The organism is Streptomyces sp. RLA012, assembly GCF_056270325.1.
In genome coordinates this window covers 2,977,651-3,034,733 of the sequence record NZ_JBWDPA010000002.1, presented here as the reverse complement: position 1 = coordinate 3,034,733, position 57,083 = coordinate 2,977,651, and the positions used below count along the sequence as shown (strand labels likewise).

Genomic DNA, 57,083 nt, shown 5'->3' with positions numbered 1-57,083 from the left:
TGTCGGACGAGCTCCTGGAGTTGTGGGAGGGCACGGGCGCCTCCGTCGTCTTCGTCACCCACGACCTGGAGGAGTCCATCGCGCTCGCCGACAAGGTCGTCGTGATGACGGCGGGCCCGGCCACCGTGAAGCAGGTCTTCGACATCGATCTGCCGCGGCCGCGCAAGGTCGAATCGGTGCGCCTGGAGCCGCGGTTCATCGAGATCTACCGCGAGATCTGGGAGTCCCTCGGCGAAGAGGTCCGCATCACGCGCGAGAGGGGTGCGGCCAATGTCGCCTGACATCATGCCCGAGGCCGTCGTCGCTCTGACCGCCACAGAACCCGTCAAGCAGGGGCGTGCGCACACCCGTGCCCGGGCCGCCCGCAGACGCAAGGTGATCGTCGCCACCGCCCGCGCGGTACTCCTGGTCGCCGTGCTCGGCCTGTGGGAGGTGTTCGCACGGGCCAAGATCATCGATCCGTTCAACTTCTCGATGCCGTCCAAGATCTGGGACCAGATCTACACCTGGGCGACCCATGGGACCGCACTGGGCTCGCTCGGGGAGCAGATCTGGTACACGCTCCACGAGGCACTGCTCGGCTGGGTCATCGGGGTCGTGGCGGGTGTGGTCTTCGGCATCGCGCTGGGGCGCATCGCCTTCCTCGCGGATGTTCTCGGTCCGTACATCAAGGTGCTCAACTCCATACCCAGGATCGTCCTCGCACCGATCTTCGTGATCTGGTTCGGACTGGGACCGGCTTCCAAGGTCGCCTCGGCCGTGGTTCTCGTCTTCTTCCCGGTCTTCTTCAACGCCTTCCAGGGGGCCCGCGAGGTCGACCGCAACCTCGTCGCCAACGCCCGGATCCTCGGCGCGAGCGACCGCCGGGTGACGCTTCAGGTCGTCGTCCCGTCCGCCACCTCGTGGATCTTCACCAGCCTCCACGTCAGCTTCGGCTTCGCCCTCATCGGCGCGATCGTCGGGGAGTACATCGGCGCCACGAAGGGCATCGGATTGCTCGTCGCGCAGTCGCAGGGCACCTTCAACGCGGCCGGTGTGTACGCCGCGATGGTCATCCTCGCCGTCGTCGCCCTGCTCGCGGAAGGGCTGCTCACCTTCGCGGAGCGGCGCATCTTCCGGTGGAAGCCGTCGGACTCCGAGAGCTGACCGCCCACTCAGGACCGCCCACTCAGGACCGCTCACCCAGGACCGCTCACCCAGGACCGCCCGCCCAGGGGCGCCGAGCCGTGATCGGCCACTCGGGATCGCCGAGCCGCGATCGCGTACCCAGTGTCCGCGGGCCGCGATCGCCCACCCAGGGTGCCCGTTTTCCTCTCAGCACCCTCCAGGGGCCCATTCCCCGCTCAACCCTCCCTGGGGCGCCCCTTTTCCCCGCCCCGCCCTCGCGGGCGTTCCCCGCTCCGCCCTCCCCGCATCGACCTCTCACAAGGACGTGACCCATCATGCGCAAGACCGCCAGATACTCCGCGCTGGCAGCCGCCGGTCTGCTCGCCCTCTCCTCGCTCACCGCCTGCGCCAACGACGCGGCCTCCACCACCGCCGACTCCGGCAGCAACGGAGGCGGTGGCAAGGGGGAGCACGTCAAGATCATGGTCGGTGGCCTGGACAAGGTCATCTACCTGCCGGCGATGCTCACCCAGCGGCTGGGCTACTTCAACGACGAGGGTTTGGATGTCGAACTCCTGAGTGAGCCGGCCGGTGTGCAGGCGGAGACCGCGCTCGTCTCGGGCCAGGTCCAAGGGGCCGTCGGCTTCTACGACCACACCCTGGACCTGCAGACCAAGGGCAAGTCCGTGGAGTCCGTCGTGCAGTTCTCGCAGGCGCCCGGCGAGGTGGAGATCGTCTCCAACAAGCGTGCGGACGACATCACCTCGCCCAAGGACTTCAAGGGCAAGAAGCTCGGCATCACGGGTCTCGGCTCCTCCACCGACTTCCTCACCAAGTACCTCGCGGTGAAGAACGGTGTGAAGGTCAGCGAGTTCTCCCCGATCGCCGTCGGCGCCGGGCCGACGTTCATCTCCGCGCTCCAGAAGGGGGCCATCGACGGCGGCATGACGACGGACCCGACCGTCGCCACGATCCTGCAGAAGGGCCTCGGCAAGGTGCTCATCGACATGCGTACGCCGAGGGGGTCGGCGGAGGCGTTCGGCGGACCGTACCCCTCGTCCAGCCTCTACATGCAGACGGACTGGGTGAACGGCCACAAGGAGACGGTCCAGAAGCTGGCCAACGCCTTCGTCAAGACCCTCAAGTGGATGTCCGCGCACAGCGCGGCCGAGATCGCGGCCGAGATGCCCGCCGACTACTCCCAGGGCAGCAAGACGCTCTACGCCACCGCCATCGAGAGCACGCTGCCGATGTTCACCAAGGACGGCGTCATGCCCGCGGACGGCCCCGAGACCGTCGAGAAGGTGCTCAAGGCGTTCAACCCCAACATCAAGAACGCCAAGGTGGACCTGAGCAAGACGTACACCACGGAGTTCGTGAAGAAGGTCGTCGGCTGAGACGACGGAACCGGTTGGAAGCCCCCCGCCCCGTCGGCCGTGGCCTCAGGCGTGGGTCGCCCAGATGTAGCGATGCTCCGGGCGGCCCGCGTCGCCGTATTTGAGGGTCAGCCTGGCCCGTCCCGTGCGCTCCAGGAGCTTCAGATAACGCTGGGCGGTCTGCCGGCTCAGTCCCGTCTCCTCGGCGATCTCCTGGGCCGACAGCGGGCCGCCGGCGTTCACCAGGGCGCGGCGTACGAGTTCCGCGGTCGTGGGGGAGTGCCCCTTGGGCAGGTCCGGCTCCGCACTCGCCGACAGGGCGCCGAAAATCCGGTCCACCTGCGCCTGCTCGGCCTCGCCGCCGCCGTCGAGGGTGCGGCGCAGATCCGCGTAGGCCTCCAGCTTGGAGCGCAGGCCCGCGAAGGCGAACGGCTTGACCAGGTACTGCAGCGCTCCCTGCCGCATGGCGGCCTGGACGGTCGAGATGTCACGGGCCGCGGTCACCATGATGACGTCCGTCTGGTGGCCGCGTCGGCGCATCTCCTGGACGACCGTGAGGCCCGTCTCGTCCGGCAGGTAGTGGTCCAACAGGACGAGATCCAGGCGGGGCAGCGTCTCCATCCGGAGCAGCGCCTCGGCGGCGCTGTGCGCCTCGCCCGCCACATGGAATCCGGGCACTTTCTCGACGTACGCGGCGTTGACGCGCGCGACCCGGGTGTCGTCGTCCACGACCAGGACCTCGATCATCGCGGCTCCTCCTTGGTGGTCGTGGTGGCCGTGGCGGTGGACGTGGTGGCGGTGGAAGTCGTGGTGGCGGTGGTGTCTTCAGGGAACGAGGGCGGACCCGGCACAAGTTCCGGTTGGGCGAACTCGGGCCCCGCGCTCGGCGTGAAACCGGTCGCCGGTGCCAGGCCGGTCTCCGTGAGCGCCTCCGGCAGTACGACCGTGAACTCCGCGCCCCCGCCGTTCGCCTCGGCCACCTCCGCGCTGCCTCCCTGCCGCTCGGCGAGCCGACGCACCAGGGACAGACCGATTCCGCGCTTGCCGTGGGCCGGGGGCTTCTTGGTGGACCACCCGTCGGTGAAGATCACCTCCCGCCGTTCGGCCGGAATGCCGGGCCCGGTGTCCCGTACCCGCAGTACGGCCGTACGTCCCTCGGCGCGCAATTCGACCTCCACGCGCGCGTGCGGTGTGCCCGCGACGGCGTCGAGTGCGTTGTCGACCAGATTGCCCACGACGGTGACCAGTCCCCGCGGGTCGACCAGCCGGTCGGGCAGCAGGGTCCGGTCCGAGATCCACAGGGCCACTCCGCGCTCGGCCGCGACCGTGCCCTTGCCGACCAGCAGCGCGGCGAGCAGCGGATCGTGCACCTTCTCGGTGACCTGTTCCGCCGTGACCCTGTGGTCGCCGACCACCTCGCCGACGAACTCCACGGCGTCTTCGTACATCTCCAGTTCGAGCAGCCCCAGGACCGTGTGCATCCGGTTGGCGTGCTCGTGGTCCTGGGCACGCAGGGCGTCGATCAGCCCGCGCGTGGAGTCGAGTTCCCGGCCGAGCTGCTCCAGTTCGGTGCGGTCGCGCAGGGTGGCCACGGCGCCGTCGTCGGTGGGCATACGGTTGGCGACCAGGACACGCTGACCGCGCACGGTGAGCAGATCCGTGCCCGTGACCCGTCCGGCCAGCACATCGGTCGTACGGCCCGGGCCGAGCACGTCGTCGAGCGACCGCCCGATGGCCTCCGCGTCGAGCCCGAGCAGGCGCTGTGCCTCGTCGTTGAGGAGGCGTACGCGCCCGGCGCGGTCGAGGGCGATGACGCCCTCCCGGATGCCGTGCAGCATCGCCTCGCGCTCCGCGAGCAGCGCCGAGATATCGGAGAAGGCCAGGTCACGGGTCTGCCGCTGGACCCGCCGGGAGAGCAGATAGGCGGCGAACGCGCCGACGGCCAGGGCCCCGCCCGCGTACGCGAACAGTCCCGGTATGGCGTGGATCAGCCGGGCGCGCACACTGTCGTACTCGATGCCCACGGAGACCGCGCCGATGATCTGTCCGTGCTTGTCGCGCAGCGGTACCTTGCCGCGGGCCGAGCGCCCCAGTGTGCCGCTGTCTATCTGCATGACGTCCTTGCCGGCCAGGGCCCGGCTGGGGTCGGTCGAGACGTAGTCGCCGATCTGCTTGGTGTCGGCGTGCGACCAGCGCACGCCGTTCATGTTCATCACCACGACGTACTCGGCCCCGCTGGCCTTGCGGATCCGTTCCGCGGCTACCTGTACGGGGCCGTTCACGGACGGCAGGGTCGTCTGCAGGTCCTCGGCGATCTGCGGCTGGGCGGCCGTGGTCTGCGCGATCGCGAGCGCCCGGCGCATGGCCTGGTCGTCGAGCTGTGCGCCGAGCGGGGCCAGGAACAGTCCGGTCGCGAGCACGGCAACCCCGGCGGCTATCGCCACCTGCATCAGCAGCACCTGCGAGAACACCCGCCGCGGCAGACCGAGGCGCAGTCGTCGTGCGGGGGGAGTGGGGCTCATACCCATGACGGTACGGGGGAGCGCGCGCCGCCCCGTAGGGAGTGTGGCGTGGATCTCTTGAGCGCCGTGTGGGGAAGGTGTGGCCGGCGGGGTAGAGGGACCGCCGCTCAGGTCTGCTCTGCGGTGCGCCGCCTGTGATCAGCAGGCGACGGGGAGCGCCGCCCGGGGCAGCTCCCGCACGGCCACCACGTCCATCCGGGCCGGGGCACCCAGCGCCGAGCCGCAGCTGTCCGGGCGGGGCGGCAGCGAGGCGCCCTGCGCGACGATGACGCGCCACAGGCGCCCGTCGGTGTGCGTGACGGTCACCTCCCATCGCGGAGCCACGCCGTCCGTGCGGACGACGCCGAGGGCGTCGGCGGCGTGCTCTCCGCAGGCCGTGCGGACGGCGAGCTCGGCGGCCTGCCCGGGACGGTCCCAGGCGGATCTGCCACGGCAGCCCTCAGTGACGACACGCCCCTCCCGTACGCCCTGGAGGACCTCCTTGACGGCGTGGGCCTCGGACCGCCCGTACGCGTATCCGTACGGCAGGACGAGCAGCGTGGGCGAGAAGCGGTGACCACCCAGGTGGGTGACCTCCCACGCGCCCTCCACCCCGGAGGCGGCGAGTTCGGCCGCGAGGGGCCGGCCCAGGAGGGCGCAGCAGCGGTCGCGTTTGCCGTTGGTGCAGACGAGCGCGAGCGGGTCTCCCGTGTGGCGGCGCCCCCGGAGCACCGCGTCGAAGGTGCGAGGGTCACCCAGTCCGAGCGCGGTGAAGTCCAGGTCGAGCAACTGCTCCGGGTCGCACGTCGTGGCGCTGTGCAGCCAGACGTTTCCCGGAGTGGTGTGCGCCGCGTACACATGGCGCTCGGCGGCCGTACCGCAGTCGGCGTGCCGTCCGGGGCGGCGGATGAGCGCGATCCGCATCCCGGTGGCCTGGGCGGCCGTTTCGAGCGCACGGCCGAGCACGGGGTCCAGGTGGCTCGACGTGAGCGCCTTGGCGCCCCAGGGGCCGGGCTGTTCGAGCAGCAGCCATGTCCTCGCGGTCGCCGCGGTCCCCGCGAGGGGCTCGTCGAGGTCCCGGGACGCGGTCGTGCACGTACTCACAGAGGTGAGCCTAACCTGACTTCGCACAGGGCGACTTCCGACCGCCTCGATGGGGGCGCACTTCGGGCGCATTCGGCGCGCGCCGGGGCGCCCGGGTGCTCACTCGGGGAGTGGCTGGGGAGGCCGCGCCCCTACGTACTGACCGCTCGGGCGCATGCGCAGCGGGCGCTCCCCGTACTCCTCCAGGGTGTGCGCGATCCATCCCGCCGTCCGGGCGACAGCGAAGACCGTCTCCGCGGCGTCGGAGTGCATGCCGGAGGCGACCGTGAACACGGCCAGCGCCAGGTCGACATTGGCGTGCAGAGGGGTGTGGCGGGCGGTGGTGGTCACGATGTCCCGGGCCGCCGCCAGGGCGGGCGCGGCGCCGGGCATCTCCTCCAGAAGGGCGAACAGGGCACGCGCGCGCGGGTCCTCGCCCGTGTAGAGGCGGTGGCCGAGCCCGGGGACACTGCGCCCGGCGCGCAGCTCGTCGGCGACCACGGGGGCCGCGGTGCCGCGCTCCAGGACGTCGAGGAGCAGCCGGTGGGCGAGCCCGCCGGCCGCGCCGTGCAGGGGTCCTTCGAGCACGCCGAGGCCCGCCGAGACGGCGGCGTACGCGTGCGCCCGGGCCGACGCGGCGACCCGTACCGCGAGCGTCGAGGCGGCCAGGTCGTGGTCGGCGAGCAGACCGAGTGCCGTGTCCAGCACGCGCAGTGACGCCTCGTCGGGTGTGCGGCCGCTCAGACGCGACCACAGATGGTGGGCCAGCGGTGCTTCGTCGCGGTGCTCAAGACGCATGGGTGGGAGAGCGGCTACGAGGGTGGGGATCAGAGTGCGCGCGGTGCCGAGGACGGCGTTCTCCGAGAGGTCGTAGCGCAGTGGATCGGCGACCGAGGCGGCGACCGCCGCGACGCGCAGCCGGTCCGTGGGACCACTGTGCTCGGGCAGCGCGGCGACGGCGGCGCGGGCGGCGGTGACGGACGCCTCCGGGGCGGTGAACGTGACGCCGGGGCGCAGTTCTCCGGTCCACAGCCATTCGGCGATCTCTTCGTAGGAGTGACGCGCGGCCAGTTCGGTCGCGTCGACGCCGCGGTAGTAGTACCGGTCCTTGTCGATCAGCGTGATCCGGGTACGGACGGACAGCTCGCCGCCGGTGCTCGAACTCCCGCTGGAATCGCGCCGGTTGCGCCGCCGGAGCTCCTCCACGTCCTTGGCGTCGAAGGTGCTGCCGCGACCGTCGGGGGCGCGCCGGCTGCTGAGCTGACCGCGGCTCACATACGCGTACACAGTCTCGGGCTTCACGCCGAGCAGCTCGGCGGCCTCCTTGGTGCTGAGCCTTCGACCTTCGTGTGCCGACGCTGCCGGTTCCTGATCCCTCATGGACGCCACTGTATCCGTGTATCGGCATCTTGATTCAATCAATATTGACAGGCATTGAGTCAAGCATGGACAGTCGGATCAAGTCCAGGGAGGAAATCATGCCGAACAACCGGGCCGTGGCCGTACCGTCCATCGCTCCTGTCGATGTGCCGCGAGGGCTCGCGGGTGTCATCGTCACCGACACCGCGCTGGGTGACGTCAGGGGGCTGGAGGGCTTTTATCACTACCGCCAGTACTCCGCCGTCGAACTCGCGCGGACCCGCGGGTTCGAGGACGTGTGGCATCTGCTGATCCACGGCGAACTGCCGGACGCGGCGCGCAGCGCCGCCTTCGCCCGGCGGACCGCGGCGCTGCGCAGGCTGCCGGACGAGGTGCGCGCCGCCCTGCCCGCGATCGCCGCCGCGACCGGGTCCTCCGGGCCGCTCGCGGGACTGCGCACGGCATTGTCGCTGCTCGGCGCCTCATCGAGGTTCCGGCCGGTGTACGACATCGACGCCGACCGGCGCCGCGCGGACACGCTCGCGGCGTGCGCGGCCGTGCCGACGTTGCTCACCGCGCTGTACCGGCTCGGGCAGGGGCTGGAGCCGGTGGAGCCCCGCGACGATCTCGCGTACGCCGCGAACTATCTCTACATGCTGACGGGTGCGGAGCCGGACCCGGTGCGGGCCCGTGCGGTCGAGCAGTACTTGATATCAACCATTGATCACGGATTCAATGCATCAACCTTCACCGCCCGCGTGATCGCGTCGACAGGTGCGGACGTGGCCGCGTGTCTGGTGGGCGCGGTGGGAGCGTTGTCGGGTCCGCTGCACGGTGGTGCGCCGAGCCGGGCGCTGGACACCCTCGATGCGATCGGCACCCCCGACCGCATCGACTCCTGGATCCGCGAGCGGGTTCTCGCGGGCGATCGCATCATGGGCTTCGGGCACCCCGTCTACCGCACCGAGGACCCTCGCTCCCGCATGCTGCGGGGTATCGCGCAGGAATTCGGCGGCCCTCTGGTCGACTTCGCCGTCGAGGTCGAGCGGCGGGTGGAGGCGATCCTGGCCGAGCTCAAGCCCGGGCGCGAACTCCACACCAATGTCGAGTTCTACGCCGGTGTGGTCATGGAACTGTGCGGGCTGCCGCGTGAGATGTTCACCCCCACCTTCGCCGCGGCCCGGGTCGTCGGCTGGAGTGCCAACATCGTGGAGCAGGCGGAGGACTCGAAAATCATCCGCCCGGCGGCACGGTATGTGGGGCCGGAGCCGCAGGTGCCGGTCGAGGTCTGACGGTGTTGACGCCGGCGCCGCTCGGATGCCGGACGGCGGGCTGCGCGTGCCGAGCCCGAAGGGCACGAAAGGCCTGCAGGGTTAGAAGAGCCTGCAGGGTTAGAAGAGCCTGCAGGGTCAGAAGCGGCGGAGAAAGGGCCTGGCCGCCGTGGCAGGAGTGGCCAGGCCCGGAGAGTGGCGGACGTGAGGCGAGGGGCAGGTCAGGCTTCGGGAATGTCGATCTTGGCGCGAATTAGGGTCTCTCGTGTGATGACCACAATTCGCTCGTCACTCGCACGGCCTGCATCCGCGGGGAGCCTGCTGTCCAGGGCGGCAGTCCTGTCGGTGCCGATGACGGCGAAAGAGCCGTCACTCAGCTCGAAGATGTCAGGACAGGTTTGACCGTCCATGCTTCCTCGCTGTTGTGGAGATGCACCGATGCGCCGGATGATGTCTGGTGTGATCACGGACGGTAGCCTGCCATCTTGGCTGAGCGGCCACGGCAATCCAGCCAAGATCGCGTCCGCGTCACGTCGGGAATCAGCCATTCTGCTTCGATGCGCGCGCAGGCGGCAGGCACCCGAGGGGCTGGGTGGCCCCTTGGGCGCCGATCGTCTGCGGTCCGCCGGGCGTGCCGCCGGTGTCGGCGGCGGCGTCATGAGGCGGTCCGGGCCGTCTGTTCCGGCGTTCGATGATACGGGATCGTCCGGCATCGCCGAGCGGCGGGAGACGGGCGGCGTCGGCTTCGGGTGGCTGCGCGGACGCGACCGACGCCGGGCGCCGGTCAGAGGTCGGGAATGTCGGCCTTGGCGCGCACCAGGGTCTCGCGGGTGATGACGACGATCCGTTCGTCGTCGCCGCGCGTGGCGTCGGCCGGCAGTTCGCCGTCCAGCGCCTCGGTCCTGTCGGTGCCGATCACGGCGAAGTCGCCGGTGCTGAGCTCAAAGATGTCGGGGCAGGACTCACCTGTCAGGCTCCCTCGTGCTCGTGGGGCATCGCCGACTCGACGTTTGATCTTCAATGGGCTTTCTCGGTTCTGGAGTTGGAGTGGGGCGGGTTCCACCAGGTTGGCTGGCGGGCCAGATGCTACGAGCGTGATCGATACGGCCGCAGGGTATTGCGTGGGTGTCGCCCATTTGCCGGTACGGCGGGTGCCGCCCGGGTGCCGGTACAACGGCAGCTCATTCGGGAGGGCTGCCCACGACCCACCATTCGTCCGTGTCCGCCTCGTCGAGATCGTGGATCAGGCCATCCACCATGCGCCCGACCTGAGCCTCCACCGAGTTGTACTCAAGGCTCGCGCGGTTCAGCCGGGTCACCTCCCAGTACTCCCGGAAGATCGGGTTCTGGACGGTGCTGCGAAGGTGCCCGAAGAGCTCGGCCTGGTTGACATTGCCGATGCGGTAGGCGAGCAGTGCGTTGGTGTACAACGCGTTGGCGAAGAGGAACTGCCGGTGCTTGGCCGGTGGGATCGTGCCCTGGTGCGTGTCGAGTACGGCGGCCAGGGCCGGGTCTTCCATGGCTTTGCTCAGCAGCTCCCAGAGGAGCCGTTGCTGGTGCGCCAGATTGATGTGCCGCTGCCGCTCGTCGCGGCTTTGCTCGTACTGTTCGAGCCTCAGGCGCAGTTTCCTGATCTGGTGATGCTGTGCGACGAGGGCGCTGACGGCGCCGGCCGCGCACGCCAGCCCGAGCGTCGCGGCGGATCCCCGTCCCCGTGTCCCACGTTTCTGTGTGGCCATGTCAACCCCCGAATCAGGCGACCGTTCCGCCGGTCGTCGGGTGCGGGTCGACAGGGAGCGGACCGGCGAGCGGTGGGCGGCGCGCTTGCCGTCTCCCAGTGTTGCCGAGCGGTTGTGATCGTCAGGGAGGCGGAGAGGAGGCGCACGGAGGGAAGCACGGGTCGCGCGTTCCGGCGCCATGCCCAACGTGTGCCCCGCGAGCGCTGCTAACAATCGTTCACTTAGCGGCGATTGCTCCCACTCGTATCCTGGGGCGGCATTCATTCCTCGTACGGGAGCCGGTCCACGAGCCGGTGTACGCACAGCTTTCAGAGAGGGCGCACGTTGAGTCGGTCGAGCCTGCCGCAGATCCCGGTCATCGTCCTCGCGGGCTTCCTCGGCTCGGGCAAGACCACCCTCCTCAACCACCTCCTGCACCGGAGCGGCGGCAGCCGCATCGGGGCCGTCGTCAACGACTTCGGAGCGATCGAGATCGACGCGATGGCCGTGGCCGGAGCCCTCGGGGACTCCACCGTCTCGCTCGGGAACGGCTGCCTGTGCTGCGCCGTGGACGCCAGCGAACTCGACGTCTATCTTGAGCGGCTCGCTCGGCCCTCGGCCCGTATCGACGTCATCGTCATCGAGGCGAGCGGCCTCGCCGAGCCGCAGGAGCTCGTGCGGATGGTGCTCGCCAGCGAGCATCCGCGGATCGTGTACGGCGGGCTCGTCGAGGTCGTCGACGCCGCCGAGTTCGACGGCACACGGGAGAAGCATCCCGAGATCGACCGGCACCTCGCCCTCGCCGACCTGGTCGTCGTCAACAAGGTCGACCGGGCCGACGACGGCGAGCGTGTGCTCCGCACCGTCCGGGACCTCGTCGACCGGGCCGCCGTCGTCCCCGCCACCCACGGCCGTGTCGACCCCGAGTTCCTCTTCGACTGCAGGCCGAGCGAGGAGCGCGTCGGGCAGCTGTCCTTCGACGACCTCCACCGGCACGCGGAGGGCGAGCGCGCTGCGCACGGCGACCACGACGGCCACCTGCACTCGGCCTACGAATCCCTCTCCTTCACCGCCGAAGTCCCGCTCGGCCCGAGGCGGTTGATGGAGTTCCTCGACAGCAGGCCCGAGGGGCTGTACCGCATCAAGGGGTACGTCGACTTCGGCGCCCACGATCGCGCCAACCGCTACTCCGTGCACGCCGTAGGGAGGTTCCTGAGGTTCTGTCCGGAGCCCTGGGGCGCTGCCGAGGAGCGTCTCACGCAGCTCGTGCTCATCGGCTCCGGCGTCGACACGGCAGCCCTGGCGAAGGAACTGGAGGCGTGCAAGGAGGACGTCCCGCACGCCGACGAGCACAGCATGTGGGGCGTCCTCCGTTACGTACGGGAGCCGGAGCCCGAAGGACTCGAAGAGGTCGACTGACCCGCGGGCCGAACGGTCGGCGGGCCGACCGACCCGCGGGCCGACCGACCCACAGATCACTCGGCCCGCACGCCGACCGGGCTGCGCCCGGTTACACCGGGCTGCGCCCGGTTACACCGGGCCCGCCACCACCGACACCGTCTTCGTGAGGGACACGCCCGAGCCGTCGCGGCGCGGGTCGATCTCCGGGAGCTCGGCCGGTGTGCCGTTCTTCTGCGCGGCCCGTGCCGGAGTCGCGCCCGCCCAGGCCAGCGAGAGGCAGTCCTCGCCCTTCAGGAACCGCTGGCAGCGCACGCCACCCGTGGCGCGGCCCTTGCGCGGGTACTGGTCGAACGGTGTCAGCTTGCCCGTGGTCTGAACGGAGTCGTCCAGCGTGCCGCGCGAGCCCGCCACCGTGAACACCACCGCGTCCACCGCCGGGTCGACCGCCGTGAAGGAGATCACCTTCGCGCCGTCGGTGAGCTTGATGCCCGTCATGCCGCCCGCCGCGCGGCCCTGCGGACGGACCTGCGAGGCCTGGTAGCGCAGCAGCTGGGCGTCGTCCGTGATGAAGACCAGGTCCTCCTCGCCGGTGCGCAGCTCGACCCCGCCGACGATCCTGTCGCCGTCCTTGAGGGTGATGACCTCCAACTCCTCCTTGTTCGAGGGGTAGTCGGGGACCACACGCTTCACGACACCCTGTTCGGTGCCGATCGCCAGGCCGGGCGAGGCCTCGTCGAGCGTCGTCAGACAGATCACCGCCTCGTCCGGCTCCAGGGAGGACAGGAACTCCGCGATCGGTGCGCCCCCGGAGAGGTTGGGCGCCGACGCCGTCTCCGGCAGCTGCGGCAGGTCGATCACGTTCAGTCGCAGCAGGCGGCCCGAGGACGTGACCGCGCCGATCTCGCCGCGGGCCGTCGCGGGCACCGCGGAGACGATCAGGTCGTGCTTGGTGCGCTTGGCGTCCTCGACCTCGCCGAAGGGGTCGCCGTTGGCCGTACGGGCGAGCAGGCCCGTCGAGGACAGCAGCACGCGGCACGGGTCGTCGGCCACCTGGAGCGGCACCGTGGCGGCGGGGGCGCCCGCGGACTCCAGGAGCACCGTGCGCCGGTCGGTGCCGAACTTCTTGGCGACCGCGGCGAGTTCGCCGGAGACCAGCTTGCGCAGCTCCGCGTCGGAATCGAGGATGCCGGTCAGCTCGTCGATCTCGCCGTTGAGCCGGTCGCGCTCCGACTCCAGCTCGATGCGGTCGAACCTGGTCAGGCGGCGCAGCGGCGTGTCCAGGATGTACTGCGTCTGGATCTCGGAGAGGGAGAAGTGCTCGATCAGGCGCTCTTTGGCCTGCGCCGAGTTGTCGCTGGAACGGATGAGGCGGATGACCTCGTCGATGTCCAGGAGTGCGACGAGGAGGCCCTCGACCAGGTGCAGCCGGTCGCGCTTCTTGCTGCGGCGGAACTCGCTGCGACGGCGTACGACGTCGAAGCGGTGGTCGAGATAGACCTCAAGGAGCTCCTTGAGGCCCAGGGTGAGCGGCTGGCCGTCCACCAGTGCCACGTTGTTGATGCCGAAGGACTCCTCCATCGGCGTCAGCTTGTAGAGCTGCTCCAGGACCGCTTCCGGCACGAAGCCGTTCTTGATCTCGATGACCAGGCGCAGTCCGTGCGCACGGTCGGTGAGGTCCTTCACATCGGCGACGCCCTGCAGCTTCTTGGCGCCGACCAGGTCCTTGATCTTGGCGATCACCTTCTCCGGGCCGACGGTGAAGGGCAGTTCGGTGACGACGAGACCCTTGCGGCGCGCCGTGACGTCCTCCACCGACACCGTGGCGCGGATCTTGAAGGTGCCGCGGCCCGACTCGTAGGCGTCCCTGATCCCGGTCAGGCCGACGATCCGGCCGCCGGTGGGCAGGTCGGGGCCGGGCACGTACTTCATCAGTGTGTCCAGGTCGGCGCCCGGATAGCGGATCAGATGGCGGGCGGCCGCGATGACCTCGCCGAGGTTGTGCGGCGGCATGTTCGTCGCCATGCCCACGGCGATCCCGGACGAGCCGTTGACCAGGAGATTCGGGTACGCCGCCGGGAGGACGTCGGGCTCCTGCTCCTGGCCGTCGTAGTTCGGCGCGAAATCGACCGTGTCCTCGTCGATGGACTCGGTCATCAGTGACGTGGCGTCGGCCATCCGGCACTCGGTGTAACGCATGGCGGCCGGCGGGTCGTCATTGCCGAGCGAGCCGAAGTTGCCGTGGCCGTCGACCAGCGGCAGGCGCATGGAGAAGGGCTGGGCCAGACGCACCAGCGCGTCGTAGATCGACGCGTCGCCGTGCGGGTGGAGCTTACCCATGACCTCGCCGACGACGCGGGCGCACTTCACATAGCCGCGGTCGGGGCGCAGCCCCATCTCGTTCATCTGGTACACGATGCGGCGGTGCACGGGCTTGAGGCCGTCGCGGGCGTCCGGCAGGGCTCGCGAGTAGATGACCGAGTACGCGTATTCGAGGAAGGAGCCCTGCATCTCGTCCACGACGTCGATGTCGAGGATCTTCTCCTCGTACGAGTCGTCGGGCGGCGGGGTCTTCGTGCTGCGGCGGGCCATCGCTGCTGCGGCTCCTTCACAGTCTCTGCCGGGGCATGAACGGGTTCTGACGCGCACCATTGTGGACCGCCCCACTGACATCGCTGACCGCGACCCGTCCGTACGGGGTCCGCGACGCCCGGTTCCGATCGCTGTCGGCGAACGGAAGTCGGGCCTGTCACCCGCGGAATTCTCGCTCTCGGCGTAGGAGGTGCGGGAACTTCGCCAGCTGTCCGCGCGCTTGCATACAGTGGCAGGACCGGCAGGAATTCTGCAGTTTCCGCGATCGAAGGGACGTACATGCCCATGGGTCACACGGCCACAGCTGAGGCAGGCTCCGGCGGCCTGACAGCGACCGAGCATCGCCTGGCCAACGGCCTGCGCGTGGTGCTCTCCCAGGACCATCTGACCCCGGTCGCGGCGGTGTGCCTCTGGTACGACGTCGGCTCGCGCCACGAGGTCAAGGGTCGTACCGGCCTTGCTCACCTTTTCGAGCACCTGATGTTCCAGGGCTCGGGCCAGGTGAAGGGCAACGGCCACTTCGAACTGGTGCAGGGGGCGGGCGGCTCGCTCAACGGCACGACCAGTTTCGAGCGCACCAACTATTTCGAGACGATGCCCACCCACCAGCTGGAGCTCGCCCTCTGGCTGGAGGCCGACCGCATGGGCTCGCTGCTCGCCGCGCTCGACGACGAGTCCATGGAGAACCAGCGGGACGTCGTCAAGAACGAGCGCCGGCAGCGCTACGACAACGTGCCGTACGGCACCGCTTTCGAGAAGCTGACCGGGCTCGCCTACCCCGAGGGCCACCCGTACCACCACACCCCGATCGGGTCGATGGCGGACCTGGACGCGGCGACCCTGGAGGACGCCCGCGCCTTCTTCCGCACCTACTACGCGCCGAACAACGCGGTGCTGTCGGTCGTCGGCGACATCGACCCGCAGGAGACGCTCGCCTGGATCGAGAAGTACTTCGGCTCCATCCCCGGACACGACGGCAAGCCCGCCCCGCGCGACGGCTCGCTGCCGGAGACCATCGGCGAGCAGCTGCGCGAGGTCGTCGAGGAAGAGGTCCCGGCGCGCGCCCTGATGGCCGCCTACCGGCTCCCCGAGGACGGCTCGCGCGCGGCCGACGCGGCCGACGTGGCGCTCACCATCCTCGGCGGCGGCGAGTCCTCCCGGCTCTACAACCGGCTCGTACGCCGCGACCGCACCGCCGTCGCGGCCGGGTTCGGCCTGCTGCGGCTCGCCGGAGCGCCCTCCCTGGGCTGGCTGGACGTGAAGACGTCCGGTGACGTCGAGGTCCCGGTCATCGAGGCCGCCGTCGACGAGGAGCTCGCCCGGTTCGCCGAGCAGGGCCCCACGGACGAGGAAATGGAGCGCGCCCAGGCCCAGTTGGAGCGCGAGTGGCTGGACCGGCTCGGCACGGTCGCGGGCCGCGCCGACGAACTGTGCAGGTACGCCGTTCTGTTCGGCGACCCGCAGCTCGCCCTGACCGCCGTGAAGCGCGTCCTCGACATCACCGCCGAGGAGGTCCAGGAGGTCGCCAAGTCCCGCCTGCGCCCCGACAACCGTGCGGTGCTGGTGTACGAACCGATCGCTGCCGAGACCACCGAAGAGGACGAGGAGGCGGCGAAGTGACCGAGCTCGCCACCATGGACTTCCACCCGCGGCCCCAGGCGGGCCGGCCCAAGCCCTGGGCCTTCCCCGCACCCGAGCGCGGCACACTGGACAACGGCCTGACCGTGCTGCGCTGCCACCGTCCCGGCCAGCAGGTCGTCGCCGTAGAGGTGCTGCTCGCCGCGCCGCTGGAGGCCGAGCCCGCGGGCCTCGACGGCGTCGCCACGATCATGGCGCGTGCCTTCTCGGAGGGCACCGACAAGCTGTCCGCCGAGGAGTTCGCCGCCGAGCTGGAGCGCTGCGGCGCCACCCTCGACGCGCACGCCGACCACCCCGGCGTACGGCTGTCGCTCGAAGTGCCCGTCTCGCGCCTGCCCAAGGCGCTCGGTCTGCTCGCCGACGCCCTGAGGGCACCGGCCTTCGCGGACAGCGAGGTCGAGCGGCTGGTGCGCAACCGGCTCGACGAGATCCCGCACGAGACGGCCAACCCGGCCCGTCGCGCCGCCAAGGAGCTCTCCAAGCAGCTGTTCCCGGCGTCCTCGCGCATGTCGCGCCCGCGTCAGGGCACCGAGGAGACCGTCCAGAAGATCGACTCGGGGGCCGTGCGCGCCTTCTACGACCGGCATGTACGCCCGGCCACGGCCACCGCCGTGATCGTCGGCGACCTGACCGGTGTCGACCTCGACGCGCTGCTCGCGGAGACCCTCGGCGACTGGACCGGCTCGTTCGCCGAGCCGCGCCCCGTGCCGTCGGTGACCGCGGACGACACCGGTCGGGTGATCATCGTGGACCGTCCGGGCGCGGTGCAGACGCAGCTGCTCATCGGCCGCGTCGGCGCCGACCGGCACGACCGCGTCTGGCCCGCCCAGGTGCTCGGCACCTACTGCCTCGGTGGCACCCTCACCTCGCGTCTGGACCGTGTCCTGCGCGAGGAGAAGGGCTACACCTACGGTGTGCGGGCGTTCGGCCAGGTCCTGCGCGCCGCGCCGGACGGAACCGGCATCGCGATGCTCGCCATCAGCGGCTCCGTGGACACCCCGAACAGCGGCCCGGCGCTCGACGACCTCTGGAAGGTGCTGCGCACCCTCGCCGCCGAGGGGCTGACGGACGCCGAGCGCGATGTCGCCGTGCAGAACCTGGTCGGTGTGGCACCGCTCAAGTTCGAGACCGCGGCGGCCGTCGCGGGAACGCTCGCGGACCAGGTGGAGCAGTACCTGCCGGACGACTACCAGGCGACGCTGTACCAGCAGCTCGCCGCGACCGGCACCGTGGAGGCCACCGCGGCCGCCGTGAGCGCCTTCCCGGTGGACCGTCTGGTGACCGTCCTGGTGGGCGACGCGGCGCAGATCGAGGAGCCCGTCAAGGCTCTCGGAATCGGTGAAGTGACCGTCGTGACGGCGGAGTAGAACGCGGAACAGAACATGCAGCCGAACGCGGAGTAGAACAGCACGACTCCCAGGGGCCCGGGTGACCGCAGAGTCGCCCGGGCTCTCGTCTGCCCGGACTTGAGCCCCAAGATGTCCGTATTGATAGGGAGGTTGCCTGTCTGCCCTGTGGCATGCACTACAAAAGTCGTGATCCGTTTGTCGATTGAAAGTTGCCCCGTTTAGCGTCGGTGCGGCTGTTCGCCAGGCAGTGCGCCGCGCCCGCGGCACCGGACAGTCATCGCCGAGTCCCCGTACGGCGCGAGCCAGGGGAGCCGGGGACCCACACGCAGTCCCTGGGGTGAATCGGACGCCCTCCCGAGAGGGGATCCGTAGGAGACCTTCCTGCTCCGAACCCGTCAGCTAACCCGGTAGGCGAGAGGGAAGGAAAGGATCAACCTCTCCATGGCGTTCACCTGTGGCCCCGGGAAACACCGGCGTCCGAGCCGCGCGAAGCGCACCACCACGAACGCCGTCGGCGTCGCCGCGCTCACCACCACCGGTGTCATCGGAACCCTGGCCGCTCCGGCGTTCGCCGCGGACACCTCCGTCGAGCAGACCGGGCTGAACCAGGCCGTCACGATCGGTGACTCGGTCGCCGCCAAGATCGACGCGCAGGCCGCCGCCCAGCAGCAGGCCGCCGACGAGGCCGTCGCGAAGAAGCAGGCCGAGGAGGCCGCGCGGAAGCAGGCCGCCCTGGAGGCGAAGAAGGAGCGCGAGGCCAAGGACCGCGCCGCCCGTGCCGCCGAGCGCAAGCGCCTGAACACCTTCGTCCTGCCGATCACCGGCTCGTACATCTCCACCGGCTACAAGACCGGCGGCAGCCTCTGGTCGTCCGGCAGCCACACCGGTGTCGACTTCCACGCCGCGTCCGGAACCTCGGTGCACGCCGTCGGCTCCGGCACGGTCGTCACGGCCGGCTGGGGCGGTGCCTACGGCAACCAGATCGTCATCAAGATGAACGACGGCACCTACACGATGTACGGGCACCTGTCGTCCATCGGCGTCTCCGTGGGGCAGACGGTCACCCCCGGGCAGCGGATAGGCCTCTCCGGGGCCACCGGAAACACCACCGGGCCGCACCTCCACTTCGAGGCGCGCACGACGGCGGAGTACGGCTCCGACATGGACCCCGTCGGCTACCTCCGCTCGCACGGAGTGAACATCTGACGACCGGCGTCAGTACTTCCGAAGCCCCGGCTCACCCCGAGCCGGGGCTTCGTCGTTTCGAACGGCTGTCTGTCCAAAAAATATCCATGGATTCCGGCCCGCCATCGGAAATTCCGGTTCTCTGCAATAGAGTCGGTGAACAAGCGTCAATCGACCGCGTTTCGCGGGGATTAAGGCGGAGGTCCGGTCATGCGCATTCCCGCGCACTCGGTATGCACGGCGATCCGCGACGACATCGTCGCGGGTGTCTACGAGCGCGGCAGCCGGCTCACCGAGGAACTGCTCGCGCGACGCTACGGCGTCTCGCGCGTCCCCGTGCGCGAGGCCCTGCGCACCCTGGAGGCCGAAGGCTTCGTCGTCACCCGCCGCCACGCGGGCGCCTGTGTCGCGGAGCCCACCGAGCAGGAGGCCGCGGACCTGCTGGAGATGCGCATGCTCCTGGAGCCGCTGGGCGCCGCCAGGGCCGCGCAGCGCCGTACCGAGGCCCACCTCAAGGTGCTGCGAGGCCTGGTCAGGCTGGGTCAGGAGCGGGCCAGGAGGGGGAACAGCGAGGATCTGCGCTCGCTGGGCGGCTGGTTCCACGAGACGCTCGCACAGGCGTCCGGAAGCCCCGCGCTGACCTCCACGCTGGGCCAGCTGCGGCACAAGATCGCCTGGATGTACGCGGTCGAGGCGCCGGCCAATCCGGCCGAGTCCTGGGCGGAGCACGGCGGGATCGTGGACGCGGTGGCGCGCGGCGACAGTGAGCGGGCGCGGGCCGTCACGGCGCTGCACACCGAGCGCGCGACGGTCGCGCACCGGCTGCGCTTTCCCGGCGGGGGAGACCGCCCGGAGCGTGTGAGGACTTCGCAACATCCCGTAAACATGACGGGCCTGCGGCATTAACACCGGCACCGTATACAAAGAGGAGTAATTCGCGGGGGATTACTTTTGCTGCCCGCAATTCGAAAAAGCGAAGAGCCCGCCCGATGTTTTCAGGCGAGCCCTTCGATATGTGTGCCGGGCGATGTCTTTTGGTGTGAAGACCGCCGCCACGATCAATTGACGACCTCCGCCGGGCGGGATCTTCAGACGGTCTCGGGGAGCTCCTCGAGACCCTCGGCCACCAGCTTCGCCAGCCGGTCGAGCGCGGCGTCCGCGCCCTCGGCGTCGGAGGCGAGGACGATCTCCTCGCCGCCCTGGGCGCCCAGGCCGAGGACCGCCAGCATGGAGGCCGCGTTGACGGGGTTGCCCTCCGCCTTGGCGATCGTCACGGGGATACCGGAGGCCGTGGCCGCCCGGACGAAGATGGAGGCGGGACGGGCGTGGAGGCCCTCGGCCCAGCCGACGTTGACGCGGCGCTCAGCCATGTGATGCTGCCCTTCGGTGTTCAGGGTTGTCTAGACCAGTGTTCCACAACGTGAAGCGTGCCCGGAGCAGGCATCGATCCTGCCCCGAACCCGGCGTCGGAGCCCGGCCTGGATCCGACTTCGGTGGCCCCAGCCTGCCCCGCGCCGTTGTCGGACGCGAGCCGTACTCTGGGGCCCATGCAGACCTCGTCGGACCGGCACGAGTACCCCTCCCACTGGGAGGCCGACGTGGTGCTGCGCGACGGCGGCACCGCTCGCATCAGGCCCATCACGATCGACGACGCCGATCGTCTGGTGAGCTTCTACGAGCAGGTCTCGGACGAGTCGAAGTACTACCGCTTCTTCGCGCCCTACCCCCGCCTGTCCGCCAAGGACGTCCACCGCTTCACGCACCACGACTTTGTGGACAGGGTGGGACTCGCGGCCACGGTCGGCGGCGAGTTCATCGCCACCGTACGCTATGACCGTATTAATGCCGATGGGCGGCCCGCCTCCGCGCCCGCCGACGAGGCCGAGGTCGCCTTTCTCGTGCAGGACGCCCACCAGGGCCGTGGCGTCGCCTCGGCCCTCCTGGAGCACATCGCGGCGGTCGCCCGGGAGCGGGACATCCGCCGGTTCGCCGCCGAGGTGCTGCCCGCCAACACCAAGATGATCAAGGTGTTCACGGACGCCGGGTACCAGCAGAAGCGGCACTTCGAGGACGGCGTCGTACGCCTGGAGTTCGACCTCGAACCCACCGACCGGTCGCTCGCCGTGCAGCGTGCCCGGGAGCAGCGCGCCGAGGCCCGGTCCGTGCAGCGGCTGCTCGCACCCGGCTCGGTCGCCGTCATCGGGGCGGGGCGCGCCTCCGGCGGGGTCGGCCGCAGCATTCTCACCAACCTTCGCGACGCCGGGTTCACCGGCCGGCTGTACGCCGTGAACGAGGCGCTCCAGGAGAAGGAGCTCGACGGCGTCGCGGCCCACCGCTCCGTCCGCGACATCGCCGAGCCCGTCGATCTCGCGGTCGTCGCCGTACCCGCGCCGTACGTCCCCGAGGTCGTCGCGGAATGCGGCGAGCACGGGGTGCAGGGACTCGTGGTCGTCTCCGCCGGGTACGCCGAGAGCGGCCCCGCGGGGCGCGAGCGCCAGCGCGCACTCGTCCGCCAGGCGCGTACGTACGGGATGCGCATCATCGGGCCGAACGCCTTCGGAGTCATCAACACCTCCCCCGAAGTGCGTCTCAACGCCTCTCTCGCGCCCGAGATGCCGCGCCCCGGGCGGATAGGCCTGTTCGCCCAGTCCGGCGCGATCGGCATCGCCCTGCTGTCCCGGCTGCACCGGCGCGGCGGCGGCGTCACGGGCGTGACCGGCGTGTCCACCTTCGTCTCCTGCGGGAACCGGGCGGACGTGTCCGGCAACGACGTACTCCAGTACTGGTACGACGACCCGGACACCGACGTCGCCCTGATGTACCTCGAATCCATCGGCAACCCGCGCAAGTTCACCCGGCTCGCCCGGCGCACGGCGGCGGCGAAGCCGCTGGTCGTGGTGCAGGGCGCGCGGCACGCCGCGGCTCCCCAGGGGCATGCCGTACGGGCCACACGGCTGCCGCACGCCACCGTGTCCGCCCTGCTGCGGCAGGCCGGGGTGATCCGGGTCGACACGATCACCGAGCTGGTCGACGCGGGGCTTCTGCTGGCCCGCCAACCACTCCCCGCGGGGCCCCGGGTCGCGATCCTCGGGAACTCGGAGTCACTGGGGCTGCTGACGTTCGACGCGTGCCTCGCCGAGGGGCTTCGACCGCTTCCTCCGCTGGATCTGAGCACGGCGGCTTCGGCGGAGGACTTCCACAGAGCGCTGACGAAGGCGTTGGCCGACGGCGAGTGCGACGCCGTCGTGGTGACGGCCATACCGGCGGTGGGGGAGACGCCGGCCCAGGACGCGGCCCTGGCGGAGGCCCTGCGCTCGGCCGCGGCCTCCGCTCCGGTGAAGCCGGTGCTGGTGGTGCATGTGGAGCTGGGTGGGCTCGCCGAGGCGTTGTCCGCGGCGGCGAGCACCGCACCCCAGGCGGCCTCCGCGGCCCCCGGCACCGGACAGACGCCCCGTCCCGCCGAGCGCCCGGCCCCCGCGACCGGCGCCCCTTCGGAGGCGAACACCCGTCTGATCCCTGCCTACCCCGCCGCCGAGCGGGCCGTCCGGGCCCTCGCCGAGGCCGTGAAGTACGCCCAGTGGCGGCGGGAGGTGGCCGATCCCGGCAAGGTGCCCGAGTACGAGGACATCGACGAGAAGGGTGCCGCCGAGCGGATCGACGCGCTGCTCTCCCGGGGTACGGGACTGACGCTCGGCACGGAGGACGCCTGCGCGCTGCTCGGCCGGTACGGCATCGACGTACACCGGGCGCTGCCCGCGCCGACGCCCGACGAGGCCGCCGCGGCCGCACACACCCTCGGCTACCCGGTGGCCCTGAAGACCACCGCCCCGCACCTGAGGCACCGCGCCGACCTGGGCGGCGTACGCCTGGATCTGGCGGACGAGGAGCAACTGCGCAGGGCCTACGCGGAGTTGACCGACCTCTTCGGGACGCCGGAGGTGCTGCGCCCGGTGGTGCAGGGCATGGCGCCGCGCGGCGTCGACACGGTCGTACGGGCCGTGATCGACCCGGCGGCCGGAGCGGTGCTCTCGTTCGGGCTGGCCGGGGCCGCGTCGGAGCTGCTCGGGGACACGGCGCACCGGCTGGTCCCGGTCACCGACCGGGACGCGAGCTCGCTGGTCCGGTCGATCCGGACGGCGCCGCTCCTGTTCGGCTGGCGGGGCTCGGCGCCGGTCGACACGGTGGCCCTCGAAGAGCTGATGCTGCGCGTCTCGCGGCTGGTCGACGACCACCCGGAGGTCGTCGCCGTCTCCCTGGAGCCCGTGGTGGTCGCTCCGCGCGGCCTGAGCGTGCTCGGCGCCACCGTGCGGCTGGCCCGCGCCCCGGTCCGCGACGATCTGGGGCCCCGGACGCTTCCCGTGGTCTGAACCCGCGTCCGGCGGCCGCCGGCGGTGCGGATTCGTTCTGTTCCGTCCACGACAGAGACCCACGAGCGGTGCCGCGCAGTCAGTGGGTCCCCGTAGGATGGACATCATGGCCAAGACCAGTACGACGACCCAGGGGCTGCGAGCGGCGATCGAGCGCAGCGGCTACTACCCGGCCCTCGTGGCCGAGGCGGTGGAGGCCGCGATCGGCGGCGATGCCATCCGGTCGTACCTGGTCCACCAGGAGACCACGTTCGACGCCAACGAGGTGCGTCGGCATGTCACCGTGCTCGTCCTCACCGGCAACCGTTTCATCGTGAGCCACACCGACGAGCAGAACGCGGACACGACCTCACCGACGCCGTACGCCACGACGTCGACCGAGTCCGTGAAGCTCGGCCGGATCTCCTCGGTCGTCGTCAGCCGAGTCGTCGCCAACCCGGAGTCGTACGCGCCGGGCACGCTGCCCCGCGAAGTCGTCCTGACCATCGGCTGGGGCGCGGTCTCCCGCATCGACCTGGAGCCGGCGGCCTGCGGCGACCCCAACTGTGAGGCGGACCACGGCTACACGGGCAATTCGACGGCGGACGACCTGAGCCTGCGCGTCAGCGAGGCCGGGGACGGACCGGAGACGGTGCGTCAGGCCCTCGCCTTCGCGCAGTCCCTCTCCGAGGCGACCGCGGACATCACCCGCTGATGGCGCTGTCCACCTGGGACCAGCCGGAACCGCTGGCCGTACGCTCCGCCCCCGTCCCCGAGTACGGCGCGGGTTCGCTGTCCGATCTGCTGCCCACGCTCGCCGCGGGCATGGCCGTCCCCGACATGACCGTCGCCATACCGGAACTGACCGGGGCCGACCGGAACTGCGTCTTCCTGATCGACGGCCTCGGCTGGGAGCAACTGAAGGCGCACCCGGACGAGGCTCCCTTCATGAGCTCCCTGCTCGCGAGTTCCCGGGGCGGCACGGGACGGCCGATCACCGCCGGTTACCCCGCGACCACCGCGACCTCCCTCGCCTCCGTGGGTACGGGCACGCCGCCCGGCGCGCACGGACTGCCGGGCTACACCGTGCGGAACCCGAAGACCGGCGAGCTGATGAACCAGCTCCGCTGGAATCCCTGGACGGAACCGCGCACCTGGCAGCCGTACCCCACGGTCTTCCAGCTCGCGGACGCGGCGGGCGTGCACACGGCCCAGGTCTCCTCGCCGACCTTCCAGAACACCCCGCTGACGAAGATCGCGCTGAGCGGCGGGACGTTCCACGGACGGCTGTCCGGCGAGGAGCGGATGGACCTCGCGGCCGAACAACTGGCCGCCGGGGACCGCTCGCTGGTCTACACGTACTACGCCGAGGTGGACGGCAAGGGCCACCGCTTCGGCGTCGACTCCGACCCCTGGCGCGGCCAGCTGATGTACGTGGACCGCCTGGTCCAGCGCCTCGCGGAGCAACTGCCGCCGCGCGCGGCCCTGTACGTCACCGCCGACCACGGCATGATCGACATCCCCTTCGACGAGCAGCACCGCATTGACTTCGACGAGGACTGGGAACTGCGCGCCGGGGTGGCCCTGCTGGGTGGCGAGGGCCGTGCCCGGCACGTCTACGCCGTCCCGGGCGCCGAGACGGACGTCCTGACCTGCTGGCGCGAGGTACTCGGCGAACAGTTCTGGGTGGCGTCGCGCGACGAGGCGATCGCGGCGGGCTGGTTCGGTCCGCGGATCGACGAGCGGGTGTACGCCCGGATCGGCGATGTCGTCGCGGCGGCCTGCGACGACGTCCTGATCATCGCGTCCGAGCGGGAACCGAAGGAGTCGGCGATGGTCGGCAACCACGGTTCGATGACGCCGATGGAACAGTATGTTCCGCTCCTGGAAGTACGTTCCTGACCCCTCTCCTCCCGCCCTCCCGACACCGTGCGCGTCCTGCACGCCTCCGTCCGCCTCATCCCCCTCATTCCGAAAGGTGCTCAACCTGCCATGCCCGAGCTGGTGTTCTTCTCCGGAACGATGGATTGTGGGAAGAGCACTCTGGCGTTGCAGATGGGGCACAACCGCTCGGCGCGGGGCCTGCAGGGTGTGATCTTCACGCGTGACGACCGTGCGGGGGAGGGGAAGCTCTCTTCGCGGCTGGGTCTGGTGACGGAGGCGGTCGAGGCGGCCGAGGGCATGGATCTGCACGCCTATCTGGTGGACCAGATGTCGAGGGGCGGCAGGGCCGACTACGTGATCGTGGACGAGGCGCAGTTCCTCGCGCCGGAGCAGATCGACCAGCTGGCGAGGGTCGTGGACGACCTGGGTCTGGACGTCTTCGCCTTCGGTATCACCACCGACTTCCGTACGAAGCTCTTCCCGGGCTCACAGCGACTGATCGAACTCGCGGACCGGATAGAGACGTTGCAGGTCCAGGCGATGTGCTGGTGCGGGGCGCGTGCCACGCACAACGCTCGCACCGTCGGTGGCGAGATGGTGGTGGAGGGCGAGCAGGTCGTGGTCGGCGATGTGAACCGTCCGGCCGCGGAGATCGGCTACGAGGTGCTGTGCCGGCGTCACCATCGCCGCCGGATGACCGGCGTCTCCGCACACGCCTCCGCGCTCTCCCCGGACGTCCTGCCGGTCACCTGACGGCCCGGGAATCCGCTCGGGGCGGCCGTACGCGCTGCGCGAGGTCGTGGACAACCGTGCCCTGTCCCCCGGGCAACGGCGACGGGCTGATCTCCGCCGGGGCGGACGCCCACCCGAACACCGTGGCCGTCCCCTCGCACCCGCAGTTCTACGGGGACTTCGCCCTGGACAAGCGGGTGACCCCGCCGGTGAGTTCACCGCCCAGGCCGGTTCGTCCTCCTCGGTGGATCACTGATCGGTGTGGATCACGGAGAACACCGCCCCCTCCGGATCCGCCACCGTGGCCACCCGCCCGTAGGGCGAGTCGTGGGCGGCCTTGAGGAGGTGTCCGCCGAGGTCGACGACGTGGGCGACGGCCTCGTCCACGTCACCGACCTCGAAGTACGTCATCCAGTGCGGACCGCGGTCGCGGGGCAGGCCGTGGCCGACGCCGTGGATGCCGGCCACCGGGCGGCCGTCGACGTGCAGGGTCACGTAGTCGAAGTCGGCCGAGACGACCGGCTCCGGCTCATGACCGAAGACCCCCTGGTAGAACTTGACCACGCTCTCGGTGTCACGGGTCACCAACTCGATCCAGGCGGGGGCGCCGTGCACCCCGCGGAGCGCCGTTCCCAGCGGTTCCGCCGCCTGCCAGACCCCGAAGACGGCGCCCGTCGGGTCCGACGCGATCACCATCCGCCCGGCCTCGCCCGCGTCCAGGGGACCCACGCCCACGGTGCCGCCGCAGTGCCGTACCGCCTCGGCGCTCTGGTTGACGTCGTCCGAGGCGAAATACGGTGTCCAGGCGATCGGCAGATGCCGGTCCGGTGGCATCTGCCCGATACCGGCCACCTCATGGCCGTCGAGCAGGGCCTGCACATACGGGCCGAGCGGCCGCGGGCCCGGCTGGAACGCCCAGCCGAACAGTTCTCCGTAGAACTCCTGGGTCGTGGTCATCCCGTGGACCAACAGGCTCACCCAGCTGGGCGCGCCGGGCGCGTGCCGAGCGTGCGTGGTGCCGTTCGGGCCGGCCGACTCCCGTGCCTCGGTCATCGTCACTCTCTCCTCGGCCCTCGTGGGGGCCGTTCACCTTCCGCCTACCAACACGCGTACCGCAATCACGCGCGTGCATGCCCCGTGCCGATGCTCGCACCACCCGTCACCCTGCGCGTGCCGGCCGCACCGCCGCGTAGCGGTCCACTGCCGGAGAATGCCCGATGCGCCGTTTCCCATCCGTTTCCGCACCGTTGCCGCCGGGTGTCGATCAGCTGTACAGCATGTGCCCGATCCCGTACGCCAGGTGATCGGATATGTCCGGCGGAGAAGAGTAGCCGGACCTGGACGCCGGGGCCACCCCGTGCGCAAGGATGGTGGCCATGAACGCCATCATCTCCGTATCCGAACTCGCGAGTGACCTGGTGGGACCGAACCCGCCGGTCGTGCTCGACGTCCGCTGGCAGCTCTCCATGGCGACGGCCACGGGGGCCGTCCCCTTCGACGGCCGGGCCGCCTATGAGGCAGGGCACATCCCCGGCGCGGTCTTCGTCGACCTCGATGCCGAACTGGCGGGAGAGCCGGGTGACGGCGGTCGCCATCCGCTGCCCGACCTCGACGTCTTCGGCGCGGCCATGCGGGCGGCCGGGGTGTCCGCCGACCGCGATGTCGTCGTGTACGACGGCGGTGTCGGGTGGGGCGCCGCGCGCGCCTGGTGGCTGCTGGGCTGGACGGGTCACCCGTCGGTGCGTGTGCTTGACGGCGGGCTGGCCGCCTGGGACGGGCCGGTGTCCTCGGAGGTCCCGACGCCCGCCGCCGGAGACTTCGTGCCGGTCCCGGGTGCCCGGCCGCTGCTCGACGCGGACGGAGCCGCCGCACTCGCCCGTACGGGAGTGCTGCTCGACGCCCGGGCGGGTGAACGTTATCGGGGCGAGGTCGAGCCGATCGACCCCGTCGGCGGGCACATTCCGGGCGCGATCTCGGCGCCGACGACGGAGAACGTGACGGAGAGCGGGACGTTCCTGCCCGCCGCCGAACTCGCCGACCGTTTCAAGTCCCTCGGCGTGAGCGGCACGTCCGAGGTCGGCGTCTACTGCGGCTCCGGCGTCTCCGCCGCCCACGAAGTGCTGGCGCTCGCCGTCGCGGGCATTCCGGCCGCGCTGTACGTGGGTTCCTGGTCGGAGTGGTCCCGGGACGGGAGCCGTCCGGTCGCGGTGGGTCCCGACCCCAAGTAACGGGGCGCTCCCCGGTGGGGACATCCCGGGCAGGGACATCCCCGGCGACGACGAGGGGCCCCACACCAGCCTGATGCGGGGCCCCTCGTCGTACAACTGACTAGTCCTGCTTCTTGCGACGCGTCCCGAAGACGATCTCGTCCCAGCTCGGAACGGCCGCTCTGCGCCCCGGACGTACGCCGTCGGCCTCCGCCTGCCGGTCGGTCGCGCCGACCAGGCGGTCGCGGTGACTGCCGACCGAGCGGGGCATGAGCACGTCCGCGTAGGCGGAACCGGCACCGGCCGAGGCCGCGGGAGCCGGGGGCTCCTCCGCCTCGGGCTCGGCGGGCGGTTCCTCCGCCGCCGGGCGCTCCGTGGTGGGGGGCCGCTCGGGCACCACCATGTCGCCCCGGAAGCTGGGTACGGCCTCCAGGAGGCTGGTGAGCGAGTCGCGGTCGCCCGCGCTCTCCTCGACCGGCTCGGGGGCCGGCGGCAGGCTCGGCCGTTCCATCTGCCGGTCCAGGGCGCGGTCCAGCGGACGGTCCCGGGGCAGCCGTGCGATGCGCGGCACGAACGGGAAGCTCGGCTCGGGCGCCGCGAGGTCGTCGGACTCGCCGATCAGCGAACGCGCCTCGTCGTCGACGGCCTGGACGAGCCGCCGGGGCGGGTCGTACGTCCAGCTCGCGGAGTGCGGTTCGCCCGCGACCACGTAGACCAGCAGTACTTCCCAGGTGCCGTCGTCACGACGCCACGAATCCCACTGGACGGTGTCCTTGTCGGCACCGCGGATCAGCAGCCGCTCCTGGACTGCCTCGCCGAGCTGGGGTCCGGCGTTCTCGCCGGGGCGGCGGACGGGAGTCTTCCTGGCGCGCTCGGCCATGAACGCGCGCTCGGCGAGGACGGGGCCCTCGAAGCGGCGTACCCGGTCGACGGGGATTCCGGCGAGCTGGGCGACTTCCTCCGCGGAGGCGCCTGCCCGTATCCGCGCCTGGATGTCTCGGGGGCGGAGATGGCTCTCTACTTCGATCTCGATCTGGCCGAGGCGGGGACGGTCGCCGCGTACAGCGGCGCGCAGACGCTCGTCAATCGGAAGCGTGTACTCCGTGCTGTCCGCAGCCTTCAGCACCAGCCGTGTGCCGTCGTTAGAGACGGCCACGACACGCAGTTCGGGCATGGGGACCTCCCGGGTGGTGCCTGCCGACGTCACGTGCGTCGCTGCTTCCGCTAGTCGAGTGTGGCCTGCCCGGGTGCAGCCTGCCACAACCTTGCCGAGTTGCCCGGCGTGTCGGGCACAGGCCCGGGGTCGCCGTTATGGCACGGTTACCTATTCGCAACGCTAAGTGACGAACTCCATCACCCTGTGCAACGAGCCCCCTCCCGGCGGTCCTGTCAGGCCCCGGACACCCTGGCGGGAGTCCGGACCCAGGGCTCGCAACAGTACTCCATTCGGGCCACGTACGTGGATCGGCACGCCGCCCAACTTCTAGCGGGGGGTGGTAGTTGGCCGTCCGATGCGTCGTTTTCGTGACTACGAAACGTGGCGTACTTCACGTAATCAGCAGAAACGGAACTAATCGTTTCGCCTGTACGTCCCATTCTTGTGCAGTCGGTCGAACAAGTACGGGAAAGGCAGGCAAGGTCCGGGGATGCGTGAGAAGTCGGATGCCGGTGGGGAATCGTGGGTGAAGGAGGGGGAACCGGGGAAGAAGCGGGTGGACCTGAGCCTTCCCCAAGTGGCGGGCAGCGCGGTGGCCGCGGTGGTGGCGGCCAGACTCGCCTCCTATTTCGGGGTGTACGGGACGATCCTGGGCGCCGGAGTGGTGAGCGCGATCGCCACCTGTGGAGGCACCGTCTTCCAGCACTTCTTCAAGCGCACCGGCGAGCAGATACGCGATGTGACGGTCCAGGCCAAGCCCAGGCCGCAGCTCCAGCAGGCGCCCGCCGTGGGCGAGTTCAACGAGGGCACCGTCCACCGCGCCCGGGTCAAGAGCTGGAAGCGGCCGGTGGTCGCCGCGACACTCGTCTTCGGCGTCACCATGGCGGGCATCACCACGTACGAGCTGGTGTCGGGGCGGAGCTTCAGCGGCGACGGCAGGAGCACCACGGTCGGTGACGCCTTCAAGGGCAGCGGCTCCGGCTCCGAGCCGCAGCCCCGCACGACGCCTTCGACCGGGTCCTCGTCCGGGGAGCCGTCCGCCGACGACGGCGGTACTGCTACCGACGGCGGCACTGGCAGCGGTACCGACAACGGCACGGGCGCGGGCGCCGCTCAGGACGGCGGCGGTGCCACGACCCCCGCGCCGACGCCGAGTTCCGGTGCCGCCTCGGGGGCGCCGGCCGACACTCCGACGCCCACGTCCGACGCTCCTACGAGCCCAGCACCCGACGCAGGTAGTCGTTCCCAAAGCGCCGATCCGGGTCCAGCCGGTCCCTCAGGGCCGTGAACTCGCCGAAGCGCGGATACACCTTGGAGAAGTACTCCGCGTCCCGGGTGTGCACCTTGCCCCAGTGCGGGCGGCCCTCGTGCGCGGTGAAGATCCGCTCGGCCGCGGTGAAGTACGCCTGATAGGGCGTACCTCTGAACATGTGGACGGCGATGTAAGCGGTCTCCCGGGCGGAGGCGGTGGACAGCGTGATGTCGTCCGCGGGGGCCGTGCGGACCTCGACGGGGAAGCTGACCCGCAGGGGCGACCGGTCGACCATCGTCTTCAGCTCGCGCAGCGTCTCGACGAGCGCCTCGCGCGGAACGGCGTATTCCATCTCCACGAAGCGCACCCGGCGCGGAGAAGTGAAGACCTTGTAGGGAATGTCGGTGTAGGTCCGCGCGGACAGCGCGCGGCTGGAGATCTTCGCGATCGTCGGGATGGTGGCGGGCACGGCGCGGCCGACCAGATTGGCCACCTGGAAGACGCCGTTGGAGAGGAACTCGTCCTCGATCCAGCCGCTCAGCTGTCCGACCGGCTTCTCGGGGCCGGCGCTGCGGTTGTTGCGCTTGGTGTTGCAGTTGCCGGTGTGCGGGAACCAGTAGAACTCGAAGTGCTCGTTCTCGGCGAAGAGTTCGTCGAAGTCGGCGGTGACCTTGTCGAAGGTCATCGGCTCCTCGCGGGCCGTGAGCAGGAAAACGGGCTCTACGGAGAAGGTGATCGCGGTGACGATCCCCAGGGCGCCGATACCGACCCGGGCCGCCGCGAAGACGGCGCGTTCCTCCTCGGTCCCGTCCGCGGCGCAGGTCAGCAGCGAGCCGTCCGCGGTGACCAGCTCAAGTGCCTTGATCTGCGCGGCGATCGAGGCCGAGTCACGCCCCGTGCCGTGCGTCCCGGTGCTGGTCGCGCCCGAAACCGTCTGCTCCATGATGTCGCCCATGTTCGTGAGCGACAGTCCCTCGCGCGCGAGAGCCAGATTGAGACGCTTGAGCGGGGTGCCCGCCTCGACGGTGACGGTCCCGGCCTCGCGGTCGATCTTGCGGATACCGGTCAACAGTTGAGGGCGGATCAGCACACCGTCGGTCGCGGCGGCGGCCGTGAAGGAGTGCCCGGTGCCGACGGCCTTCACCTTCAGACCGTCGTCGGCGGCCTTGCGGACGGCCGCGGAGAGCTCTTCGACCGAAGCGGGGGTGACCTCCCGTACGGGACGGGCGGTGACGTTCCCCGCCCAGTTACGCCACGTGCCGCTCTTCCCGCTCACTGTGGTGCTCATGGGTCCCCTCCCGCTGCGGAACCGGCCTGCTCAGCCGGCGATACCCGAGGAATCCGACCGCGACCGCGACGGCACCGGACACCGCCGGAACCCCGTACCCGGCCTTCGCGCCGGCGGCGTCGATCACCCAGCCGGCCACGGAGGAACCGAGCGCGACCCCGACCGCGAGTCCGGTGCTCACCCAGGTCATGCCCTCGGTCAGTTTCGCGCGTGGTACGTGCTGTTCGATGAGGGACATCGTCGTGATCATCGTGGGAGCGATGGACAGACCCGCAACGAACAGCGCCACGGCCAGAAACGGCAAGTTTCCGACCAGTAGGAGGGGGATCATACTCACGGCCATGGCGCATATGCCCAGCAGCCACCGACGTTCGGGCGCCCCCTTGAAGTGCAGCAGCCCGAACACGGCTCCCGCCGCGCAGGAACCCGCCGCATAGAGGGCCAGAACGACGCTCGCGGCCCCCTTGTGGCCCTGCTCCTCGGCGAAGGCCACGGTGACCACGTCGACGGCCCCGAAGATCGCTCCGGTCGCCACGAAGGTGGCCACCAGGACCTGCAGCCCGGCCGCGTGCAGCGCCGAACCGCCGGTGTGCTGCTCCCGCGGATGCGGCTCGGGCTCGGTCCCGCGCTGGGAGGTCAGCCAGAAGACTCCGGCCGCGAGGAAGCAGGCGGCGAGCAGCGGACCGGCCTCCGGGAACCACACCGTGGACAGACCGATCGAGATGATCGGCCCGAAGATGAAGCAGACCTCGTCGACCACGGACTCGAAGGAGTACGCGGTGTGCAGCTGTGGGGTGCCCCGGTAGAGGGCCGCCCAGCGGGCCCGGATCATCGCGCCGATGCTCGGCACACAGCCGATGCCGCCCGCGCAGACGAACAGCACCCAGTCCGGCCACTCGTAGTGCGCGGCGAACAGCAGCCCGGCGGCCGCGGCGAGCGCGAACAGGGTGACCGGGCGCAGGACACGCCGCTGCCCGTGCCGGTCCACCATCCGGGAGACCTGCGGGCCCATCGCCGCGGCCGCCAGGGCCATGGTCGCCGACAGCGCGCCCGCGAGCCCGTACCGCCCGGTGAGCTGGGAAATCATCGTCACCACGCCGATGCCCATCATCGACAGCGGCATCCGGCCGAGGAAGCCCGCGGCGGAGAAGCCCTTGGAGCCGGGGGCGGCGAACAGGGCGCGGTACGGGCTGGGCACGGGAGGTCTCCGGTGGGCTCGGCCCGGCCGCGCGGTCACCGCGTGCGGCCGGACTCCGGTAAGGCGTGAAGATGGTTCATACAGCTTACGGGTTAGGTGACCCTAACGTATTCCGCCGTACGCTCCCGGATTCCGCTTGTCATGTGGCCGTTGTCCGGACTGTCGGTGACGGGTGGCAGGATCGGAGGCATGCCAGATGTGCTCGACGCCACCCCCTACGACGCCCTGCTCCTGCTCTCGTTCGGCGGCCCCGAAGGTCCGGACGACGTGGTTCCGTTCCTGGAGAACGTGACGCGGGGGAGGGGTATCCCCAAGGAACGTCTGAAGGAAGTGGGTCAGCACTACTTCCTGTTCGGCGGGGTCAGCCCGATCAACGACCAGAACCGCGCCCTGCTCGACGCCCTCCGCAAGGACTTCGCCGACCACGGCCTGGACCTGCCCGTGTACTGGGGCAACCGCAACTGGGCGCCGTACCTCACCGACACCCTGCGCGAGCTGGTCGCCGACGGCCGCCGCCGCGTCCTCGTCCTCGCCACCAGCGCGTACGCCTCGTACTCGGGCTGCCGCCAGTACCGCGAGGACCTCGCCGGGGCGCTGGCGACCCTGGCGGCCGAGGGCCTGGAACTGCCGAGGATCGACAAGCTCCGGCACTACTTCAACCACCCCGGATTCGTGGAGCCCATGATCGAGGGCGTTCTGAAGTCCCTCGCCGAACTGCCCGAGGACGTACGGGAGGGCGCGCACCTCGCCTTCACCACGCACTCCATCCCGACCACGGCCGCCGACACCTCCGGCCCGGCCGGGGACCACGGCGACGGCGGCGCCTACGTCAAGCAGCACCTGGACGTGGCGAAGCTGATCGCCGAGGCCGTGCGCGAGGAGACCGGGATCGAGCACCCCTGGCAGCTCGTGTACCAGTCGCGCTCCGGAGCCCCGCACATCCCGTGGCTGGAGCCCGACATCTGCGACCACCTGGAGGAGCTGCACGGCGCCGGGGTCCCGGCCGTCGTGATGGCCCCCATCGGGTTCGTCTCGGACCACATGGAGGTGCTCTACGACCTCGACACCGAGGCGAAGGCCAAGGCGGAGGAACTGGGGCTGCCGGTGCGCCGCTCGGCCACCGTCGGTGCCGACCCGCGGTTCGCCGCGGCGGTCCGCGACCTCGTCCTGGAGCGCGCCGCGACCGAGACCGGGCGCAAGGTGACCCCTTGTGCCCTCGGCGCGCTCGGCGCGAGCCACGACCTGTGCCCGGTGGGCTGCTGCCCGGCCCGTGCCCCCAAGCCCGCCGCCGCGGGCGCCGACAGCCCGTACTCCTGAGGAGCACCGTGATCGAGCCCCTGCACACCGAACTGCTCCAGCTTGCGCACGACGCGGCCGGCCGCGCCGGCGCGTTGCTGCGGGACGGCCGCCCGGCGGATCTCACGGTCGCCGCCACCAAGTCCAGCCCGATCGACGTCGTCACCGAGATGGACATCGCCGCCGAGAAGCTGATCACCGACCTGATCGCCCAGCACCGCCCCCATGACGGCTTCCTCGGCGAGGAGGGCGCCGCCAGCGAGGGCACCAGCGGCATCCGCTGGGTCGTGGACCCCCTCGACGGCACGGTGAACTACCTCTACGGGCTGCCGACCTGGGCGGTCTCCATCGCGGCCGAACAGGACGGCGAGACCGTCGTCGGGGTCGTCGCGGCACCGATGCGCGGCGAGACCTACAGCGCCGTGCGCGGCCGGGGAGCCCGGGCCACCGGAGCCTGGGTCGGTGAGCGCCGGCTGACCTGCCGCCCCTCGCCGCCCCTGGACCAGGCCCTGGTCTCGACCGGCTTCAACTACGTGACCGAGGTCAAGGTCCACCAGGCCGAGGTCGCCCAGCGGCTGATCCCCCTGCTGCGCGACATCAGGCGCAGCGGGTCGGCGGCGGTCGACCTGTGCGACGTCGCGGCGGGCCGACTCGACGGCTACTACGAGCGGGGCCTGCACCCCTGGGACCTCGCGGCGGGCGACCTGATCGCCCGTGAGGCGGGCGCGCTGACCGGTGGACGCCCCGGAGAGCGCCCCGCGGGCGATCTGGCGGTCGCGGCCTCCCCGGGAGTCTTCGAGCCCCTCCAGAGGCTTCTGGAGGAGTTCGGCGCCTGGCACGACTGAGGACGCCCGCAGTTTTCCCTCCGTACAACACCCGCCGTTGCCGGCGCGTGCAGGATCCGCGGCTCCGGCGCGTACGGCAGCCGCTGTTCCCGGCACGCACAAGCCGCTGTTTCGCATGCGCACAACTGTTTCCCGTACGCACAACGACGGAGCGGGGCCCCGGCACTGGATCGATGCCGGGGCCCCGCTCTCTTTCGAACTGATCAGACGCGCGACGCGCCGACCTCCACACCGTGCTCGGCGGCGAGGCGGCGCAGGTCTTCGAGCTCGGCCTGCTCGACCTCCGCGAGGAAGTCGTCGCCTGTTTCGCGAGCCCGCGTCAGGTCGGACTCGGTCGCCCTTATGCGCTGCAGAAGTCCTGCGGTGAATGCGTCCATGCTGCGCCCCCTCGTCCTGGGTCGTGGGTCGATGGCACGGGGGTGTGCCGTTGGGAAGGGGCGATCACGTCTCCAGATGGGTGCCCAGCGCTGCCCAGGCTGGGCGGCGACGGTGCCGGACACCCACGCCCGCCCTGCGGAAGCGGTTGGCGTACCACAAGGTGGCTTGCCACATGCAGAGCGTGATCGCGGGGTGTAAAGCCGTCCTCCCCCCGCTCTCTTCCGTGGAAACCTCAACCCGACGAGAAAATCTCGCATTCCCGGGGCCGGAGACCGTCGTCCTGAGTGCCTCTCACCCGCCTTACAGCCGGTTTATGGCCGAAAAGGGCAGGATGGAGGCCTCACCCTCCCCTGCTCTCGGCTGCGTACGAGTGGGGGACCCATCAGACCCTGCCCGCGTGCGCCGAAGAGGCGCTACGCGGGTGGACAGAGGAAGGACAAGCGACGTGCGCGTACTCGTCGTCGAGGACGAGCAGTTGCTCGCCGATGCGGTGGCCACCGGACTGCGCCGGGAGGCCATGGCCGTCGACGTCGTGTACGACGGTGCGGCCGCCCTGGAGCGCATCGGCGTCAACGACTACGACGTGGTCGTCCTCGACCGCGACCTCCCGCTCGTGCACGGCGACGACGTCTGCCGCAAGATCGTCGAGCTCGGCATGCCCACCCGCGTCCTGATGCTCACCGCCTCCGGCGACGTCAGCGACCGCGTCGAAGGCCTGGAGATCGGCGCCGACGACTACCTCCCCAAGCCGTTCGCCTTCAGCGAGCTGACGGCACGCGTGCGTGCCCTCGGCCGTCGTACGAGCTTGCCGTTGCCGCCCGTCCTGGAGCGTGCCGGGATCAAGCTCGACCCCAACCGCCGCGAGGTCTTCCGCGACGGCAAGGAGGTCCAGCTCGCGCCGAAGGAGTTCGCCGTCCTGGAGGTGCTGCTGCGCAGCGAGGGCGCCGTCGTCTCCGCCGAGCAGCTCCTGGAGAAGGCCTGGGACGAGAACACGGACCCGTTCACCAATGTCGTACGCGTGACGGTCATGACCCTGCGCCGCAAGCTCGGCGAGCCCCCGGTGATCGTCACCGTGCCCGGCTCCGGCTACCGGATCTGATCCCCGGTGGCCACGACTCCCGCGCCTCCCACGGCGCCTCCCAAGCCCACCTGGGACCCCAGAAGGCCGGAACCACCTTTCCCCTGGCTGCGCCCGACCATCCGGATACGGCTCACGCTGCTGTACGGCGGCATGTTCCTGATCGCCGGCATCCTGCTGCTGTCGATCATCTACCTGCTCGCCGCGCAGGCGCTGAACGTGGGAAGCGACCTGCCCTTCAAGATCACCGAGGGCAAGGTCACCAGCACGATCTGCGACCTGCCGACGAGCGCCTCGCCCGACGTGTTCAACAACGCGATGAGCAACTGCGTCAACGAGCAGCGGCAGCACGCCCTGGACAACCTGCTCAGCCGCTCGCTCCTCACGCTGCTCGGCCTCGCCATCATCGCCTTCGCCTTCGGTTACGCGATGGCGGGCCGCGTCCTCTCGCCGCTCGGCCGGATCACCCGCACCGCGCGCGCGGTGGCGGGCTCGGACCTCTCCCGGCGGATCGAGCTGGACGGACCGGACGACGAGCTGAAGGAGCTGGCGGACACCTTCGACGACATGCTGGAGCGGCTGCAGCGCGCCTTCACCGCCCAGCAGCGCTTCGTCGGCAACGCCTCGCACGAACTGCGCACCCCGCTCGCGATCAACCGCACGCTCCTCGAAGTGCACCTGTCCGACCCCGGAGCGCCGGTGGAGCTGCAGCAGCTCGGCAAGACGCTGCTCGCCACGAACGAGCGCAGCGAGCAGCTCGTGGAGGGCCTGCTGCTGCTCGCCCGCAGTGACAACCAGATCGTCGAGCGCAAGCCCGTGGACCTCGCCGAGGTCGCCTCGCAGGCCGTCGACCAGGTGCACGCCGAGGCGGAGGCCAAGGGCGTGGAGATCCGCGGGGAGCGCGCCGTGGCGGTCGTCCAGGGCAACGGCGTCCTGCTGGAGCGGATCGCCCTGAACCTCGTCCAGAACGCGGTCCGGTACAACGTGCCGGAGGACGGCTGGGTCGAGGTCACCACACGGGTCCAGCACGGCCACGCGGTCCTGGTGGTATCGAACACGGGGCCGGTGGTTCCCGCGTACGAGATCGACAATCTTTTTGAGCCTTTCCGGCGGCTGCGCACGGAGCGCACGAACAGCGACAAGGGCGTGGGCCTGGGCCTGTCGATCGCCCGGTCGGTGGCCCGGGCGCACGGGGGTCATATCGCGGCAGAGCCGCGTGAGGGGGGCGGACTCGTGATGCGCGTGACCCTGCCTATCTGAGACCATGTCGCCCACACACGACGATGTTCGCTTTGCGCGGAAATTTCTGGTCACCCATCCGGGAGGCCCGTGTGTGATCGATCACAAGGGCGAATTTCCGGCCATCTACTCTCCGTGGTCGCGCATGCTGTCGGAAAGCCGGGAAAATCCGGGTTTTCGGGGGTCCGGATCACGGGAAGTACACGGTGGGACGCCTTTGAAGTGGGCCCTTCGGACCGTGTACGGTCCGCATCGCCATCCAAGCCGATCACTCTTGAGGAGTCCGGTTGGGTGTCGATTGAGTAACAGACCTTGATGTGAGGCAAAATCTCCGCCTCAGGTCGGGCACAAGTCCGGCCTCTCACGCGTTACGTGCGCTGGAGACACCGCAGACACCCAGAGGGGGAGAGCGACATGGCAACGGATTACGACACCCCACGCAAGACCGACGACGACGTCGACTCGGACAGCCTTGAAGAACTGAAGGCTCGCCGGAACGACAAGTCGACGTCGTCGGTCGACGTAGACGAGTTCGAGGCCGCAGAAGGCCTGGAGCTGCCCGGAGCCGACCTCTCGAACGAGGAGCTGGCCGTCCGGGTACTGCCCAAGCAGCAGGACGAGTTCACCTGCATGAGCTGCTTCCTGGTGCACCACCGCAGCCAGCTGGCCCGCGAGAAGAACGGTCAGCCGATCTGCCGCGACTGCGACTGAGGCAGGGTCGGCCGTGACTGGCTCGACCCCTCCTTGGAAGCGCCGCTTCTCCTCACGGGCAGCGGACGAAGGGCCGTCAGAGGGCCCTGAAGGCGTGCGTGACGACGAGCGGGGCTCTTCCCGACCAGGATCAGCCTCGCTCGAGCCGGCGCCCGCCACAGCGCCGACAGGCGCCTTCACGCAGGCCGGCGATTTGCTGCCGGTCGGCGACCCGGCGTCGGCCGACGGTCCGGAGCCGGTGGACGCTTCGGCGCCCACCGCCGGCCGCCGCGCGGCCGTCGTTCGGGACGGGGTCGTCAAGGGCGTCCAGAAGGGCGGCAGCAAGGCCAGGGCAGGACTGGCCCACCTCGCCGACCGGATCATCGACATCGCGCCCCGGCTCCCGGTGCGGGATCTCGCGACCCTCCGCAGACAGTTCCCCGGTCTGACCGCCGAGCAGCTCGCGGACAAGCTCGTCGCGGGCGCGGCCAACGCGACGTCCACGGTGGGCGCCGGGATCGGCGCGGCCGCGATGCTGCCGGTGCCGCCCGCGATGCCCACGGAACTCGCCGCCGAGATCACCGGAGTCGCGGCGATCGAGCTGAAAATGATCGCCGAGCTCCACGAGGTCTACGGTCTGCGGCCGCCGGGCACTCTCAAGCAGCGCAGTACCGCGTATCTGAACTCCTGGTCCTCCGAGCGCGGGATCGACGTGACCAAGCCGTCGACGATCAACGCCGCGCTGGGCGGCCACATGAAGCGTGAGCTGCGCCAGCAGATCATGAAGCGGATGGTCCGGGATCTGCCGAACCTGATGCCGTTCATGGTGGGCGCGGCCGTGGGGGCGGTCATGAACCGCCGGGACACCAAGCGCCTCGCGGGGCACATCCGCAAGGACCTGCGCAAGGCCCAAATCCCGTGGGACGCACTGGTGGAGCTGCCGCCCTTGGAGAAGCCGGCGGATCCGCTGCGGATCGGGGAGATCCCCAAGGAGCTGGGGAACTGAGCCCCGCCCGCCCCCCGCCGGAGCCGCCTCGTGCGGTGGGGCACCCGCTGCGGAGGAGCACTGGCCGTCGAGCGGCGTACGCCGGTGCGACACCGCCGCGAACGGCGCACCTGAGGGGCGCGCATCTGGATGCCGGGGCGGCCGTGGGCCGAGTCGGCATCCGCGATTGCCCCCTACGCCGCCGTCCGCGCCGCCTTCAGTGCCGCGATCAGGCGCTCCGGCTCCCTCGTCGACAGGTAGAGGTAGGGGGTCGGGTCGGCCGGGTCCGTGACCTGCACGCGCAGAGCGGTGGGGATGTACGCCCGCAGGAGCATGAAGGCGCGCGGATCCGCCTTGAAGGTGCGCCAGGCGCGCGCCTCCTCCTGGTCCAGGATCTCGGCCTCGCCCAGGGCCGCGACGGGGATCTTGGCCTCCCCCGCGATCAGGGAGTCCCCGACGACCCGGATGCGGATCGACCCGTACGCGCTCGCCACGACCGCCGACACCGCGGTGCCGCCGACCAGCGCTCCCAGCAGGGGCAGCGTGCCGAACGGGAGGAAGACCAGGGCCATCGCGATCCCGATCAGGAAGCAGATCGCCCACCAGCTGCGGGGGGCGGTGAGACGTTCTTCGTAGGGTGAGGCGGAGAGCTGCATGAAGCCAAGACTGGCACGGTGCGAAGACTTGGTGGACGCGCGGGTAAGGTCTGCGGCTGTGAGTGGTACATCCGCACCCCTGAAGCCCCCCGCCGACGCCGCCGCACCGGTGCGGCATCCCGACGCGCCCGCTCCCGGAGAGCTGCTCGGCACGCACTACGAACAGTGTTTCGGGTGTGGCGGAGAGCAGCCGCACGGGCTGCACCTGGAGACCCGCGCGGGGGACGGCGTCAGCGTCACGGCGGAGTTCACCGTACGGCCCGCCCATCAGGGAGCTCCGGGGCTCGCGCACGGCGGAGTGCTCGCCACCGCCCTCGACGAGACGCTCGGTTCGCTGAACTGGCTGCTGCGTGTCGTCGCGGTCACCGGGCGGCTGGAGACCGACTTCCGGCGGCCCGTACCCGTCGGCACCGTGCTGTACCTGGAGGCCGAGGCCACGGCGGTGGCCGGCCGTAAAATCTACTCGACCGCCACCGGACGGATCGGCGGCCCGGACGGGCCCGTCGCGGTCCGTGCGGACGCCCTCTTCATAGAGGTCGCGGTCGACCACTTCATCGACAACGGCCGCCCGGAGGAGATCCGGGCCGCCATGAACGACCCGGACGCGCTCCGCCGCGTCCGTGCTTTCGAGGTGAACCCGTGACCCGTGACCCCGTGGATGTGCTGATCCGCCGTGTAGAGCCGGAAGTCCCGCTTCCGCAGTACGCGCACCCCGGTGACGCGGGGGCCGATCTGCGCACCACCGAGGACTGTGAGCTGAAGCCGGGCGAACGGGCCGTTCTGCCCACGGGCGTGTCCATCGCGCTGCCCGAGGGGTACGCGGCCTTCGTGCACCCGCGTTCCGGGCTCGCCGCCCGCTGCGGTGTCGCTCTCGTGAATGCCCCGGGGACGGTTGATGCCGGGTACCGTGGGGAGATCAAGGTGATCGTGGTGAATCTCGACCCGCACGAGTCCGTGCGGTTCGAGCGCTTCGACCGGATTGCTCAACTGGTCGTCCAGCAGGTCGAGAAGGTCCGCTTCCAGGAGGTCGCGGAACTTCCCGGCTCGGCGCGGGCCGCAGGGGGCTTCGGGTCCACTGGTGGTCATGCCGCCGTGGGCGGCACAACGGGTGGGAATCGATACGCTTCGGTCGTATCCGACCGGGAAGGACAGTGACGTGTTCGGACGTCGCAAGAAGGGCAGTGCCGCCGAGGACGCGGCGGGCGAGGCCGAGCAGGTCGTCGACAGTGTCGACACTGAGGCGGAGCAGGAGCGCGTGAAGCTGGAGCCGGAGCCGCGACCCGACGGACCCTGGGACGACTCGGAGGTGCGGGACCCCGCCGAGGGCCGTGTGGACCTCGGTGGTCTCTTCGTGCCCGGAGTCGACGGCATGGAGCTGCGGGTGGAGGTCGCGGGTGACGCGATCGTCGCGGCCACCGTCGTCCTCAAGGACAGCGCCGTCCAGCTGCAGGCCTTCGCCGCTCCCAAGCGTGAGGGCATCTGGGGCGAGGTGCGCGAGGAGATCGCCTCCGGCATCACCCAGCAGGGCGGTGTCATCGACGAGGTGGAGGGCCCGCTGGGCTGGGAGCTGCGGGCGCAGGTGCCGGTGCAGCTGCCGGACGGCACGGGCGGTTTCCAGGTCGTGCGGTTCGTCGGTGTGGACGGCCCCCGCTGGTTCCTGCGGGGAGTGATCTCCGGCCAGGGCGCGGTGCAGCCGCAGGCCGCGGGTCTGCTGGAGCAGATCTTCCGGGACACGGTCGTCGTACGCGGCGAGGGCCCGATGGCCCCGCGCGACCCGATCGTCCTGAAGCTGCCGAACGACGCGCAGATGGTGCCGGAAGGTGTTCAGCAGGAGGACCAGAGCGGTTCCCGCTTCTCCGGCGGCATGGGACAGCTGCAGCGCGGACCGGAGATCACCGAGGTTCGCTGACGCGTAGGCGCGTACGAGACAGGGCCGTATCCCCGCGGGGGTGCGGCCCTTTTCAACGCCCCGCCTCTTGACGGACAGTTGGTCTATACCTAATGTCGGCGGCCATCACGTGTGTTCAAGCACGCGCTCATCGTTCGCATACAAGAACGGATGGTCCCCCGCATGCCTGAGTCCCCCGCACGACACCGCGGTCCACGTCGCACCCGCTTCCCCCTGCTCGCCGTCGCCGCGGTCGCCGCCCTGGTCTCCGGCCTTCTCGCCTGGCCCGGCGCCCACCGGGCCGACGCCGCCCCCGCCGTCTTCACGCACCCCGGAGTCACCGTCTCCAAGGGCCAGTTGGACTTCGCCCGTGCCGAGGTCAACGCGGGAGCGCAGCCCTGGAAGGCCGCGTACGACCAGATGATGGCGAGCAAGTACGCCTCGCTGACGCGCACCGCCAAGCCCCGCGCGACCGTGGAGTGCGGCTCGTACTCCAACCCGGACAACGGCTGCACGGACGAGCGCCAGGACGCCATCGCCGCGTACACCGACGCCCTCGCCTGGTACTTCACCCGTGACGAGCGGTACGCCAAGAAGTCCATCGAGCTGATGGACGCCTGGTCGGCCGTGATCAAGGAGCACACCAACAGCAACGCGCCCCTGCAGACCGGCTGGGCCGGCTCCTCCTGGCCCAAGGCCGCCGAGATCATCAAGTACACCTACACCGGCACCTGGACCAACTCCGGCCGCTTCGCGACCATGTTGCGCACCGTCTACCTCCCCGAGATCATCAACGGCTCGAATTCCAACGGGAACTGGGAGCTGTCGATGATGGAGGCCGCCGTCGGCATCTCCGTCTTCCTGGAGGACAGGACGTCGTACGACAAGGCCATGGCGAAGTTCCGGACGCGGGCGGCCGCGTACGTCTATCTCGCGTCCGACGGCGCGGCGCCGAAGACCGTGCCGAGCCAGAACCTCGACACGACCGCGAAGATCGTCAACTACTGGCAGGGGCAGTCCACCTTCGTCACCGGACTCACCCAGGAGACCTGCCGCGACTTCACCCACACCGGGTACGGCATCTCGGCCATCTCGCACATCGCCGAGACCAGCCGCATCCAGGGGCAGGACCTCTACGGCACCGATGTCGGGGAGCGGCTGCGGCAGGCGCTCGGATTCCAGTCGAAGTACCAGCTGGGCGAGGCGGTGCCGAGCTGGCTGTGCGGCGGCTCCCTCACCCTCGGGCTGGGGCCGGTCACCGAGACGGGGTACAACGCCCTGCACAACCGCCTGGGCATCCCCATGACCAACACCCAGAAGCTGACCGAGCAGAACCGGCCGGCCGGCACCAACAGCCTCTTCGTCGCCTGGGAGACTCTCACCGACGGGGACAACCCCAACTGACTCCCGCTCCGGCCGGGCACTCGGTGACGACACCGGGCGCCCGGCGTGGAGAGCTCTCCGGCGGACAGTGACGGCGCGCGTGGCGATCGCGCGCTCTCGCGGACGGCCCCGCGCTCCTCATCGCCGACGAACTCGCGGATCCGCTCGGCGCCGGGACCGGCCGCCCGGTCACGGAACTCATGGAACCGCTGCGCGCGGTCGTCCGCGGCGAACGCGTGACGGTCCTGGTCGCCACGCACGACGCGACCCTGTCCGACCTGGCCGAGCACGGCCCGGACCTGCGCATCAGGGTTGTGTCAAAGACGGCTGCCGGCCGACCCCCCGCCCCAAATGTCGAGATTGCTGGCCGTAAGGTCGACGCTGCGTACACAGCAGTGACAGGAAGACAATGGGGCCATGGGACGCGGCAAGCTACGTATCTACCTCGGTGCGGCACCAGGTGTCGGCAAGACGTACGCGATGCTGTCCGAGGCGCACCGCCGGGTCGAGCGGGGCACCGACTGCGTGGTCGCGTTCGTGGAGCACCACCACCGGCCGCGCACCGAGGTGATGCTGCACGGTCTGGAGCAGGTTCCGCGCAAGGAGCTCGACTACCGCGGCTCCACCTTCACCGAGATGGACGTCGACGCCGTACTGCTGCGCGCCCCGGCCGTCGCCCTGGTGGACGAACTCGCGCACACCAATGTCCCCGGTTCGCGCAACGCCAAGCGCTGGCAGGACGTGGAGGAGCTGCTCGCGGCCGGCATCGACGTCGTCTCGACCGTCAACATCCAGCACCTGGAGTCACTCGGCGATGTCGTCGAGTCGATAACGGGCGTACGCCAGCGTGAGACGGTCCCCGACGAGGTCGTACGGCGGGCGGACCAGATCGAACTGGTCGACATGTCGCCCCAGGCACTGCGCCGCCGTATGGCCCACGGCAACATCTACAAGTCCGACAAGGTCGACGCGGCCCTGTCCAACTACTTCCGCCCCGGCAACCTCACCGCGCTGCGCGAGCTCGCCCTGCTCTGGGTCGCCGACCGGGTCGACGAATACCTGACCGAGTACCGCAGCGAACACCGGGTCTCGAAGATCTGGGGGTCGCGGGAGCGGATCGTGGTCGGGCTGACCGGCGGCCCCGAGGGGCGCACGCTGATCCGCCGGGCCGCGCGGCTCGCCGAGAAGGGCGCCGGCGGCGAGGTCATGGCCGTCTACATCGCCCGCAGCGACGGGCTGACCTCGGCCTCGCCCAAGGAGCTCGCCGTACAGCGCACCCTGGTCGAGGACCTGGGCGGCACCTTCCACCACGTCGTCGGCGAGGACATACCCGTCGCGCTGCTCGACTTCGCCCGTGGGGTGAACGCCACACAGATCGTGCTCGGCTCCTCACGCCGCAAGACCTGGCAGTACGTCTTCGGGCCGGGCGTCGGCGCGACGGTGGCCCGGGAGTCGGGTCCCGACCTGGACGTGCACATCGTCACCCACGGCGAGGTCGCCAAGGGGCGCGGGCTGCCGGTCGCCCGGGGAGCCCGGCTCGGCCGCTCCCGGATCATCTGGGGCTGGGTGGTCGGAGTGGGCGGCCCGGTGGCCCTCGCGCTGCTGCTCAACACCGTCGACCTCGGCCTCGCCAACGACATGCTGCTGTTCCTGACCGTGACGGTGGCGGCGGCCCTGCTCGGCGGACTGCTTCCGGCCCTCGCCTCGGCGGCCTTCGGCTCACTGCTGCTGAACTACTTCTACACGCCGCCGCTGCACCGGCTGACGATCGCCGATCCCAAGAACATCGTCGCCATCGCGATCTTCGTAGGGGTCGCGGTCTCCGTGGCGTCGGTCGTCGACCTGGCGGCCCGCCGCACGCATCAGGCGGCGCGGCTGCGCGCCGAGTCGGAGATCCTCTCCTTCCTGGCGGGCAGCGTGCTGCGCGGTGAGACCAGCCTGGAGGCCCTGCTCGAACGGGTCCGGGAGACCTTCGGAATGGAGTCCGTCGCCCTGCTGGAGCGGGCCGGCGACGTCGACCCGTGGACGTGCGCGGGCAGCGTGGGCCCGCAGTCGCCCAAGCGCCCCGAGGACGCGGACGTGGACATGCCGGTCGGCGACCACATGGCGCTCGCGCTGTCGGGCCGGGTGCTGCCCGCCTCCGACCGCCGGGTGCTCGCCGCCTTCGCCGCGCAGGCCGCGGTGGTCCTGGACCGTCAGCGCCTCCAGCACGAGGCCGACCAGGCCAAGGAGCTGGCCGAGGGCAACCGCATCCGCACCGCGCTGCTGGCCGCCGTGAGCCATGACCTGCGGACCCCGCTGGCCGCGATCAAGGCCGCCGTGTCCTCCCTCCGCTCGGACGACGTGGCCTGGTCCGAGGAGGACCAAGCGGAGCTCCTGGCGGCCATCGAGGAGGGCGCCGACCGGCTCGACCACCTGGTGGGCAACCTGCTCGACATGTCCCGCCTGCAGACCGGCACCGTGACCCCGCTGATCCGCGAGATCGACCTCGACGAGGTGGTCCCGATGGCGCTGGGCGGCGTACCCGAGGACAGCGTCGAACTGGATGTCCCCGAGACCTTGCCCATGGTCGCCGTCGACCCCGGTCTGCTGGAGCGCGCCGTCGCCAACCTCGTCGAGAACGCGGTGAAGTACAGCCCGCTGGACGAGCCGGTGCTGGTGGCGGCGAGCGCCATGGCCGACCGGGTGGAGGTGCGCGTGGTGGACCGCGGCCCCGGCGTCCCCGACGAGGCCAAGGACCGCATCTTCGCGCCCTTCCAGCGTTATGGTGACGCCCCGCGCGGCGCGGGGGTGGGTCTCGGCCTCGCGGTCGCCCGCGGCTTCGCCGAGGCGATGGGCGGCACACTGAACGCCGAGGACACCCCCGGCGGCGGACTCACCATGGTGCTCACGGTCAGGGCGGTGCACCGCTCGCCCGACCTGGCCACGGCAACAGCAGAAAGGCAGGCTTCATGACCAGGGTGCTCGTGGTCGACGACGAGCCGCAGATCGTACGTGCCCTCGTGATCAACCTGAAGGCACGCAAGTACGAGGTCGATGCGGCCGCCGACGGCGCCGGCGCGCTCCAGCTCGCCGCCGCCCGCCATCCCGACGTGGTCGTCCTCGACCTGGGGCTGCCCGACATGGACGGCGTCGAGGTGATCAAGGGGCTGCGCGGCTGGACCCGGGTGCCCATCCTGGTGCTCTCGGCCCGGCACTCCTCGGACGAGAAGGTCGAGGCGCTCGACGCGGGCGCCGACGACTACGTGACCAAGCCCTTCGGCATGGACGAGCTGCTGGCCCGGCTGCGCGCCGCCGTCCGCCGCGCGGAGCCGACCGGGGGCGGTGAGGACGACGTCGTGGTCGACACCGAGGATTTCACGGTCGATCTGGCCGCCAAGAAGGTCAACCGTGATGGCCGCGATGTCCGGCTGACCCCCACGGAATGGCATCTGCTGGAGGTCCTGGTGCGCAACACCGGCCGCCTGGTCAGCCAGAAGCAGCTGCTCCAGGAGGTGTGGGGACCGTCGTACGGCACCGAGACGAACTACCTGCGGGTCTACATGGCGCAGCTGCGGCGCAAGCTGGAGGTGGACCCCTCGCATCCACGGCACTTCATCACGGAGCCGGGGATGGGCTACCGGTTCGAGAAGTAGTCCGGGTGCGCGCTCGCGTTCATCCGCCGTCGGTGCTCCCCGGTACGCTTTCGGTATGAGTGCTGTTCCTCGTTCCGAAAAGCCGGCGGGCCGGTTCCGGCGCATGATCGACCGGCTCTCCTCGTCCCAGGAGGACCTGGAGTCCGAGGAGCTGCGCGAGGACGCCGAGACCGCGGGCTGTACGCGTATCGGTGACTGCCACGACCGGCAGATCGTCACGGTTACTGGTACCTTGCGCACGGTCACTCTGCGGCCACGGGCCGGGGTCCCCGCACTGGAGGCCGAGCTGTTCGACGGCTCGGCGGCTCTGGACGTGGTCTGGCTCGGCAGGCGTTCCATCGTGGGCATAGAGCCGGGGCGCAAGTTGATCGCCTCGGGCCGCATTTCGATGAGCCGGGGCCGTAGGGTGCTGTTCAACCCGAAGTACGAACTCAGACCCCTTGGACGGGAGTAGCCGGTGACGTCGCTCGACAAGCCGACCCAAGACGCCCAGGACGCCGAGGATGCCGCCCAGCGGGATGCGCGGGCCGTGACCGAGGCCGCGCTGTTCGAGGCGTTCGGTGGTGTTCGGGGCATGGTCGAGACGGTGGTGCCCGGCCTGCTCTTCGTCACCATCTTCACGATCAACAAGAACCTCCACTGGGCGGCGATCGCCGCCCTCGGGGTGTCCCTGCTGCTGGTCGTGGTCCGCCTCGCCATGCGCGACACCGTCAAGCACGCCTTCAGCGGTGTCTTCGGCGTCGCCTTCGGCGTGGTCTTCGCGATGATGACGGGCAACGCGAAGGACTTCTATCTGCCGGGCATGCTCTACACGCTCGGCCTGGCCGTCGCCTACATCGTCACGACCCTCGCGGGTGTCCCCCTGATCGGGCTGATCCTCGGCCCGGTCTTCAAGGAGAACCTTTCCTGGCGCACCCGCAACCCCGGCCGCAAGAAGGCCTACGCGAAGGCCAGTTGGGCGTGGGGTCTGATCCTGCTCGCCAAGTGCGCGGTCCTCTTCCCGCTCTACTGGTGGGCCAACACCGCGCAACTGGGCTGGGTCCTGGTCGCGTTGAAGATCCCGCCGTTCCTGCTGGCCGTCTGGCTCACCTGGGTGTTCCTGGCGAAGGCCCCGGCGCCCATCGACGTCTTCGCCGAGATGGAGGCGGAGGAGCAGGCCGAGAAGGAACGCAAGGCCGCCCTCGCGACGGATTCGGCCGACGAGGCCACGGCCGGGCGTCACCGGCGCGACGCCTAGTTTCCTGTACGCAGTGGGGGGGGCGCCCGGAAATCTCCGGGCGCCCCCCCATGTTCGTATCCCCCCGAGACGCTCGTGGCCCCCACAAGCGACCCCCACAAGGGGACGGCCACCGTCGCGAGGTCCCGGCCCGAGTCCCGGTCCCGGTCCCGGGCCGTGCGCCCGGTCCGGCCTTGGGAGGGGGCCGGGGGCCAGGGGCTGTCTCGGGGCTAGTCCGTCGTGTCCTCGCGGCGGACCGAGAGCAGGTCCTCCAGTTGTTCCTCGCGGGCCTGGGCGGCCACGAAGAGGAGTTCGTCGCCCGCCTCCAGGGAGTCCTCCTGGGAGGGCGTGAGGACACGGGTGCCGCGGATGATCGTGACCAGCGAGGTGTCCTCGGGCCACTCCACGTCGCCCACCTGCGTGCCGGCCAGGGCCGACTCCGGCGGGAGCGTCAGCTCGACCAGGTTCGCGTCGCCGTGGCTGAAGCGGAGCAGGCGGACCAGGTCGCCGACGCTCACGGCCTCCTCGACCAGGGCCGACATCAGACGCGGGGTGGACACGGCGACGTCGACGCCCCAGGCCTCGTTGAACAGCCACTCGTTCTTCGGGTTGTTCACACGGGCGACGACACGCGGGACGCCGTACTCGGTCTTCGCGAGCAGCGAGACGACCAGGTTGACCTTGTCGTCACCGGTGGCCGCGATGACCACGTTGCAGCGCTGCAGCGCCGCCTCGTCCAGCGACGTGATCTCGCAGGCGTCGGCGAGCAGCCACTCCGCCTGCGGGACGCGCTCGACCGAGATGGCGGTCGGTGCCTTGTCGATCAGCAGAATCTCGTGCCCGTTCTCCAGGAGCTCGCCCGCGATGGAGCGACCGACGGCACCGGCACCGGCAATGGCGACCCTCATCAGTGACCGCTCTCCTCTTCGGGGCCCTCGGCGAACGACGCCTCGACCTTCTCGACGTCGTCCGTGCGCATCATCACGTGCACCAGGTCGCCCTCCTGCAGCACCGTCTGCGAGGTGGGCAGGATCGCCTCGCCCAGCCGGGTGAGGAAGGCCACACGTACGCCGGTCTCGTCCTGGAGCCGACTGATCTTGTGCCCGACCCAGGCGGTGGAGGCGTGCACCTCGGCGAGCTGCACCCCGCCGGTGGGGTCGCGCCACAGCGGCTCGGCGCCCGAGGGGAGCAGCCGGCGCAGCATCTGGTCCGCGGTCCAGCGGACGGTGGCGACGGTCGGGATGCCGAGGCGCTGGTAGACCTCGGCGCGGCGCGGGTCGTAGATGCGCGCCGCGACGTTCTCGATGCCGAACATCTCGCGGGCCACCCGGGCGGCGATGATGTTCGAGTTGTCACCGCTGGAGACGGCGGCGAAGGCGCCCGCCTCCTCGATGCCCGCTTCGCGCAGGGTGTCCTGGTCGAAGCCGACTCCGGTGACGCGACGGCCGCCGAACCCGGAGCCGAGTCGTCGGAAGGCGGTGGGGTCCTGATCGATCACAGCGACCGTGTGCCCCTGTTGCTCCAGGGTCTGGGCGAGAGCGGAACCCACTCTTCCGCAGCCCATGATGACGATGTGCACGACCGTCCTTCCGAATGTGACTAGTTACGGCTCAGGCCCAACAGGGTCTCAGACCGCCGCCCAAGCTACACACGCGCGGTCGTCCGGGGGCACCCCCTGTGCATGTTTGCCTGCGGGTTTTCGGAGATCAGCGGCGATTGAAGCTGCGCACGCTGAGAAGAGTCAGGATTCCGAGGCCGACTAGTCCTGCGGTGGCGCCGATGAGCTCCGCGGTCGCGTGCATGGAACCTCCGTTACGGGGCTGATGTGGTGTTTTGTCATATAGACATGTGGAGGTGTGCGGTTACGGAATCCGCAACGGGACCGTTCCCCGATTTCACTCGGAGAGCAGAGGTGGAACGGATGTGGATCGGATGTGGATCGGATGTAGAGCTGCGGGTGGGCGACCGCCCGTTCGAACGCTTACGATCCTCTGCGTGTCCAAACTGACCGACGTGCCCAAACGGATCTTGATCGGGCGCGCACTGCGCAGTGACCGGCTCGGAGAAACCCTCCTGCCGAAGCGCATCGCACTCCCCGTCTTCGCTTCCGACCCTCTCTCCTCCGTGGCCTACGCACCCGGAGAAGTGCTCCTGGTCCTCTCCATCGCGGGCGTGTCGGCCTACCACTTCAGCCCCTGGATCGCGGTCGCGGTCGTCGTGCTCATGTTCACGGTGGTCGCTTCCTACCGGCAGAACGTGCACGCGTACCCGAGCGGCGGCGGCGACTACGAGGTGGCCAACACCAACCTCGGCCCCAAGGCCGGCCTCACCGTCGCCAGCGCGCTGCTCGTCGACTACGTCCTCACCGTCGCCGTCTCGATCTCGTCCGGCATCGAGAACCTCGGCTCCGCCATCCCCTTCGTCGTCGAGCACAAGGTGCTGTGCGCCGTCGTCGTCATCGTGCTGCTCACGCTGATGAACCTGCGCGGAGTCAAGGAGTCCGGAAAGCTCTTCGCGATTCCGACCTATGTCTTCGTCGCGGGCGTCTTCATCATGATCGCGTGGGGCGCCTTCCGCGGGCTCGTCCTCGACGACACCATGCGCGCGCCGACCTCCGACTACCACATCAAGGCCGAGCACCAGGGCCTCGCGGGCTTCGCGCTCGTCTTCCTGCTGCTGCGCGCCTTCTCCTCCGGCTGCGCGGCGCTGACCGGCGTCGAGGCCATCTCCAACGGCGTCCCCGCCTTCCGCAAGCCCAAGTCCAAGAACGCCGCGAGCACCCTTGCGGCGATGGGCCTGCTCGCCGTCACCATGTTCTGCGGGATCATCGCCCTCGCCATGTCGACCAAGGTCCGGATGGCCGAGAACCCGGCCACCGACCTGATCCACAACGGCGTACCGATCGGTTCCGGCTACGTCCAGAACCCGGTGATCTCGCAGGTCGCCGAGGCGGTCTTCGGCAAGGGCAGCTTCCTGTTCATCGTGCTCGCCGCCGCCACCGCGCTGGTCCTGTTCCTCGCGGCCAACACCGCGTACAACGGCTTCCCGCTGCTCGGCTCGATCCTGGCCCAGGACCGCTACCTGCCGCGCCAGCTGCACACCCGCGGCGACCGCCTCGCCTTCTCGAACGGCATCGTGCTGCTCGCGGGCGCGGCGACCCTCCTGGTCGTCATCTACGGCGCCGACTCGACCCGCCTGATCCAGCTCTACATCGTCGGCGTCTTCGTCTCCTTCACGCTCAGCCAGACCGGCATGGTCCGCCACTGGAACCGCCATCTGCGCACCGAGAAGGACCCGGCCAAGCGCAGCCACATGGTCCGCTCCCGCGCGATCAACGCCTTCGGCGCCTTCTTCACCGGCCTGGTGCTGGTCGTCGTCCTCGTCACCAAGTTCACGCACGGCGCCTGGGTCGCCCTGCTCGGCATGGTGATCTTCTACGCGACGATGAGCGCGATCCGTAAGCACTACGACCGGGTCGCCGAGGAGATCGCCGCCCCCGAGGGCCCCTCCGACGACAGTGTCCGCCCCTCCCGCGTCCACTCCGTCGTACTGATCTCCAAGATCCACCGCCCGACGCTGCGCGCCCTCGCCTACGCCAAGCTGATGCGCTCCGACACCCTCGAAGCGCTCAGCGTCAACGTCGACCCGGCCGAGACCAAGGCCCTGCGCGAGGAGTGGGAGCGGCGCGGCATCGACGTACCGCTGAAGATCCTCGACTCGCCGTACCGCGAGATCACGCGGCCGATCATCGAGTACGTCAAGGGTCTGCGCAAGGAGTCCCCGCGCGACGCGGTCTCCGTGATCATCCCCGAGTACGTGGTCGGCCACTGGTACGAGCACCTGCTGCACAACCAGAGCGCCCTGCGTCTCAAGGGCCGGCTGCTGTTCACGCCCGGTGTGATGGTCACCTCCGTGCCCTACCAGCTGGAGTCCTCCGAGGCCGCGAAGAACCGGGCCCGCAAGCGGCAGGACTGGAACGCGCCGGGTGCGGTGCGCCGGGGTCCGGCGGAGGAGCGCCCGAAGGAGTCCAGCACGAACAAGGTCTGACGGGACTGATGGGTCTGACGGGTCCGATGGGTCCGATGGGTCCGACGGGACTGATGGGTTTGACGGGTCCGACGGGACTGATGGGTTTGACTGGTCCGACGGATGTGTGTCGAGCGGCCGGGCGGTGTCCACGTAGACTGGTGGGCTGTCGTCCGGCCGCTCGCCGTTCGGCATCCCCTTTCTGGTCCCCTTTCGCACCTGGAGTCACCCCGCCATGCAGGCAGAACCGAAGAAATCGCTGGTGGGGGAGGAGTACGAGGTCGAGATCGGCCCCGTGGCCCATGGCGGGCACTGCATCGCCCGTACGGCCGAGGGCCAGGTCCTCTTCGTCCGGCACGCCCTGCCCGGCGAGCGTGTCGTGGCACGGGTGACGGACGGCGAGGAGGGCGCGCGCTTCCTGCGGGCGGACGCGGTGACGGTCCTCACGGCGTCCAAGGACCGTGTCGAGGCCCCCTGCCCCTACTCGGGCCCCGGCCGCTGCGGCGGCTGTGACTGGCAGCACGCCAAGCCGGGCGCACAGCGCCGCCTCAAGGGTGAGGTCATCGCCGAGCAGCTGCAGCGCCTCGCGGGCCTCACGCCCGAGGAGGCGGGCTGGGACGGCACCGTGGTGCCCGCCGAGGGCGACAAGCTGCCCGCGGGCGAGGTGCCTGCCTGGCGCACGCGCGTCCAGTACGCCGTCGACGCCGACGGCAACGCCGGACTGCGCCGCCACCGCTCGCACGAGGTCGAGCCGATCGAACACTGCATGATCGCCGCCCCGGGCGTCAGCGAACTGGGCATCGAGGAACGCGACTGGTCCGGCATGGAGTCCGTCGAGGCGATCGCCGCGACCGGATCCCAGGACCGCATGGTGATCCTGGAGCCCCGCCCCGGCGCGCGCCTGCCCCTCGTCGAACTCGACAGGCCGGTCTCCGTCATGCGCGTCGAGGAGAAGGACGGCGGCATCCACCGTGTCCACGGTCGCGCGTTCGTGCGCGAGCGCGCCGACGGCCGTACGTACCGCGTCGGCAGTGGCGGCTTCTGGCAGGTCCACCCGATGGCGGCCGACACCCTGGTCAAGGCCGTCATGCAGGGCCTGATGCCGCGCAAGGGCGAGATGGCGCTCGACCTGTACTGCGGCGTCGGCCTCTTCGCGGGCGCCCTCGCGGACCGCCTCGGCGACAAGGGCGCGGTCCTCGGTATCGAGTCCGGCAAGCGCGCGGTCGAGGACGCCCGGCACAACCTCGCCGCCTTCGACCGCGTCCGCATCGAACAGGGCAAGGTCGAGTCGGACCTCCCGCGCACCGGCATCACCGAGGTCGACCTGATCGTCCTCGACCCGCCCCGGGCCGGCGCCGGCAAGAGGACGGTCGAACACCTCTCCTCCCTCGGCGCCCGCCGCATCGCCTACGTCGCCTGCGACCCGGCGGCGCTGGCCCGCGACCTGGCGTACTTCCGCGACGGCGGGTACAAGGTGCGCACGCTGCGGGCGTTCGATCTGTTTCCGATGACGCATCATGTGGAGTGCGTGGCGATCCTTGAGCCGGTCGCAAAGGGCGCCTGACCTGCGGTTTCGTGCGTGCGCATTATGTGCGGTGTGGGCGTTACGGGCGATATCTTGACGCTGAAATGACGCTCGTGACGCTCATTTGACGCTCGTTCTGATGGGGTGTCAGACGTATTGGAGTGCTGGTCAGGTCGCCTGTAGCGGCGGGGAATGAGCGGCTCTTCAGCGAAAAGAGTCCCAGCGCTGGTCGGCGGAGTGCACATGCTGGAGCTCTGCGGCCCTCTGCAAGTCGCCGCTCGGGAGTCGCTGGCGGTGGTGGTGTCAATCCCCTGGTTGCGTAGAGACGTTGGTTATGCGGCCCGGCCTTCCTGATCGGTCCGAGCTCGCGCTTCCTGGATGATCCGTTCGAACTCGGCGGGTGGCTTCCCCCCGGCCGCGCTGTGACGGCGTTTCGTGTTGTAGAAGTCCGCGATCCACGTGGCGGTCTTCAGCCGGGCCTCGGTGCGGGTGGCGAAGGTGTGCCGGTGGATGTACTCGACCTTGAGGACCGAGTGGAACGACTCCGCGGCGGCGTTGTCCAGCGCCGACCCGACGCGCCCCATCGACTGCACCACGCCCCACCTGCCGCACAGCTGCTGGAACGCCTCGGACGTGTATTCGCTGCCGCGGTCCGTATGGAAAATGACGCCGTCGACCTGGCCGCCCCGGGTCGCGATCGCCATCTGCAGGGCCGCGCTGACCAGCGCGGCGTCGTGCCGCGCGCCCATCGCGTAGCCAAGGGCGCGGCGGGAGAAGGCGTCGTGGACGGATGCGAGGTAGAGCTTGCCCTCTCCGGTCTCGATCTCCGTCATGTCGCCCCACCACAAGACGTCGGGAGCGATGGCGTCGAACTTGCGTCGCACCAGGTCAGGAGCGGTCTTCCGCTTGCCTGGGCGGGTGAGCGAGCGGCGTCGACGAGGCGGCTTGCGGCCCTGCAGGCCGAGTTCGGCCATGATCTCGGCGACGGTGTTCTGCGACACCTGCCAGCCCTCCTCCCACAAATCCAGCGTGATCCTCGGCGAGCCGTACGTCCGGCCGGAGCAGTCGAAGAAGTAACGGATCCGCTCGGCCAGCTCTGCGCGTCTGATCTCGCGTTTTGTCGGCTCGGACGGCCTGCGGCGCCACTTGTAGAACCACGCCTCCGACACGCCCAGGGCCCGACAGGAGGTGCGGTGCGAAATGCTGTGCACGGTCTTCTGGTCGCTGATCACCCCGACAAGCAACGCCGGGTCCGCCACAGCTACTTCACCCACAAGACCATGCAGCGTTTGAGCACATCACGCTCCATGGCCAGCTCCTTGTTGTCCTTCTTCAGCTGCGCGTTCTCCCGCCGCAGCCGCGCGAGCTCCTCGCTCTCACCCGTCGCCGTGGCCCCGCCGGCCCTGCGAGCCCGCGACACCCAACTCGCCAGCGTGGTCTCGTTGATCCCGAGATCCTCCGCGACCTGCGCGATCGGCTTGCCGGTCTCGGCGACGATCCGCACAGCCCCCTCACGGAACTCCGCGTCGAACTTCCGCCTCTTGCCTGCCATGACCCTCAACTTCCCCTGCAGTCAGGGTCTCTACGCTACGAGGGGAAGGTCATGGGTCGCCGTTGCAGTATTCGTAGGCGTTGGCGTTGCCGCCGGGAACCGGGTCGACCGACAGGAAGCGTCCGGTGGTTGGGTCGTACAGGCGCACACCCATGAGAGTCACGCCGCTGGGCGTTTCGGTGGAACGCTGCTTGCCGCCGAGCCAGCCGTAACGGGCGGGGTCGGTGCCAGGCAGCAGGTTGCCGTACTCGTCGTAGGCGTTCACCACCGGGGTGGTGTTGTCCACCAGCGGGATCTGCGTGGCGATGTCGCCGTGCAGGTTGGCCAACTGCAGGACGACGTCGCCGCTCGCGCTGGTGGTGGCGATCAGGTTGCCGGCCAGGTCTTCGAGGCTGCGGCTGATGGTGCCGTTGCTCTCCGCGGTCCAGTCCGGGCTGTCGCTGTCGCCGCCGTAGTGGTTGGTCTTGGTGGCAGCAGTGCCCCAGGTGCCGTCCTCCGCCTGCTTTTCGGTCGTCCAGGAAGCAAGGCGTCCGGCCGCGTCCAGGTCCCAGGTCGTCCGCTTGGAGTTGGCGGTGATCTGGCGAACGAGGTCGTTGGCGTAGTAGGCGTTCTGGGCGCCGCCGGCCTGTGCAGTGGTGCGGCCGAAGGCGTCGTACAGGGTGCCGGAGGCGATCAGCCGGTCGGCACTGTCGTAGGAGGAGTTGACGGTGTTGGTGGTGGGGGTGCCTCCGTCGACGTCGTCGAGCGTGGTGGTGAGCGACGTGCGGTTGGTGTTGTCGTCGAAGGCGTAGGCGCGGTGGGTGGTGACGCCAGTCTGGGAGTCGTCCGCCTTGGTCAGACGGCCTGCCGCGTCGTAGGTGTACTCCTGGTACGCACCGCCTCCTGTGTAGGTGGTGAACCGTTCCGGGTTTGATCGAGGCTCGATCTTTTGGAAGGATCGAGTCCGTTATGGCGAAGCAATACCCGAAGGAGCTCAAGGAGCGGGCCGTGCGTCTGGTCCTGGAGACGCGTGATCAGTACAAGACGGAGTCCGCGGCGATCCGGTCGATCGGAGCGAAGCTCGACATCGGGCCGGATTCCCTGCGGAACTGGGTGCGTCAGGCCGAGGTCGACGCCGGTGCCCGGACCGGGACCACGACCGAGGAATCCGCCCAGCTCAAAGCGCTCAAGAAAGAGGTCGCCGAGCTGAAGCGGGCGAACGAGATCCTGAAGGCCGCAGCGAGTTTCTTCGCGGCCGAGCTCGACCGGCCACACACACGCTCGTAGCGTTCATCGACGAGCACCGGGACCGCTTCGGCGGAGTCGAGCCGATCTGCAGGACGCTCACCGAGCACGACTGCAGCATCCACCCGTCCACCTATTACGCGTACAAGAAACGTCCCACGTCGGCCCGTGCCCTGCGAGACGCGGAACTGGCGCCGCTGATCGTCAGCATCTACCAGGACAACTACAGCGTCTACGGAGCCCGCAAGATCTGGGCCGAGCTCAAGCGCCAGGGCCATCAGGTGGCCCGGTGCACCGTCGAGCGGCTGATGAAGGCCGAGGGCCTGGTCGGGGCGGTGCGCGGCAAGAAGGTCGTCACCACCCAAGTGGCGGACAGGGAGGCCGAGCGGGCTCCGGACCGGCTCAGCAGGCAGTTCGTGGCCAGTGCTCCGAACCGGGTATGGGTCGCGGACTTCACCTACGTGGCCACCTGGTCCGGCACTGTCTACGTCGCCTTCGTCGTCGACACCTTCTCCCGCCGGATCGTCGGCTGGTCCGCAGCGACGAACAAGCAGACCCCGCTGGTGCTGTCCGCACTGGAAATGGGGCTGTGGCAGCGTGACCGGGCCGGAAACCCCGTCACCGCAAGGGAGTTGATCCACCACTCCGATGCCGGATCGCAGTACACCAGCTTCCGGCTCGCCACCCACCTGGCCGCCGAACAGATCGCCGCGTCCATCGGCACCGTCGGGGACGCCCTCGACAACGCCCTGATGGAATCGACCATCGGGCTCTACAAAACCGAGCTCATCAAGCCGCAGCGGCCCTGGAAAGCCCTGAGCAACGTC

General features: G+C 70.1%; 52 protein-coding genes and 1 riboswitch (2 of these 53 only partly in view). Of the genes, 32 read left to right on the top strand and 20 right to left on the bottom strand.

Annotated elements, in window-relative coordinates; translation table 11 throughout:
* The 3 genes from RV986_RS13910 to RV986_RS13900 form a co-directional block, all read left to right on the top strand.
* On the top strand, positions 1-281 hold the end of the coding sequence (locus RV986_RS13910) for an ABC transporter ATP-binding protein (RefSeq protein WP_475917697.1). It extends 535 nt beyond the left edge of the window; the window shows 281 of its 816 coding nt (coding positions 536-816); its start codon lies beyond the left edge, outside the window; the stop codon is at positions 279-281.
* Entirely contained in the window at positions 271-1,146 is an 876-nt protein-coding gene (locus RV986_RS13905; RefSeq protein WP_475917696.1) for an ABC transporter permease, read from the top strand. The genes RV986_RS13910 and RV986_RS13905 overlap by 11 nt, the downstream gene beginning before the upstream one ends.
* Before the next feature lie 296 nt (positions 1,147-1,442).
* Positions 1,443-2,504: an ABC transporter substrate-binding protein gene (locus RV986_RS13900; RefSeq protein ID WP_475917695.1), complete on the top strand. Its 1,062-nt coding sequence runs from the start codon at positions 1,443-1,445 to the stop codon at positions 2,502-2,504.
* Between the two features lie 45 nt (positions 2,505-2,549).
* On the opposite strand, the gene RV986_RS13895 is transcribed toward RV986_RS13900, so the two are convergent.
* From RV986_RS13895 to RV986_RS13880, 4 genes are all read right to left on the bottom strand, one after another.
* Positions 2,550-3,230: a response regulator gene (locus RV986_RS13895; protein ID WP_475917694.1), complete on the bottom strand. Its 681-nt coding sequence runs from the start codon at positions 3,228-3,230 to the stop codon at positions 2,550-2,552.
* Complete coding sequence (locus RV986_RS13890) at positions 3,227-5,005, bottom strand: ATP-binding protein (protein WP_475917693.1); 1,779 nt, start codon at positions 5,003-5,005, stop codon at positions 3,227-3,229. Before RV986_RS13890 ends, RV986_RS13895 begins: the two co-directional genes overlap by 4 nt.
* Positions 5,006-5,143: 138 nt before the next feature.
* Positions 5,144-6,088, bottom strand: coding sequence for a sucrase ferredoxin (locus RV986_RS13885; RefSeq protein WP_475917692.1), 945 nt, complete (start codon positions 6,086-6,088; stop codon positions 5,144-5,146).
* A 99-nt stretch (positions 6,089-6,187) separates the two neighbouring features.
* The gene (locus RV986_RS13880) at positions 6,188-7,447 is read right to left on the bottom strand and encodes a citrate synthase (RefSeq protein WP_475917691.1); all 1,260 of its coding nucleotides are present in this window, start codon (positions 7,445-7,447) and stop codon (positions 6,188-6,190) included.
* A 98-nt stretch (positions 7,448-7,545) separates the two neighbouring features.
* Between RV986_RS13880 and RV986_RS13875 the strand changes: the two genes are divergently transcribed.
* Positions 7,546-8,718 carry a citrate synthase gene (locus RV986_RS13875; RefSeq protein WP_475917690.1) on the top strand — a complete coding sequence of 391 codons (1,173 nt, stop codon included), beginning with the start codon at positions 7,546-7,548 and terminating at the stop codon, positions 8,716-8,718.
* 200 nt (positions 8,719-8,918) lie between these two features.
* On the opposite strand, the gene RV986_RS13870 is transcribed toward RV986_RS13875, so the two are convergent.
* The 3 genes from RV986_RS13870 to RV986_RS13860 all read right to left on the bottom strand — a co-directional run bounded on the left by RV986_RS13870 (position 8,919) and on the right by RV986_RS13860 (position 10,436).
* Positions 8,919-9,107, bottom strand: a complete 189-nt coding sequence (locus RV986_RS13870) for a hypothetical protein (protein WP_475924275.1) — start codon at positions 9,105-9,107, stop codon at positions 8,919-8,921.
* A 374-nt stretch (positions 9,108-9,481) separates the two neighbouring features.
* On the bottom strand, positions 9,482-9,718 hold the full coding sequence (locus RV986_RS13865) for a hypothetical protein (protein ID WP_475917689.1): 237 nt from the start codon (positions 9,716-9,718) through the stop codon (positions 9,482-9,484).
* 160 nt (positions 9,719-9,878) lie between these two features.
* Entirely contained in the window at positions 9,879-10,436 is a 558-nt protein-coding gene (locus RV986_RS13860) for a DUF6082 family protein (RefSeq protein ID WP_475917688.1), read from the bottom strand.
* A gap of 324 nt (positions 10,437-10,760) precedes the next feature.
* On the opposite strand from RV986_RS13860, the gene RV986_RS13855 reads away from it, so the two are divergent.
* A complete protein-coding gene (locus tag RV986_RS13855; RefSeq protein WP_475917687.1) occupies positions 10,761-11,834 on the top strand; it encodes a CobW family GTP-binding protein in 1,074 nt (357 codons plus the stop codon).
* Positions 11,835-11,945: 111 nt separating this feature from the next.
* Here the strand turns inward: RV986_RS13855 and RV986_RS13850 are convergent, their stop codons facing one another.
* A complete protein-coding gene (locus tag RV986_RS13850) occupies positions 11,946-14,405 on the bottom strand; it encodes a DNA gyrase/topoisomerase IV subunit A (protein WP_475917686.1) in 2,460 nt (819 codons plus the stop codon).
* A 279-nt stretch (positions 14,406-14,684) separates the two neighbouring features.
* Here RV986_RS13850 and RV986_RS13845 point away from each other — a divergent pair, with 279 nt between their 5' ends.
* The 4 genes from RV986_RS13845 (at position 14,685) to RV986_RS13830 (ending at position 19,483) form a co-directional block, all read left to right on the top strand.
* Positions 14,685-16,025, top strand: a complete 1,341-nt coding sequence (locus RV986_RS13845; RefSeq protein WP_475917685.1) for a M16 family metallopeptidase — start codon at positions 14,685-14,687, stop codon at positions 16,023-16,025.
* The gene (locus RV986_RS13840) at positions 16,022-17,410 is read left to right on the top strand and encodes a M16 family metallopeptidase (protein ID WP_475917684.1); all 1,389 of its coding nucleotides are present in this window, start codon (positions 16,022-16,024) and stop codon (positions 17,408-17,410) included. The genes RV986_RS13845 and RV986_RS13840 overlap by 4 nt, the downstream gene beginning before the upstream one ends.
* Before the next feature lie 250 nt (positions 17,411-17,660).
* Positions 17,661-17,821: riboswitch (cyclic di-AMP (ydaO/yuaA leader) on the top strand.
* 12 nt (positions 17,822-17,833) lie between these two features.
* Positions 17,834-18,598: a M23 family metallopeptidase gene (locus RV986_RS13835; protein WP_475917683.1), complete on the top strand. Its 765-nt coding sequence runs from the start codon at positions 17,834-17,836 to the stop codon at positions 18,596-18,598.
* A gap of 189 nt (positions 18,599-18,787) precedes the next feature.
* Positions 18,788-19,483 carry a GntR family transcriptional regulator gene (locus RV986_RS13830; RefSeq protein ID WP_475917682.1) on the top strand — a complete coding sequence of 232 codons (696 nt, stop codon included), beginning with the start codon at positions 18,788-18,790 and terminating at the stop codon, positions 19,481-19,483.
* A gap of 182 nt (positions 19,484-19,665) precedes the next feature.
* Here the strand turns inward: RV986_RS13830 and RV986_RS13825 are convergent, their stop codons facing one another.
* Positions 19,666-19,947, bottom strand: coding sequence for an HPr family phosphocarrier protein (locus RV986_RS13825; RefSeq protein ID WP_054229914.1), 282 nt, complete (start codon positions 19,945-19,947; stop codon positions 19,666-19,668).
* Between the two features lie 177 nt (positions 19,948-20,124).
* Here RV986_RS13825 and RV986_RS13820 point away from each other — a divergent pair, with 177 nt between their 5' ends.
* The 4 genes from RV986_RS13820 to RV986_RS13805 all read left to right on the top strand — a co-directional run bounded on the left by RV986_RS13820 (position 20,125) and on the right by RV986_RS13805 (position 25,560).
* Positions 20,125-22,944: a bifunctional acetate--CoA ligase family protein/GNAT family N-acetyltransferase gene (locus RV986_RS13820; RefSeq protein ID WP_475917681.1), complete on the top strand. Its 2,820-nt coding sequence runs from the start codon at positions 20,125-20,127 to the stop codon at positions 22,942-22,944.
* Between the two features lie 106 nt (positions 22,945-23,050).
* Positions 23,051-23,638: a DUF5998 family protein gene (locus RV986_RS13815; protein WP_475917680.1), complete on the top strand. Its 588-nt coding sequence runs from the start codon at positions 23,051-23,053 to the stop codon at positions 23,636-23,638.
* Positions 23,638-24,825 (top strand): alkaline phosphatase family protein, encoded by a 1,188-nt coding sequence (locus RV986_RS13810; protein WP_475917679.1) that lies wholly within the window; start codon positions 23,638-23,640, stop codon positions 24,823-24,825. Before RV986_RS13815 ends, RV986_RS13810 begins: the two co-directional genes overlap by 1 nt.
* 90 nt (positions 24,826-24,915) lie before the next feature.
* Positions 24,916-25,560, top strand: a complete 645-nt coding sequence (locus tag RV986_RS13805) for a thymidine kinase (RefSeq protein ID WP_475917678.1) — start codon at positions 24,916-24,918, stop codon at positions 25,558-25,560.
* 228 nt (positions 25,561-25,788) lie between these two features.
* Here the strand turns inward: RV986_RS13805 and RV986_RS13800 are convergent, their stop codons facing one another.
* Positions 25,789-26,592, bottom strand: a complete 804-nt coding sequence (locus RV986_RS13800) for a VOC family protein (protein WP_475917677.1) — start codon at positions 26,590-26,592, stop codon at positions 25,789-25,791.
* Between the two features lie 323 nt (positions 26,593-26,915).
* Here RV986_RS13800 and RV986_RS13795 point away from each other — a divergent pair, with 323 nt between their 5' ends.
* Positions 26,916-27,767, top strand: a complete 852-nt coding sequence (locus RV986_RS13795) for a sulfurtransferase (protein WP_475917676.1) — start codon at positions 26,916-26,918, stop codon at positions 27,765-27,767.
* A gap of 100 nt (positions 27,768-27,867) precedes the next feature.
* Here the strand turns inward: RV986_RS13795 and sepH are convergent, their stop codons facing one another.
* Positions 27,868-28,920, bottom strand: coding sequence for a septation protein SepH (gene sepH, locus RV986_RS13790; RefSeq protein WP_475917675.1), 1,053 nt, complete (start codon positions 28,918-28,920; stop codon positions 27,868-27,870).
* A 472-nt stretch (positions 28,921-29,392) separates the two neighbouring features.
* On the opposite strand from sepH, the gene RV986_RS13785 reads away from it, so the two are divergent.
* A complete protein-coding gene (locus RV986_RS13785) occupies positions 29,393-30,190 on the top strand; it encodes a hypothetical protein (RefSeq protein ID WP_475917674.1) in 798 nt (265 codons plus the stop codon).
* Here the strand turns inward: RV986_RS13785 and RV986_RS13780 are convergent.
* Together RV986_RS13780 and RV986_RS13775 are read right to left on the bottom strand one after the other, a co-directional pair.
* Positions 30,114-31,442, bottom strand: coding sequence for a D-arabinono-1,4-lactone oxidase (locus RV986_RS13780; RefSeq protein ID WP_475917673.1), 1,329 nt, complete (start codon positions 31,440-31,442; stop codon positions 30,114-30,116). The two genes, RV986_RS13785 and RV986_RS13780, sit on opposite strands and share 77 nt — an antisense overlap.
* Entirely contained in the window at positions 31,402-32,640 is a 1,239-nt protein-coding gene (locus RV986_RS13775; RefSeq protein WP_475917672.1) for an MFS transporter, read from the bottom strand. The genes RV986_RS13780 and RV986_RS13775 overlap by 41 nt, the downstream gene beginning before the upstream one ends.
* A gap of 189 nt (positions 32,641-32,829) precedes the next feature.
* Between RV986_RS13775 and RV986_RS13770 the strand changes: the two genes are divergently transcribed.
* Together RV986_RS13770 and RV986_RS13765 are read left to right on the top strand one after the other, a co-directional pair.
* Positions 32,830-33,957 (top strand): ferrochelatase, encoded by a 1,128-nt coding sequence (locus RV986_RS13770; protein WP_475917671.1) that lies wholly within the window; start codon positions 32,830-32,832, stop codon positions 33,955-33,957.
* A gap of 8 nt (positions 33,958-33,965) precedes the next feature.
* A complete protein-coding gene (locus RV986_RS13765) occupies positions 33,966-34,781 on the top strand; it encodes an inositol monophosphatase family protein (protein ID WP_475917670.1) in 816 nt (271 codons plus the stop codon).
* A 203-nt stretch (positions 34,782-34,984) separates the two neighbouring features.
* Here RV986_RS13765 and RV986_RS13760 read toward each other — a convergent pair whose 3' ends face one another.
* Positions 34,985-35,158: a hypothetical protein gene (locus tag RV986_RS13760; RefSeq protein ID WP_165854003.1), complete on the bottom strand. Its 174-nt coding sequence runs from the start codon at positions 35,156-35,158 to the stop codon at positions 34,985-34,987.
* 446 nt (positions 35,159-35,604) lie between these two features.
* On the opposite strand from RV986_RS13760, the gene RV986_RS13755 reads away from it, so the two are divergent.
* The 4 genes from RV986_RS13755 to RV986_RS13740 all read left to right on the top strand — a co-directional run bounded on the left by RV986_RS13755 (position 35,605) and on the right by RV986_RS13740 (position 39,172).
* Positions 35,605-36,258: a response regulator transcription factor gene (locus RV986_RS13755; protein ID WP_006380516.1), complete on the top strand. Its 654-nt coding sequence runs from the start codon at positions 35,605-35,607 to the stop codon at positions 36,256-36,258.
* Positions 36,259-36,264: 6 nt separating this feature from the next.
* A complete protein-coding gene (locus tag RV986_RS13750) occupies positions 36,265-37,497 on the top strand; it encodes a sensor histidine kinase (RefSeq protein WP_475917669.1) in 1,233 nt (410 codons plus the stop codon).
* Positions 37,498-37,890: 393 nt separating this feature from the next.
* Positions 37,891-38,187: a DUF4193 domain-containing protein gene (locus tag RV986_RS13745; protein WP_003997302.1), complete on the top strand. Its 297-nt coding sequence runs from the start codon at positions 37,891-37,893 to the stop codon at positions 38,185-38,187.
* A 13-nt stretch (positions 38,188-38,200) separates the two neighbouring features.
* Complete coding sequence (locus tag RV986_RS13740; RefSeq protein WP_475917668.1) at positions 38,201-39,172, top strand: hypothetical protein; 972 nt, start codon at positions 38,201-38,203, stop codon at positions 39,170-39,172.
* Between the two features lie 173 nt (positions 39,173-39,345).
* Here RV986_RS13740 and RV986_RS13735 read toward each other — a convergent pair whose 3' ends face one another.
* The gene (locus RV986_RS13735) at positions 39,346-39,807 is read right to left on the bottom strand and encodes a DUF3093 domain-containing protein (RefSeq protein WP_475917667.1); all 462 of its coding nucleotides are present in this window, start codon (positions 39,805-39,807) and stop codon (positions 39,346-39,348) included.
* A 58-nt stretch (positions 39,808-39,865) separates the two neighbouring features.
* Between RV986_RS13735 and RV986_RS13730 the strand changes: the two genes are divergently transcribed.
* The 8 genes from RV986_RS13730 (at position 39,866) to RV986_RS13695 (ending at position 47,950) form a co-directional block, all read left to right on the top strand.
* Positions 39,866-40,450: a PaaI family thioesterase gene (locus RV986_RS13730; protein ID WP_475917666.1), complete on the top strand. Its 585-nt coding sequence runs from the start codon at positions 39,866-39,868 to the stop codon at positions 40,448-40,450.
* Positions 40,447-40,962, top strand: a complete 516-nt coding sequence (gene dut / locus RV986_RS13725) for a dUTP diphosphatase (RefSeq protein WP_475917665.1) — start codon at positions 40,447-40,449, stop codon at positions 40,960-40,962. Before RV986_RS13730 ends, dut begins: the two co-directional genes overlap by 4 nt.
* Position 40,963: 1 nt before the next feature.
* On the top strand, positions 40,964-41,716 hold the full coding sequence (locus tag RV986_RS13720; protein WP_475917664.1) for a DUF3710 domain-containing protein: 753 nt from the start codon (positions 40,964-40,966) through the stop codon (positions 41,714-41,716).
* Positions 41,717-41,878: 162 nt separating this feature from the next.
* The gene (locus tag RV986_RS13715) at positions 41,879-43,099 is read left to right on the top strand and encodes an alginate lyase family protein (protein ID WP_475917663.1); all 1,221 of its coding nucleotides are present in this window, start codon (positions 41,879-41,881) and stop codon (positions 43,097-43,099) included.
* A 396-nt stretch (positions 43,100-43,495) separates the two neighbouring features.
* A complete protein-coding gene (locus RV986_RS13710) occupies positions 43,496-46,033 on the top strand; it encodes a sensor histidine kinase (protein WP_475917662.1) in 2,538 nt (845 codons plus the stop codon).
* Complete coding sequence (locus tag RV986_RS13705; RefSeq protein ID WP_475917661.1) at positions 46,030-46,713, top strand: response regulator; 684 nt, start codon at positions 46,030-46,032, stop codon at positions 46,711-46,713. The genes RV986_RS13710 and RV986_RS13705 overlap by 4 nt, the downstream gene beginning before the upstream one ends.
* A gap of 55 nt (positions 46,714-46,768) precedes the next feature.
* Positions 46,769-47,167 carry an OB-fold nucleic acid binding domain-containing protein gene (locus RV986_RS13700; RefSeq protein ID WP_365155931.1) on the top strand — a complete coding sequence of 133 codons (399 nt, stop codon included), beginning with the start codon at positions 46,769-46,771 and terminating at the stop codon, positions 47,165-47,167.
* A gap of 3 nt (positions 47,168-47,170) precedes the next feature.
* Positions 47,171-47,950, top strand: coding sequence for a DUF3159 domain-containing protein (locus RV986_RS13695; RefSeq protein ID WP_475917660.1), 780 nt, complete (start codon positions 47,171-47,173; stop codon positions 47,948-47,950).
* Positions 47,951-48,159: 209 nt separating this feature from the next.
* On the opposite strand, the gene RV986_RS13690 is transcribed toward RV986_RS13695, so the two are convergent.
* Complete coding sequence (locus RV986_RS13690) at positions 48,160-48,837, bottom strand: potassium channel family protein (RefSeq protein ID WP_475917659.1); 678 nt, start codon at positions 48,835-48,837, stop codon at positions 48,160-48,162.
* A complete protein-coding gene (locus RV986_RS13685) occupies positions 48,837-49,508 on the bottom strand; it encodes a potassium channel family protein (protein WP_475917658.1) in 672 nt (223 codons plus the stop codon). Before RV986_RS13685 ends, RV986_RS13690 begins: the two co-directional genes overlap by 1 nt.
* A 416-nt stretch (positions 49,509-49,924) precedes the next feature.
* On the opposite strand from RV986_RS13685, the gene RV986_RS13680 reads away from it, so the two are divergent.
* A complete protein-coding gene (locus tag RV986_RS13680; protein ID WP_475917657.1) occupies positions 49,925-51,976 on the top strand; it encodes an APC family permease in 2,052 nt (683 codons plus the stop codon).
* A gap of 214 nt (positions 51,977-52,190) precedes the next feature.
* Complete coding sequence (locus RV986_RS13675) at positions 52,191-53,519, top strand: class I SAM-dependent RNA methyltransferase (RefSeq protein ID WP_475917656.1); 1,329 nt, start codon at positions 52,191-52,193, stop codon at positions 53,517-53,519.
* A gap of 293 nt (positions 53,520-53,812) precedes the next feature.
* On the opposite strand, the gene RV986_RS13670 is transcribed toward RV986_RS13675, so the two are convergent.
* The 3 genes from RV986_RS13670 to RV986_RS13660 are packed head-to-tail and all read right to left on the bottom strand — an operon-like array spanning position 53,813 to position 55,360.
* A complete protein-coding gene (locus RV986_RS13670; RefSeq protein WP_475915735.1) occupies positions 53,813-54,754 on the bottom strand; it encodes an IS3 family transposase in 942 nt (313 codons plus the stop codon).
* Positions 54,742-55,032, bottom strand: coding sequence for a transposase (locus RV986_RS13665; RefSeq protein WP_102914224.1), 291 nt, complete (start codon positions 55,030-55,032; stop codon positions 54,742-54,744). Before RV986_RS13665 ends, RV986_RS13670 begins: the two co-directional genes overlap by 13 nt.
* A gap of 49 nt (positions 55,033-55,081) precedes the next feature.
* Positions 55,082-55,360: an RHS repeat-associated core domain-containing protein gene (locus RV986_RS13660; RefSeq protein ID WP_475917655.1), complete on the bottom strand. Its 279-nt coding sequence runs from the start codon at positions 55,358-55,360 to the stop codon at positions 55,082-55,084.
* 620 nt (positions 55,361-55,980) lie between these two features.
* On the opposite strand from RV986_RS13660, the gene RV986_RS13655 reads away from it, so the two are divergent.
* A protein-coding gene (locus tag RV986_RS13655; RefSeq protein WP_475917654.1) for an IS3 family transposase occupies positions 55,981-57,083 on the top strand; the annotation gives its coding sequence in 2 pieces (ribosomal slippage) (positions 55,981-56,254 and positions 56,254-57,083; 1,242 coding nt in all); it runs 138 nt beyond the window's last position.

Coding starts and splice junctions, on each gene's coding strand:
- RV986_RS13895 (WP_475917694.1), bottom strand. CDS start 3,230: ATGATCGAGGTCCTGGTCGTGGACGACGACACCCGGGTCGCGCGCGTC.
- RV986_RS13690 (WP_475917659.1), bottom strand. CDS start 48,837: ATGAGGGTCGCCATTGCCGGTGCCGGTGCCGTCGGTCGCTCCATCGCG.
- RV986_RS13795 (WP_475917676.1), top strand. CDS start 26,916: ATGAACGCCATCATCTCCGTATCCGAACTCGCGAGTGACCTGGTGGGA.
- RV986_RS13905 (WP_475917696.1), top strand. CDS start 271: ATGTCGCCTGACATCATGCCCGAGGCCGTCGTCGCTCTGACCGCCACA.
- RV986_RS13805 (WP_475917678.1), top strand. CDS start 24,916: ATGCCCGAGCTGGTGTTCTTCTCCGGAACGATGGATTGTGGGAAGAGC.
- RV986_RS13810 (WP_475917679.1), top strand. CDS start 23,638: ATGGCGCTGTCCACCTGGGACCAGCCGGAACCGCTGGCCGTACGCTCC.
- RV986_RS13705 (WP_475917661.1), top strand. CDS start 46,030: ATGACCAGGGTGCTCGTGGTCGACGACGAGCCGCAGATCGTACGTGCC.
- RV986_RS13820 (WP_475917681.1), top strand. CDS start 20,125: ATGCAGACCTCGTCGGACCGGCACGAGTACCCCTCCCACTGGGAGGCC.
- RV986_RS13835 (WP_475917683.1), top strand. CDS start 17,834: ATGGCGTTCACCTGTGGCCCCGGGAAACACCGGCGTCCGAGCCGCGCG.
- RV986_RS13800 (WP_475917677.1), bottom strand. CDS start 26,592: ATGACCGAGGCACGGGAGTCGGCCGGCCCGAACGGCACCACGCACGCT.
- RV986_RS13735 (WP_475917667.1), bottom strand. CDS start 39,807: ATGCAGCTCTCCGCCTCACCCTACGAAGAACGTCTCACCGCCCCCCGC.
- RV986_RS13710 (WP_475917662.1), top strand. CDS start 43,496: ATGGGACGCGGCAAGCTACGTATCTACCTCGGTGCGGCACCAGGTGTC.
- RV986_RS13880 (WP_475917691.1), bottom strand. CDS start 7,447: ATGAGGGATCAGGAACCGGCAGCGTCGGCACACGAAGGTCGAAGGCTC.
- RV986_RS13870 (WP_475924275.1), bottom strand. CDS start 9,107: ATGGACGGTCAAACCTGTCCTGACATCTTCGAGCTGAGTGACGGCTCT.
- RV986_RS13745 (WP_003997302.1), top strand. CDS start 37,891: ATGGCAACGGATTACGACACCCCACGCAAGACCGACGACGACGTCGAC.
- RV986_RS13850 (WP_475917686.1), bottom strand. CDS start 14,405: ATGGCCCGCCGCAGCACGAAGACCCCGCCGCCCGACGACTCGTACGAG.
- RV986_RS13785 (WP_475917674.1), top strand. CDS start 29,393: ATGCGTGAGAAGTCGGATGCCGGTGGGGAATCGTGGGTGAAGGAGGGG.
- RV986_RS13900 (WP_475917695.1), top strand. CDS start 1,443: ATGCGCAAGACCGCCAGATACTCCGCGCTGGCAGCCGCCGGTCTGCTC.
- RV986_RS13860 (WP_475917688.1), bottom strand. CDS start 10,436: ATGGCCACACAGAAACGTGGGACACGGGGACGGGGATCCGCCGCGACG.
- RV986_RS13715 (WP_475917663.1), top strand. CDS start 41,879: ATGCCTGAGTCCCCCGCACGACACCGCGGTCCACGTCGCACCCGCTTC.
- RV986_RS13780 (WP_475917673.1), bottom strand. CDS start 31,442: ATGAGCACCACAGTGAGCGGGAAGAGCGGCACGTGGCGTAACTGGGCG.
- RV986_RS13770 (WP_475917671.1), top strand. CDS start 32,830: ATGCCAGATGTGCTCGACGCCACCCCCTACGACGCCCTGCTCCTGCTC.
- RV986_RS13875 (WP_475917690.1), top strand. CDS start 7,546: ATGCCGAACAACCGGGCCGTGGCCGTACCGTCCATCGCTCCTGTCGAT.
- sepH (WP_475917675.1), bottom strand. CDS start 28,920: ATGCCCGAACTGCGTGTCGTGGCCGTCTCTAACGACGGCACACGGCTG.
- RV986_RS13760 (WP_165854003.1), bottom strand. CDS start 35,158: ATGGACGCATTCACCGCAGGACTTCTGCAGCGCATAAGGGCGACCGAG.
- RV986_RS13700 (WP_365155931.1), top strand. CDS start 46,769: ATGAGTGCTGTTCCTCGTTCCGAAAAGCCGGCGGGCCGGTTCCGGCGC.
- RV986_RS13825 (WP_054229914.1), bottom strand. CDS start 19,947: ATGGCTGAGCGCCGCGTCAACGTCGGCTGGGCCGAGGGCCTCCACGCC.
- RV986_RS13890 (WP_475917693.1), bottom strand. CDS start 5,005: ATGAGCCCCACTCCCCCCGCACGACGACTGCGCCTCGGTCTGCCGCGG.
- RV986_RS13845 (WP_475917685.1), top strand. CDS start 14,685: ATGCCCATGGGTCACACGGCCACAGCTGAGGCAGGCTCCGGCGGCCTG.
- RV986_RS13675 (WP_475917656.1), top strand. CDS start 52,191: ATGCAGGCAGAACCGAAGAAATCGCTGGTGGGGGAGGAGTACGAGGTC.
- RV986_RS13830 (WP_475917682.1), top strand. CDS start 18,788: ATGCGCATTCCCGCGCACTCGGTATGCACGGCGATCCGCGACGACATC.
- RV986_RS13815 (WP_475917680.1), top strand. CDS start 23,051: ATGGCCAAGACCAGTACGACGACCCAGGGGCTGCGAGCGGCGATCGAG.
- RV986_RS13665 (WP_102914224.1), bottom strand. CDS start 55,032: ATGGCAGGCAAGAGGCGGAAGTTCGACGCGGAGTTCCGTGAGGGGGCT.